We start from the raw sequence: 55,594 nt of genomic DNA on the forward strand, positions 1-55,594 counted from the left end.
CGGGAATGCCGGTTGCGAACTCTCTTCCGCACCAAAAGGGTACGGCAGCGTCATTTCTTGCGTGCAGAACGAGCGTCGGTACCATTACCTGCGAAAGGATGTCCGAAACATCGATTTCGCCGAATGCTTCATGGAGGCGGCCGGCGTTGCAAGGGGAAACCGAAACGCGCTGCAGTTCATCAAACCAATCCATCTGCACCTGATTTGCCCCTGGAATGAACATCGCTGTAAACAGATGCCGAAAAACAGGATTGTTCTGACCCCATCCTTCCCGGATCAGTGCGGTCATTGCGTCATGGGTGGCCACTTCATGGGTGTCGCCTCGCTTCCGCCAGCCTTTAACAAATCCTCCGTAGAGGATGAGGCCCGTTACCCGTTCGGGATGCCGCAAGGCATAGGCAACAGAGACGGCGCAGCTTTGCGACACCCCGAGAAGTGTAAATCGGTCGAGCTCCGCAGCGTCGACCACCGACTCTAAGTCGGCAATCATCGCCGCAAACGAGATATCCTCGGCAACCCAGTCCGAAAGACCAGTGCCACGCTCGTCATAGCGGATGAGCATCGTTTTCTCCGAAAGAGCGTCGATCCAATGCCTCCAAACCGGGCTCTCCCAATCATACTGGAGATGTGACATCCAATGCGCAGCTCGCACGATCGGTGATCCATGCCCGCACACTGCATAGGCGATCGTTGTCTGGTCTGAGGTCTTGCAGAAGCGAATTTCCTGCGACCTCCTGCCGGACGGCAACGGAAGCGGCAGAGGCTCCCGGGGTTCCGACCGCCGCTCGGGCAGATCGACGTCGGCAATTTCTGCAGTCAGCCTGTTCAGCGCCAGGCAATGAGCGTCCGCTCGGTCCGGATTATTCTGGAGGCGTCCGATGAGGGTGCGCAGAATTATTGTATGTATTCGAAGTAACTTGTCTCGTTGGTATTGCCGCCAAGCCTCAAAGCTTGGGCAGTGTGGCAGGCTAAGACCTTCGAGAAATTCACCGCGGAAAGTCCCTGCGAGAGATTCCAGTGTCTCGGTATCCAGGAGGGCGAGGTCAGTGGGTCGAAGGGAGGCTATGCCGGTGATGTCCAGATCAACCGTCTGGAGGCTAAGGAAAACGGATTCGTGGTCTCCACACAGGCGCTGATGACCTTCGGTGTTCACAATGGGTCGAAGTTTGTGCAGGCTCCACCTTAGCGAAGCCCGAGGGTCGTCTGGCACTTCCCAGAACAGCTTGCAAAGATGGTCGCGACGCTGGGGCCTCCCGATAACTGCCAAATAGCCAAGAAGGGCACGCGTCTTCTTCGACTGAGGCAGAGGCAGGAGCACTCCATCTCGACTGACGCTGAGCTCGCCCAATACCGCAATTGCCAGTTGGCCGATCATGATACACCGACTTGACGATGGCGTTCGTGAGATATCTTAGAACAATGCCACCGGAGTCGAAACCGACTTGACTAAGCGTTTGAGCTGTCGGCGTCCTCTGACGACGCGGGATTGGCGGTCGCATGGACGTTTTTTACGATGGCTGGCAAGTGTATCTAGCAGCCCCAGCGCAAGGCAGCCGTTGCAACGGGCGAATCCCATAGAGAAAACTCCTCTTCCGTAAGGAAAGCGAGCGTGATGGAAAGGCCCTGCATGTCGAGCGACGTGGCATAAGTGCCAACGAGCGAGCGCTCAATCCGCAGGCCATGCGCCGTCATGATGCGATGCGCTGAGTTGTAGGCAAGTTGCGTCGGCGCCACGGAAAAATGCCGTATGCCCGCAGCAAGAAGGTCGGCGGTACACGAGGGGTCTTCGGCCATTTCGCCGCAGATGCTGATCCGCTTACTGCCGGCAAGCTTTGCTGCCTGGTCAGAAGCCGCAGCACCGCCGGAGCCGCCTTGGCTTGGGAAATCGCGAAGTCGGCATCCTCTCGTGGCGAGGCGACAAGATACTGCGCGAGATCGGCCGAACGAAAAGAAGTCCGCACTCTCGAATTTGTCCAGCGTGAGTGCTGCCGCAGGAACCTCCACCATCAATCCAGATGGGAGGTAAGCTATGCGGCACACCGCGGCGGGCAAGCTCGCTTGATTCTTCGCTATAGATCAGCTTGATGCCGTCGACTTCAGACGGGAAAGTCACCATCGGCAGCATGCTCTCGGGTGATCGTCATGTGCATCGGGATCACGGACGGGCACTGGTGTCGAATATGCATAAGTGCCTTTGCGTCTCGATGAATATAACCTTCGACAAAAGGTTGTTGGCACCGCTCACCTGGATTGGGCCGGGCGGCAGAGTTTCGCCAAGCGGCCCGCATGTGCACCTTTATATAGGGGGGCTTAGAGCTGCAGAAGGCGAAATTGCAGTTCAGTGGCGTGGCGGCGAGGGACAATTCTTTGCCCCGGACTATGCCGGCTGGCCTTGCCGGCTTCAGCGAAGCTCGCCATTAGGGAGTTTGCCGTTCGACAGGCTCGAGGCCCAGATGTTGCAGCAGATCCTGCTTCAGCGTGATCTGCCCTTTCAATGTTTTCTCTGCTCAATCGCTTTTTGGCGATGGTCCTGCGTCGTAATGAGCCACATCGCCCCGCAATGCTTATCGAAGGTTAGACACCGGGCTTAATCAGGCACGCGACGTCACCTGCATCGCCTGTAACCTCTTATCTCAGGGAGGGTGGCGGCGTGAAGCCGCTATTCACGTCTGCCTATGCCGTATAAACAGGACCCCACCAAAACGGGTGGGGTCCGTCTCATTTACTTATTCAGCGCATCCTTCAGCGCCTTGGCCGGCTGGAAGGTCAGCTTCTTGGCCGCTGCGACCTTGATGGTCGCACCCGTGGCTGGATTGCGGGCCTCGCGCTCAGGCGTTGCCTTCACCTTGAATTTTCCAAAGCCGGGCAGGGACGTTTCGTTGCCGGCGACAGCAGCGCTAGCGATCGATGCGATCACGGCTTCAACAATTGCCTTGCCCTGGACCTTCGTCAGACCATGCTCAGCAGCGACCTTGTCAGCGATTTCATTGGTAGTCGTCATATCTGTTTCCCCATTCGTACGTTCGAGCATCCCTGCCATCAGCTGCTCGCGCTGTCATTGACGCGCTGCAGCAAAAGCAAAGGTAAGTGCCTGATTTCCACAGCTTCTGATTAAAATTCGCCACCTGAAACCGCCACTCCTGCTCCCTGTCTCCAGGACAAGGTCTGTATTGATAGGTCTTTGAGTTGGAGATCGAGCCTTGAGATTGTTCGTCGCCACAGGCGCCATTCGCCTTGGAGGAATAACTCGGGACGTCAACGCGGCTAGTGTTCGGATCCCTCAAGGATGTTTGGAAAGCACCTCAGCTATCCCCAGCTGGTTGGAAAATCTCGTCCCGACATGACTCGCATTAGTTCTTGTGTCGTTTGCCAGATGTCGCAAAGGCATGTTGGAATCCGCCTCAATGGACTACAAGCGATTAGACGAGTTCAAAATCGGAAATTGAAAGTATATCCATGGTTCCTCAACTTTCTCTCCCACGCGACCGAATTTCCGTGCTTCTGCTTGAAGGCATCAATCAGAGCGCCGTGGATTATTTTTTGTCGTCCGGCTACACCAATCTCGTTTCTCTGCCCAAAGCGCTCGATGATAAGGACCTAAAAAGCCATATCGCCGACGCGCATATGATCGGTATTCGGTCTCGAACGCAGCTGACAGAAGAGATCTTCGAATCTGCCAAAAAGCTCATTGCCGTCGGCTGTTTCTCTGTCGGCACGAACCAGGTCGATCTCGACGCCGCCCGGCGTCGCGGGATTCCGGTCTTCAACGCTCCCTATTCGAATACGCGCTCGGTGGCAGAACTGGTGATCGGCGAGATCATCATGCTGACAAGGCAGATTTTCCCTCGGTCGGCTTCTGCCCATCAAGGTGGATGGGAAAAATCCGCCACAGGCAGTCGGGAAGTACGCGGGAAGACGCTTGGAATCGTCGGCTATGGCAATATCGGCTCACAGCTGAGTTCGCTTGCGGAAAGCATGGGCATGGTTGTGCGCTATTTCGATCTATCGGACAGGCTACGCCGGGGGAATTCCGAGTCTATGGCTTCGCTCGTCGAACTTCTCGAGATTTCGGATTATGTGACCATGCACGTTCCGGAAACGAGTTCGACGTATAACATGATCACCGAAAAAGAACTGCGGCGCATGAAAAAGGGCGCCATATTCATCAACAATTCCCGAGGCACGGTGGTGGATCTCGACGCGCTCGCGAAGGTTCTGAAAGAAGGCCATCTTGCTGGTGCTGCCGTTGACGTTTTTCCGAAGGAGCCTGCATCGAACAAGGAGCGTTTCCAAACGCCCTTGCAAGGCTTGAACAACGTCATTCTGACACCGCATATCGGTGGCTCGACGGAAGAAGCCCAGGAGCGCATCGGCGGGGAAGTTTCCAGGAAGCTGGTTGAATATTCTGACATAGGCTCAACGATGGGGGCCGTTAACTTCCCTCAGGTTCAACTGCCTGAACGTCCAAACGGAACCCGTTTCATCCATGTTCATGAAAATCGCCCTGGCATACTCATCCAACTGAATGGAATCTTCTCATCGCGCGGATTGAATATCCTTGGAGAATTTCTTCAGACCTATGGTGATACAGGTTATGTGGTCGTGGAAGCCGAGGGGATTTCACAAAATGCCGACGACATCCTTCAGTCTCTCCGCCAGATTCCGGGAACGATAAGAACCCGCTTAGTCTACTGACCCACACAGGGCCCCAAATGAGCTTGGCGGGCGCCTTCGGCGCCGGCCAGATGCGTCGGAGTGGCAGCGACCAGGTCTGCAGGCAGGCGCGTTTGGACGTGCGGCTCTACCACCCTCTACGCAGGCTCACCCCGCAGTCACTTGCATGGGAATGCCTCTATCAACGCCATCGTCATGACGACGCCGACCATGGCCGGATCGAGACCGCCGTGCGCCGGATGCCGTTCAATGTCAGTCTCGATCATACGAAGATACTGATCGCCGGTGATCGCAATGTTCGGCTGGCAATAGAGCGTCCGCTCCCGCTGCTCGAAGCCGATTGTCATGTTCGCCCCCTCGACGCCGCGACCGACACCAGTAAGAAGCGCCACAAACTCCTTGTTGCCATCCCTGGCCCAGCCAACGACATCTTTCACGGTAGCCCCGTGGGCACCGCTGGAAAAACACCACAACGCTGTCGCCAGAAGCACAGCCTTATGCATCAAATCATCCCTTGACCCGGGCTTGAACCTAATAACGATGCTACAGGCATCACGCGCCGGCCGCCACTCCTTTACGAGTTGTGCCTCGTGCCGGGTTAGCCCACTTCAGTGCATGGATGTTCAAATATTCAAATTGTGCGCTTGCCCACATTTGAACTTCGACGGCTATTCATCGACCGTTTCCTCCCCTTTCATTAGAGATGCTAGATACCCACCTACAGGGAGGCGGACTGATGCCCGCTGCCGTCGGCAAACGGAGAACACTTACGATTGGAGCCCAGCCATGTTGGTACACCGATGGAAAGAGCCCCTCGTGCTCGGAGACAGCCGCATTCGCATTGTTGTAAGCTCTCCAGAGGAAGCCTTAACCTGGCTGATTCACGAACCCGACCAGAGCACGGCCAAATGGAAAAGAGCGTGGAACGCTTGCCGAGCAGTCATTGAGGGTAGGATGAAGGCGGAAGACGCCAAGCCCGTCGTTAAGCTGGCGGCGGCACACTGAACCATTCAGATAGGCGATCTTGGTCCTTCATCTGATCCATTGATTTTGAGCTGCAGCGCTTCGGCTGCTCGCGTTGAGCCCGGGCTGGTTCGGGGCCTGTCGTCACTTGCGTGATGAGGGCCTCTACCTCAGCCATGCAGCCCTCCCTGTCGACATTCAGGGGGTGCCGGTCCTTTCGGCCGTTCTCGATCGATCCGCCAGTCCCTGAATAGCTGCCTTGGTCGCTCGCAATAATGCAGGACGATGATGACGTGCAACGGAAGCCCTGGTAACAGTCCTGGCATGGCCGCCGAGGTCGTTCAGCTCAAGAGAAAGCCTGGTGAGCGAACTCGTCGATGTTAAGGCAACAAATGGGCATTCCAACTCCCACAAAGGTGGAAAGCCCCCCATAACAAAGGCTAACCAGTTCGCAGTTTACTTGCGTGAAGCGATCACTTTTCGCAGAGACGCCGCCCGCCGGAATAGGGCTGGTAGGTGCAGTCCGACGGCCGGAAGGAACGGTAGCTGCGGGAGCAGGCTGTGATGTTGCAGGACTGTGGCGCGCCCGGGCCGTCGATCGTTGATCCAGCGGACCTCGACTCATTTTGTGCAGGCTCGGTCCTCGCTGCCCGCATGAAGTCCCGCCAAATCCGCGCTGGCAAAGCGCCGCCTGTAACGCCATTCATCGGCGTTTCATCGTCATTGCCAACCCACACCCCGGCGACGAGCGGTTCCGTGAAGCCGACGAACCAGGCGTCGCGATTGTTTTGACTGGTGCCGGTCTTGCCGGCCGCAAACCCGCCGGGGTCGGCTTCACGTCCAGTGCCGCGCTCGACCACCAACTGCAGGAGGCCGAGGAGATCTGACTGGTAAGGCGAAAGGTCAATATTTGGCCCAACCTGTGGGCTGAGCCGAAACGCTTGTGGATACCCTGCTGCCTGAAAGTCGATGATCCCCCGGGGCTCGACGGGCGCTTTGCCGAGACGGACCGAGGCATAGGCGCTGGTCAGGTCGAGCAGGTTTACTTCGGATGTCCCGAGCGCCAAGGACGGAGTGTTCGCAAGTGGAGCATCGATGCCTAGCTCTCGGGCGGCGGCAATTACATTGTCGAGCCCGACCTCGTCGGCAAGTGTCACCGTCGCGGCATTTAGCGACCGCGCAAAGGCTTCCGCAAGTGTTACCCATCCGCGATAGCCGCCGCCGTAGTTTTCCGGCGCCCAACCGTTGATGTTGATTGGCGCGTCGAGAATCCGATCGGACAAGGTCAGCCCGGCCTTCAGGGCCGCATAGTAGACGAACAGCTTGAAGGTTGAGCCCGGCTGCCGCATCGCGGTGACGGCGCGGTTGAACTGGCTTGCCTTGTAGTCGCGCCCGCCGACCATGGCAACGACGGCACCGTCCGGCGTCATCGCAACCAATGCGGCCTGCGACGCTCCGGCAGCCTTTCCTTCCCGCTCCAAAGCTTGTCGCACGACCCTTTCAGCGAGCTGTTGCAGGTGCGGCACCAGCGTGGTGCGCACCGTTGTCGAACCTGGGGAGGAGCCGGCGATTTCGCTCGCCTGCGGCGAGATCCAGTCGGCGAACCAACTTCCGGAGCGCGGGGTCGGCGTCGTCGGATGAAGTTTGGCGAAGCTCGCCTTGACTTCGTCGGCCTCCGCTCCCGTGATCTTGCTATTGGCTACCATCGTGTCGAGGACGACGGCGCTGCGTTGCCGGGCGCCTTCGAAATTATCGATCGGGTTCCACTGGCTCGGTGCCCGCAGCAATCCCGCCAGCATCGCTGATTCCTGCAAATTGAGGGCGCTAATATCCTTGTTGAAATAGATCCGCGCGGCGGCAGGCATGCCGGTCGCACCGGCACCAAGATATGCGCTGTTGAGATAGCGAGTGAGGATTTCCTCCTTGCCCAGCTTCCACTCCAGCCACAGGGCAATAACGACCTCCTGTATCTTCCGTTTTATTGTCCTATCGCTGTCGAGGTACTGCAGCTTGATGAGCTGCTGCGTGATCGTGCTGCCGCCCTCTACCACCGAGCCAGCTTCGAAGTTCCGCAGGAACGCCCTTGCTATCCCTCTGATGTCGATGCCGAAATGATCCATGAACCGCCGATCCTCAATTGAGAGGACGGCGTCGATGAGATGCGGCGGAAACTGATTGTATTGCGCATACGATCCTTGATAAGGCCCCTGACGCACCAGCGGTGCACCGTCAGCGGTTTCCAGCACTACGACAGGCTTCAGGGTCCCATCCCGGATCTCACCCCAGGGTACGTCCTTCAATGCCCAAACGAATATACTTCCTATCAGCAGGAGACCGACAAGAAAGACCGAAACGAGAGCGAATTTCCACCGGCCAGCGTCAAGGGATGCGTGCCGGCGTTTCTTGAGGGCTGTCGCACTGATACCGGCCGCTGCTTTAACCAAACTAGCCGCCGACCGTGTGCAGAAATTGCGGACAGTTGTTGTTGTTCCCGCTCGGATTGATCCCCTGAGCTTCGTCCCCAGATAGGAAGAAGCTGTCTTTGCCCTGGTCCGCGCCGAGGTTGAACTCGCTTTCAAATCCTGGCTCAGCGCACGCATCAGGTAGCGCGCTGCCAGTCTGCTTTGGCCGAAGGATTTGTGGGGCCGTCGCGGTTGATGGGCAGCGGAGCCTGAACTGGCCCCACCAATTAAGTCCACGGCGGCCGCCGGGGTCTCGATGCGGTCGGGGATCCGCGAATCCGCCGAGTGATCGGCGCCCGTGCTTGGATCATTGGCATTTTGGTTTGAGGATTCGGGAGGGCTTGGCATCGGTTACCGCTTATGAACTCTTCCCGAATTTAGCGCGGGCTTGTAACCCGGCAATGCCAAATGATCCACCGCGGCTGCGTGCATTCATGCTCGCTTATAACGTGTCGCGGGTTCAAGGGCCGGGCATGAATGTCCCGCGTTACCAGACTCAAGTGAAAAAGACGAGGAGCCCGGCTCAACTCCGAGGTCTTTCGACGGCTCCCGCCAAACCCGCGACAAGCCCCGCGTTGGATTAGCCGATCCCGTGGCGCGCTTGCCGGGCAGCGTTTAAAACGGTTTTAAAATAGGCCTTTCAAACCTAATCGATTTTAATTTTTTCTTTAAACTTTTTTTGTTGCAATGCAAAAGAAACATGACGTTAATCCCTCCGATACAAATATTGTTGGAGTTACACATGACCTTCAGCTTTCCACTTGATGATAAACGAAATGCCGAAGAACTGCTAAAGCACTTGGCAACGCACAATCTCAGGCCCCCCGGGAATTGTGTGGTATCGGTAAAAACGCTCGTGGCGCACGTCTCCTCTCTCAACACATACTCGCTCGGCTCGGCTCGTACGGCATGGTAGGGTCTCGCTCTCTTGGCCTCAGCCGTGCATGGTCACGTGCGCGTTAGCGCGGGCGGAGTTCTTAGGATGGGCGAGACGATCGAGAATCGCATGTCGCGATCCTGCCCGTGCCGACAGAATCCGATCAACCAGCGAACTGCAATTCCGGCTCTAAGCCCTCCTATGCCGAAACCCTCGATCACTTCGAGTTCGCCCGCACGATAGCCTTTGCACGTGATCTCATGGCACCGTGCTATTTGCGCCTCTCGGCCGGACGAATGCGGATGTGTGTCGAGATGCAGGCACTCTGCTTCTTCTCCGGGGCCAACCCGGTCCTTGTCGGTTCCGTCATCTTGGCCTCTCTCCGATGCCGCTCGGAAAAGCCCAGTGACGACGCCAGTAGTGTCCGTCTGCCTGACAACGCTCAAGGAACTGCGGGGGGCGCCGCAGGGTGCGTTGATGTCCCTTCGAGCGTAGCGGCATCTAATTCCGAAGCGGGTTACGGGCCCCCTTTGAAAACAGCATGACTTGAGATTGCGATTTCAAGCGCTATCCTGCTGAGAGCCATCTGGCATCAATAGGACAGCTTGTGGAGGAATGCTCACTTGACACGGTCAGAGCTCGTCAAACGCGTTTCCGCTCATTACCCGCACCTCCATCTTGGGCATGCAGAGAAGGTGGTCGATGCAGTTCTCGACGCAATCACAGAAATCCTCGAGCGCGGTGGCCGCGCAGAACTGCGTAATTTTGGGTCTTTTTCGATCCGCAATCGCCAGTCCCGCGCGGGTCGTGATCCCCGAACCGGAAATGCAATCTTCGTCGCAGAAAGTTGGGCGCCATTCTTTCGAGCGAGTAAGGAATTGCGAACCCGATTAAACCGTCGCGGCTAAACGCTGCTCGCTGACCTATGGCGCCTCCGACCCCGAGAACGGCTCCGCTTTCGATGGGGGTCGGCTTTTGCGTTGGGTCGGTTCGAGCGACGCCGCGCCCTGTCGTGCTTCAGCGGGATCGAGAGTTCGCCGACCCAACGTCTTCCAAATGGGTTCAACGACTGCTATCTTAGAGATTGCGCATTTACCCCTCACGACGGTGTTGGATTTGGGAAACCAGACTTCGGGAAGTCGGATCACTACACCGCCGCTCTGGATAAAAAGCCGTAAAGCGCTCCTTATCGGACTCGTCTTTGTCGCTGTTGTCGGTATCGTCGCACTATCGAGCAGCGCCCTCTATCGGCGCGATGCCGTTACCCCAAGCCTATACCCTGTCGCTCAAAGGCAAGCCCGATCGTTGCGGCCGACTGGCGAGGTTATCGCCATGCGCGCTGATTTACGGCAATCCGCGTCGAATGGAACGCGCCTTTTCGATTCTCCGATTTTTGAACTGGCAAGCCAATTCCTGCGCACATGGCGGATTTCGGGCCCCGAGGTTTGCGCGGCGTTTCGTAATGCGGGAATTGAGACGACGCAGTGGCGCGCCGCTTCTATGCGAAGTGTCAACTACGAGTGCTACTTTCAGCGCGTTTACGAGCGGGACGAGGCCCGTCCCCTTCGTTCGACGTTTCTGCGCGTTCGAGGGAATTCGAGGGGCGATATCTTTGAGATAAGTGGTCGAATTGTGGGGCCGAAGACGGATGATCGTGGAATGCTTGATCCCTCCCTCATGCGTATCTTCGAAGTTATCGTTGTCGAAGCGAGGTGGGAGGACTTTCAAGAGGCGCTCCCCTCGATCCAGAAACTCCTCGACGTCAGAAGCGAGCGCTTTGGTGCATATTTCGACTTCACACGAGAGCCGAGCCAGGAGAACAGTTACAATTTTGCGCTGGTCCTATCACAGGACTCCGACCAGCAGGCTCGCACGAGAGCGTATTTCTCTGAGACTCGCTGGTTGGCCAATCCATATCATCGGCAGCGTGTCGGCGTTGACGCCGAGGAACCGGGGTCGTTTGTCCCAACAGGTTCCTCCATGGGCGGGTATGGTGCGCGTGGAGTGGTGCGCAGGGGGTACCGGAGCGAGCCACCGCTTTAATATTGATAGCGACATCTGCGCTATGCGACACGACAGAGCAAGTGAGAGGCAGGAGGCTTTCTGTGGAAATTTGGTCGACCCTGCGCACTTTCACGGTCATATTTTAGGTGCCGTCATCAGTGACAGTTGACTGGTGGATCATTCCTTTGGCTTGAGGAGATTAGGGACGGGCCTGCCCTTGCCAGGCGAAACTGAGATTGTGTGGAACCATTCAAAAGCTGCTCGGGTTGGGGGGGCCGTCCGCGAAAGATCAGCAGCGCCTTCATGGGCTCTCTCTCCCTCCCTATGTTTTGCCATGGGGAACGCCGCTTATTTTTATGGCTCCTGGTTTCAATTGGACGCGGTTTGAATGTCAAATCGTCATATATCTAATCAGTCAATGCCAGAAATGACGCCAAAGCCGGAGATACTTTCGTCGGCGACGATTTGATGGCTGCAGTTCTAGCAGGTGGATATCCCGAGGCATTGGGCCGCAGACAGGACTGGTATGCGGATTATATCCAGGCGATCGTCCAACGCGATGTTCGCGATGTGGCATAGCTCTAGCATCATCTTTTCCACGAAAGGCGGAATCCGAGTGCATATTCGCTCCTTCCGTGGTGACCCGAGGAAGAGAGTTTACTCCGGGCGCCTATGGATCGGGTCGATCCAATACACCGCCTCGGGCTCCTCTATCGGATCGACATCAGTTATATTGACGACAACCGCTTCATTGTCTGAGCGAACAAGGACGCATTCGAGAATGTTGTCAGGATCAGCATTGATTTCCTGGTGCGGAACATATGGCGGGACGAAGATAAAGTCTCCCGGTCCGGCCTCCGCAACATACTCAAGTCGATCACCCCAGCGCATACGCGCTCTGCCTCGAATGACGAAGATAACACTTTCGAGCGCACCGTGGTGGTGGACGCCGGTCTTCGCATTTGGTTCGATTGCGACCGTGCCGGCCCAGATCTTTTGTGCCCCAACACGAGCGTGGTTGATGGCCGCCTGGCGAAACATGCCAGGGGTCTGCGGGGTATTTGAATCAAGCTGATCGCCCTTTATGACGCGGACGCCGTTGTGCTTCCAATAGTCAGAATGGTTGTCGTGATGGGTGTCGGTCAAAACCCTGCTCCTGCCCAGTCTACCAGGGAACGTGCATAGCGTTTCGTGCGCGCTGGACGCTAGAACAAGTTCGCGCTTATTGGTAAATCTGCCTTGTACATCGAACGCAGGCCTCTGTCTCCGCATAACGACGAGAAATATAGTGGCCTGGCCGGTCTCAACCATAGACCGGCAACCGGTCCGACAACTCGCTCCCTGCATGTCAAAGCACTCGCACCGCTAAGCGTTCTTGGGGAGTTGGCGTCCGGTCGCCTTGCCGTTGATACGCGCTGGTGGACCTTTGGCGACGTGGCAGATGCTGCTATTGCTCACGCGTAGTTGGCCGGGTGGAGCTGTCTATGGAAAAGCTTGGCCCTCTACTTGGTAGCGGGAATGTCGCGGACGTGTATGCATTTGGCAAGTTCGCCATAAAGCGTGTGCAAACGCAAAAGTGTCTGCTTTTCGCGACGCCGCTAACCTGGCCATCGTCCAAGAAATGCACCTGCCGACGCCCAGATTTCATGAGGTGGGACAATATTTCGAGCGCTGGGGAATAGTTATGGATCGCGCACCCGATGCAGTGAACGGTAAAAACGCTACGGTGTCTCGTTCCAATACGTGGTGCAGCTGACAGCATTTGGCAAAGCCGAGCGAGTCAGAATTGAAGTCAAATGCGGCGAAGTTGATCTCGAAACTCACAATTCCCAACGCCCGGAAATTTAGTTAAATTGGCGCCCATGCTCACACGATTCGAAATTCAGGCAGGGCAGGACGGGACAAATCTCTGGGCGATCGTCGACAAGACAAACGGCTTAGTCGCCGTGGTCGGGGACGTGCGCCTCTACGGGCTGGATTGGGAAGAAGCTGACGACTTGGTCGACCTCCTCAATCTTCTCTATCTCGAGCAGAAGTCTGCCACCGTCCAACAGCGGACGGTCAGTCCCGACATTGACAGCGCGCCCGAGGAAGTTCGAAACGCTCTGTCCTGATTTGCGAAGAGGTTGGAGCCATGGGCTCCGACTGCGTACGCTTTGATGCGGTAGTCGGTTTGCGTTTCAGCAGAATTTGGCCAATTCAATTGGTGGAGCGAACGAATAATCCATGAGTGCAATGAAATAATGTGCCACGACCGTTGCACAGACAACAAAGACCAACATCTGCTTCGCGAGCGACGGCGTTTGTCCGTAAATCGCTATCCATCGAATGATGGTGTGACCTGGGGATGCAGCGTGTTGGTACCGAAATCTTCATCGTGGAACCATTTTCGACCCCACGTCTGCCGGGCTGACTTTTTGTATCCGCAAACGACGCGTGAACGGCTGCAGTCGTGCTGGCTGGGGTTCGCCTTCGCAGGAACCTTTAGGCATTTCATCGGTTGAGACTTCTTGGGGAAGCATGCGGCGCAAGTCTCCTCCGTGGCAATAGGCCCCCCTTGTGGCCACGGCAGCTATAGCGTCCGTATGTTTCCCCTTCCGATCGTCACTGAGATTGGGGAGCAGCCTAGCGCAACAAAGCTTTGCGAGATGATGCGCGTTCCCCCGCCGACGCAAGCCGCTCCACCAGAAATCAATTTCGCAATGGTGCGATGATTCATTTTAGCGGACGCTGCCTGTGTCGGCCCTTCTTCTCTGCGGTCTACCAGAGTTTGCTCAGCTTGAACGTAAAGGTGCGCGCGTCGCCGTAACCACACGCACCGATGCCGCCGCAGCTCTCGACATAGACCTTGTCGAAGACATTGGTGACGTTGAGCGACGCAACCCAGTCGTTCTTCCTGTAGCGAACTGCCGCGTCCACAAGCGCTGCATCAGGTACTTTGTGCATGTTCGCTTCGTCAGCCCACGATGCTCCCTTGTAGCGCAGGCCTGCTCCAAGGCTTAGTCCCTCTAGAGCCCCGATGGTTACAGTGTAGTCAAGCCACAGCGACGCGGTGAAGTCAGGCACGATAACAGGCGTCTTGCCAATGAGGGCGGGGTTCAGCGGGTTCTTGGCTATTTCAACGTCCGTATAAGCGAGCGAGCCGAGCAGCTTCCAGTTTTCGTCGATATTGACTTTTGATTCCAACTCGAAGCCCCTGGATTCCGCCTCGCCAAGCTGCAGCCTCGTGTAGGGGGGTGCGGGCATGGAAACGGTATAATTCCGCTTGTTGATCTGGAAAACCGAGGCAGTCAGCGAACCATCAATAAAGGTCGGCTCATATTTGACACCCGCTTCCAACTGTTCCCCCTCTTCCGGCTTAAGAGGACCGTCAAAACCGGTTCCAACCAGCGGATTGAAGAAGGTTGCAGCGCTGACGTAAGGCGTCAGCCCGTTGTCGAATTCGTAGGCGAGGCCGGCACGACCGCTCCACGCTCCCTCGGAGCTGGTGAAACTGCTTGCCGGCGTGAGCCTGTTGTCTAAGTCCGTATGGACAAAGTCATACCTGCCGTTGAGGGTCAGGAGCCAGCCGTCTCCGAAATGGATCTGATCCTGTGTATAGAACCCCAATTGGTTCATGTTGACGACTTCGTTGTAGAGCGGACCATTGGGCACCTGGGGTAACCCATAAACGGGATCTAGCACGTCGATCGAGCCCGAGCCGAAAACGAAATTCTGGACGTTGTCGATGCGGTAGTAGCGATAATCGATGCCCGCCATGATGTTGTGGGTGGCGCTGCGGAGCTCGAACTCATTTTCGACGCGATTGTCCCAGGCGATATTGTCGGCAGCGGTATCGCCTTCGAAGCCAATGCGGTTCAGAGTAGTTGCGCTGGAATAGAGGTATGGGTATGGGCCGAACTCGTACTTGTTCAAATGCCCATATCGGAAATTCGACGTCGCCTTCCAGCCGTTGTCAAACTCGTGCTCTAGTTCGTAACCGATCATTTCCTGATTGTAGCGCCCGGTGTCCAGATCGGGCTCGCCAGGAAAAAAGTCGCGTCTGATCTTGCCGAACGGCGCGTCGACCACTGTACCCTCATACGGAAGGAAGCCGTTGCCTGTGTGCACCTGGTCCAACCCGCCGGCATAGGCCCAGACCGTGAGCTCCGTTGAATCGTCCGGCGATATCGTGAGTTGCGGCATGAAAAAGCCGCGGAGATCGCGGGAATAGTCCGAGTAGTTGTCGCCGCCAGCGATCTTGCCGGTGAGGCGATAACTCAGCGCCTCACTGCCGCGCACCCTGTGCGAGACGTCGAAGCCTCCGAACCCGTTGCCATTACTGTTGATGCCCGTTTCGGTGTAGTAAAATGGCTCGTCGGTCGGGCGCTTGCGCACCATATTCACGATGCCCCCGGGGTTGGAGCCGCCGTATAGAACAGATGCCGGTCCCTTCAGCACCTCGACGCGCTCCAGCATGAACGGGTCGATCTGAAACCCGCCGAAGCCGTAGCTGAACAGGTTCAGCCCATCAAGGAAGACGCCGGTCTGCGTTGCGTCGAAGCCTCTGATAAAGAACCAGTCGGTGTCGGGATCAGTTCCGTACGGGGCGGCATTGACGCCCGGCGTATAGCGTAGCGCCTCGTCCACCTTGTTGATGACGCCGCGGTCATTCATTTCCTGCGTGCCGACCACCGAAACTGACTGCGGGATCTCTTTAAGCGGCGTGCCCGTTTTGGATCCTGTCGTCGTTTCCCGGGCGACATAGCCCTTCACTGGCCCCGTTGCGCTGTTCCCGGTATTTTGGCCTTGAACAACGATCGGCGCCAGCGGCGTGTCGGCAGTCTGCGCCTGCGCTGCCCACGCCGCGCAAATGGCAATTATTGCTGCGCTGGTACTCAGTGTGCGTCGCGCGCGCCGGAAACGTTCAACTTCATGCATTGATGGGACCCCGCTCATGCTGACTGCCGGCGGCTCGCTCGGGCCACCCGCTGATATGATGAGCGATTAACTCAAATTTAATTGCCGGGCTTGGCGTGATCGGTGGGGATTGAACGATTTTGGGTACATTGAAAATTGACGAGCAGATCCTTGCAAAAATGCATCACGTGCACCGCAGCCTTTGCCACCGCGCCGGTGTTGTGCCGACATGCTTTCGAAAGACGCGGGTGAAGTGCGCCTGATCAGAAAAACCTGTCTCAGCGGCAATGGCTGTCAGTGCCTGCTTCTCGCCTTGAAGGAGCTCCTTTGCACGCTCCAGCCTTGCGGTCATTTGCCACTCATGCGGGCTCGTCCCTGTCGAAGCCTTGAACGAATGGCTGAAATGCGATTGCGACAGTCCCGTCAGCTCCGCCAACTCCTGGAGCCGGATATTGCGGGCCGCGTTGTCCTTTATGAAGTCCGTAGCCCGCCGCAGCTGCCAGGAGGCCAGGCCGCCACGCCTGCGTGTCGGCGTTTTGGCGATCTTCAAGACGGCGATCAACAGCGCAAGCGCGAGCCCATCGCCGTACAGGTCATGCAAGGGATCGGGATGCGCAATCTCAGCCGCTATCAGTTCTGCAAGTGCCATGATCCGCTGGTCAAAGAAGAGCAGTTGCGGATCCTGAAGCCTTTGTGGGTCAATATCCTCCATCAGTCGCTGGCCGAGGATGGCGGCATCGAAATGAATATCGAGGTGGCGCATGGACTGCACCTCTCTGATATCTACCCAAAGTTCCATTTCCGCCGGAATGAAGGAAATCGGGCTGGCACGCCGGTCTTGTGGCGCGCCCGCTGCCATCGCCGACAGCTTGACGGATGGTCGGCCACGCCCGAGATGATCAAGAAGGATGAACAATCGCGGATCGCGCGCAACATAGTGGCCGCCGGCATAGGCGCCGCATTCCACATCCCAAAGGTCGGCTGTAATCCCGTTCCAATCTCGACGCCTAAGCCCGCCAACGACCGAGAAACCCTCGATCGCGTTCTGCATGCGCGGCTGAAAAGTCATGATGCTGTCCCACAGTCAAAACATGTGGCTGATTATCAAGTTTAGTGCGGAGTATCAATCATCTCGTCTCCGGTTTTCAGTGGTTCCTCGTCTGCGCATCATGCAGCCGGTTGCCAAACACCCCGGCAGCGATTGGGGAGGGATGATCGATTGCTGTCGCAACGAGATCGGACGACAAGGCTCTTTTGCCCCCTTGGCTGAGGAACTCCTGTGCTCCATCGGCCGAGTCGCGTTCGTGCATGACGAAGGACTCATGGATGCGGTCACCGCCGCGTCAGGCTCAGGTCCCGCATATGTCGTTCATTTTATGGAGGTGCTGGCCGAAGCCGGCGCGCGGGCCGGCCTGAGCGGCGCTCAATGACAGTCACTCCCTCTGGATTTGTTGCGACTACGGCTTCGCGTTGAGATGCGAGGAACGCGATAAGGGCATCTCGTTCTGGCAGACTCCCTGGAGCCATTCGCCAACAATAAAAGGGTAGCAGAGCAGTCGATCATCCTCGATGATCTTTCTCCGGTCGGCGTCATCGTATCGAAAATGGTCGATCCAGATTGAGGTATCTACAGCCACTTAGCTCCGCCGGCGAGGGGCTGCCTCGGCGTCGGGCATAGAGCCGCCAAGAGCGATCAGCCGCCTTCCAGATTCAACGCGCACAAGCGTCTCCAGCGCCAGACGGACAAGAGCCGCCGTTTCCTTCGTGCCCGTCAGGGATTTGGCTCGCTCCAAGAGTTTGTCGTCAAGATTTATGGTAGATCGCATATCTATCCCCCGTGCTTTTCGGAGAATACTCCGTTTGATGCTTCAATCTACGTTTGACAACGACGGGGCGTCATGACCCATACCCTCGTGAGCCGCGGGTTCAACTCCGCTAAGGTTCTCGTCATAGGGCTAGCGCTCGCCGCAAATCATCATGCTCGAACGCACTGGCCATACGGTTGATCTCGGCTGATCGCGCACCGACGGCTTTTGCAGTCTCGCGCTAGGTTGCGGTGGAGGTCGCGACTTCCTTAATGATCGCGCGAGCCTGGGCGAGTGTGAGGGCGAAGAACCCTGCAGCTTCTTCCAGCAGATCAAGGGAGCAGGCACCTTCATCAAGATCTATGTTGGTCGTCAGGACCCGCGCCTTGACGTCGGTAGGCACTGGATTGAGGTCGTAGGCCGGGGACAACGACCAGCCGGCTTTGCCGAGCCACAGAAAGCCGTGATTTCTCAGGTGGTCATCGACGTTGGAAATCAGCACATTGAAGGCGACGCGGCGATAAAGCGCGTGCGCATCAGCCTTTCCCTGCGCGCCGTGTTCGGCCAGGGCGTCTACGATCTCCGGGTAGCTACCACGCTCGCCGTCCTTTGCGCCCATCATTGCCATCGCGGAAAGGAAGGGGATCCGGACAGCACCATCGCGGTCGAAGCGACGCGAGAGCATGACCTTCTTGCCGGCGACGTTGATGAGCTCGTGGACGGGTGTGAGAATGCCGGCTTGTTCAGCCAGTTGCAGAGCGATCTCTTCCCATGTCTCTATGCTGTAGTCGTCCGTTTCCTTAGGAAACTTGGCGAGCGAGAGATGACCATGTTGATCGATAACAGAAGCCTTCGGGCGCGCTCCACCAAGCGAGGAGCCAGGCGCGAAGATAAATTGGAGGTCTTCGTCGGTTTCTTCATCGCGCAGAATACGTTCGGTGATCTGAAGCAGGCGGCCGAGCTCGATGAGGGACGGGACGCCGGCACCGATCGGCGCTTGGAATTCCTCTTCTCCAACCCAGCGGAAACGGAGCTCGCCGAGCCGTGTCTCGTCGGCGACACCAAGCAGATAGTCGCTTTCAGCCAGCGTGCGAACGGCCCGGCCGTCGCGCTCAGCCATGCGCCTTTCCGAGCGTTGCATGAGGCGACGGCCCCAGGTATCGGGTGCTGAGTCGCCAATAGAGTTAAATGTTGTGAGGCCGGCGGGCGGGGCGAACGCTCCCCGGCTCAGTGCTAGAGCGGGCTGCAGCGAGAAGCGGTCGGGGTCTTCAAGCCAGGCACGGTCATACTCAAACAAAATCGTTTCGGCACCACGGACGCGATTACTCCGCGCCAGCCCGATCGGACGTGTGCGGCCATGCAGGCCGAGAAGAACTTCAAAATCAGCCATCGCGTGACGATCCCGGCGATCGCTTTGGGTGAGCGTGCTTGGGCAACTCCGCGCTGGCCAGAGACCGGCCGACGCTGTCGTTACTAATGTCGGCGACTTGGCTCAGCCCATCTAGCAGGCCGAGTGCCTGGAGGACGCCTGCATAGATGCCGATGCTAACATTGGTGTCGCCGGCCTCGATCTTTTGAAGCGTTGAGCGTGAGGTGAAGGCACGTTCGGCTACTACCGCCATAGGCAGGCGGCGACGGCGACGTGCGTCGTGGATGTCTGCGCCCAGTTTGCGCAGCGCGCGCCGCACGGCGGCCGGAGGATTATGAGGTGTCGGCATTTTGCCACCTTCGCACTACAGATTAACAAGATGTGTAGCACGAAGCTTACAATTATTCCAGAGGTGCGTTGATCGACCCCGAATCAAATTTCTCGTTTTGCGACCAGTTTTGCATGGTTCTGACGGTAAAATTTTGGAGCGACAAAGCCTCAACTCGAGTGCGTGGAATCGTCGGCACGACCCTACGCGGCTGAACTGCCGATTGGCCGTGTGCGGGCACGACAGGTAAACTCGGGGCCGTGCCCTTCCGACAGTCGACTTCCAAGGAATGGAAGACAGCGTCAATCCGCCCGAGCTTTCCGAAGACCTGCACAATAAGATTTTCCGGCCCCTTCAATAGGTTCGGTCTCCAGCACTACCCCCAGCGCGAAGATCCCGAAACCGTAACGCGGGAACTCGCGCGCTCGTCCTCGAGCAATGGCCGCCAGGGAGCAGATAGTTGCAGTCACTGGCTGACGGCAGCACTTGCCTTGCTCAACCTTCTATCTCCCGACAGTATGGAGGAGTGAACCGAAGCGTCAAGCGGACGGGATCCGCCACGGCCGATCAGGTGGCCAGTTCGAATTCACGCCTATGTCGGGATTGCGATGCTGCTCCTGGTCATCCTTCGCCCAGCTTTTCAGTTTACGCGGGACGTGCCAGCGTCCCTCCCGAATAGGCTGCGATCCTCAGTCTCGCCGCCAAGGTGACCCATCTGCTTCTGTACGTCCTTCATTTTGCGCCTTCGACAGGCGTTGCTACCTACTATCTCGGCTACGGAACCCATGGCGGCATCCATGCCGGCGTTTTGAAGGTGGTGTCCTGGGACTGATTGCTGGTCATATCGCCGGAGCGCTGGCTCACCGGTTCTACTGGAAGACCGCCGTCGCCCGCTCCGTGACATGGAGCTGACGCTATGTTCGTTGCCCGTGTGGCGGGCCCACGGCGGGAACTTGGGGCAGGATGAGGCGTTGAGACACAGCAGCGCATTTTGCTCGCAATAATAGGTATTTGGACACCGCTTGAATGTGGCGACCCCGTTCACCTTCTAAAGCGTATCGAGTGGAAACAGCATGATCGAGATCACGACTCTGTCCGAACTGACGATCGACGGGAAACTGTCATTAGGGTCCAAGGCATCAAGCAAAGATCTGTTCGATTTCTACGGCGATGACCTGCGTACCTGGTTCCATGCCCACAGGGCATCGAACGACGCAATAATGGTCGGTTCCGGAACCGTAGTTTCGGACGATCCAGAACTGACGGTGCGCCATGCCCCCGGTCCGAATCCGCTGCGCGTCATTCCATCGTCGAGCGCCAGGCTGCCTTTGGATGCAAAGCTACTCAACGACGGCTTGCCGACGCTAGTCGCCGTTTCCCGCATGGCTGAGTATGTCGACATGGCCGCCCTGGCAGCCAAACCCAATGTCGAAGTGCTCTCGTGCGGCGAGCGCTGCGTCGATCTGGTGGCCCTTATGGATATTCTTGAGGGTCGTGGCGTAAGGAGCATGATCGTCGAAGGCGGCAGCCGTCTCCTGCACCGACTGCACCAGGTGGGATTGGTGAACCGCATTATCATAAAACATATTCCAGTGATTACCGGATCGATGGAGGCTCCAAGCTACATGTGTCCCAATGAACCGGGGGGTAAATTCGACCTGAGCAGATGGCGGCTCGTCGACTGCTTTAGCAAGGATGGTGTGGCCGTGACGATATACGAGCCGAGGACGGTGAGAGCATGAACGCACTTTCGCGGCAGGTGCTGTTCGATATCGGAGAACGTCTTGCAGCTCGCGCTGGCGCAGCTCCCCCGTGGGTCTATGACGTTCGTACAGATGCCGCTTCGCTTGCCACGAGTGATAACGCGGAGCTTCAGAATTACGTTCAACATCAGACGCTGATGCGAAGCTATCAAGGCCGCTATATCCTTCTTCCAGCCGCTGCGCCGAGCGAGTCGATTGTTGCGCGCATGCATCGCCATTACGATCCGCGCGAGATTTCGCGTCTCGACACCATTCGGGCTGATCTCGAAGACCTCCTGATCGCCCCTTTGGTCGAAAACGCACGTAAGACTGCAGCTGGGGAGGACTGCGCCGCTTATGTGAGCAATCTGGTCCCGGCTCTCAAGGAGTGCAAGCCGAGCGCATTCCTTGCATTCCTGGAGCAATCGCAGTCGCGCACTCACCACTACCGCAACTTCCTGATCCAATCATCGGTCGATCTGCTGGCGGAGGCTTCCGCATCCGCATTGGGTGTCATCGGCGAATACGGCGAGCCCCAATCCGCCCTGTTTCGAATTCTCATCGACGAGTTCGGATACGGCACACACGGCAAGAAGCACAGCGTGCTTTTTCGATCGACAATGCGCGGGTTTGAACTGAGCGAGGAATACAACACCTACTGGCCCTTATTCGACACGCCGACGCTGGAGCTACACAATGTTATTCATTTCATGTTCCAGAGCCCCCGCAACCTCTTTCTCCAGATCGGTTTTCTGCTCTACGCGGAAGCGAGCTACCAGCGGTCAACAGAAGAGCACTTCCGATATTTGAAGCGTTTCCATCATGGAGTCGATGCTCACTACTTCGGAGAACATGCCCACATCGACATTCATCATTCGGCAATGGTGGCGGATGAAGTCGTCACCCCCTTGGTCTCAAAGTTTGGGCCGGAGGTCGGAACCGAAATTGTCGTTGGAGCGGAATTGACGCGAAAGGCATTCGAACGCTCCGGCCAACACATGCTCGAGGTGACGACGGTGTTCGAGGCAGCTGTTCGCAACGGAACAGCAGAGTTTGGAATGCGCGCGGACCTTGCCGAGCCGGGTGGCTGCGCGGTTCCGACCGAAGTCGCCCAGGCGCGACGCTGGCTTCAGGTCGGGGGGATCGGCATCATCACTGACCCCGCGGCATTCAAGCGGTTTCCCCGCTCAAGCGTCGCGCGTGAGGTTTGACAGATGGGCGCGAACGCAAGCTGGATCGGCCACGACCTTCCACCCATTGTCAGAAGCGGTGTCGAGTATTTCCTGCTTTCGCACCGTGGCCAACTCTATCTCGTACCCAACGCGTGCCCTCACCGCGGCGGTCCTCTGAAGTTCGGTTACATCAACGAGAAGGAGCAGATTGTCTGCCCGATGCATCATAACGCCTATTCGATCGAACGGCTGATCGCACGCGACACCACGTTGAGACTTTGCGTGGACCCGTCATGAGTGTTTCCTATGGCCAGATCGTCATGGAAGAAGGGTCGTTGAAACTGGCCAACGTCGTGACGGTCAGCCGTGGCGTGTTGATCGTGCCGATACTTCTCTTGGAAAGCTATCATCACCTCGGCTACGCTATCGCCGTTTATCTGGCAGCATCGACAACCGACCTGATCGATGGCTGGGTCGCGCGACAGTCCGGACGGGCATCGGAATATGGCGCTCGCCTTGACGCGATTGTCGACAACTTTTTTTCGGTCGCCATCCTGTTCTTTCTGTTGCTCTCGTATCCTGACGTCGCTTCGCGCCATTGGATGGCATTGGCGGTCCTGTTCGGCGGCCCGCTCCTGTATCTGCTCGCCTCCTGGCTTCTCACGGGCAAGTTGATGATGTTCCACTTTTGGTCCGCGAAGGCAGGAGCGCTCCTCCTTTTCGCCTTGTGGCCAGTTCTGTATCTGACCGTTTGGGAAGGCGTTATCGGACTAGCCGCAGCAGTCGTCGGTATCAGCAGGATCGAGCAAATTGCCTTCATTCTGCGTGGGGGGACAAACCTCGACGCGCCCCACATGTTTGCAACAGTCGGAGAACCATGAGAAATCAAAGTCCCATTGCCAACGACGTCTCGACGAGACAGGAAACAAACGCGTATGCAGTTGAACGCCTGTTTTCGCCGATCGACCTTTGCTGGCACGAAGCGTCGCCGCGAGAGCGAGGCCCGATCCTCGCGGGTTCACAGCCGGGACGCAACACCATCGGAGTTCATGCCGGAGCGTTCGCACCCTACAGAGCGATCGCAACAGTATCGGGAGCATTGTCTGCGTCTCATTCTCCAGCCCTTGGCAACACCAGGCCGTCCGTGAACATCGGGCCATTCCCCCAGTGGTCCGATCCAGGCAAGATCGTCGCTCTCGATCCCTGGGGCCACCGGGTGGTCGACGATTTCGCTGCTGAAATCGCATCCGGGCGAAAGGTCCAGCCGACTATCGCGGTGACGGACGGTCGGCTGATGATGCCGGAGATTGCCAATGCGCTGCGGGCGAGAAGGCTTGTCGCGGATGGGAGTATTGTCGACAGCCTAGGCGGGGTCCGGGTAACGAAAATCGCAATCGAGCCTGTCTGGTGGCTGCCCGGTATCGCCGAGCGCCTCAACATAACGGAAACGGCCCTGCGACGCGCACTGGTCGAAGCCAGTGGGGGGATGTATCCTGATCTGGTCGCCCGCCCGGAGTTCAAGGCGTTCCTCCCGCCTATCGGCGGGACGAGCGTTTACCTGTTTGGTGACCCCGTGCTTGGAAATACGGATACGAAGATTGCCTGCCGATTTCATGACGAATGCAACGGTTCTGATGTCTTCGGATCGGACATGTGCACGTGTCGATCTTATCTCGGTTTTGCCGCAGAGGAATGCGTCCGCACTGCGCAGCAAAACGGGCTTGGAATCATCGCCTACAACCGCAAGGAAGGGCGCGCTTTGGGCGAGGTCGTCAAGTATCTGGTCTATAATGCGCGGCGCAACGCCCAATCAGGTGACAGAGCCGTCGATTATTTTTCACGGACGGAGGAAGTGGCGGGAGTGAGCGACATGCGATGTCAGGAACTTGCCGTCGACGTCCTTCACTGGCTGGGCGTCACGCGGGTGGACGCCTGGATTTCCATGAGCAATCACAAGCGCGAAGCCGTCGTTTCAGCAGGGATCGAAATCGTGAAGCAGGTGGAGCTTCCATCTAATCTGATCGGATCTGGAGCACTCGTGGAGATATCCGCCAAGAAAGCGTCCGGCTATTTCACCGAGACAGGTGCCTAAGGCTACTTTCGCTTAAACGAAAACCGTGAGGTTGTCCTGGTCTTCCCATCGACCTTGTCGATGACCGTTTGCTCAAAGCTGTTCTCGCCAGTTCGCGTTATCACCATCTGTGCAATACGATCGCCGTTGACTGGCGCGCCCCAGTTGACGTTGAGAACAAGCTTATCTCCCCGCACCGTTCCGCTTAGCTGAGCGGGTCCAGTCTTGGCTCCAGTATAAGTTCCAGTCACCCGATCATTAGCGGCCTTCGCCAATGTTAAACCGAGCGACTGATGAAACAGCAGGAATCTGCAGGTTCCATTCATCGTGGTGTTACGAGAGGTCCCATTGACGGAGACCAAACATCCCGCTGTCACATCTCCCAGTCTCCTCAGATATGCTTGGCCCGATCCAGACCATTGTCCAGACAGGTCGGTAAAGAAATCGCGCGGAAACGCTTCCGAAGGAGAAACCAGAGGTATGACAGACAGTAAGGCGATTTGGTGAAGGCGCATGGACACTCCAAAGTTGGTCAGATAACCTGCGTGGAGGTTCAAAGTTCCAAAATCCAAACGCGGGAACTAGCAGGCTGTTGAAAAAGGCTCTAGCGCATAGGCTGTGGTCGTGATTCACTCGCTCTACTGCGATTGGAGATGATGGATGCGCGGCGGCGATGTGAGGACAGGCGAACTCTTCAGCTATGTGGATCTGGAGGCTCGTGTTCGAAAGGATCATCCTCTACGGGTCATCCGGCAGATCGTGAACGAAGCGCTCGTTTTATTGGAACAAGATTTTGCAGCGCTTTATTCACCGATCGGGCGACCGTCGATCGCGCCAGAGAAGCTTCTGCGCGCCATGCTTCTGCAAGCCTTCTATTCGATCCGTTCTGAGCGACTTCTGATGGAGCGGTTGGAATACGACCTTCTCTTCCGCTGGTTCGTCGACATCGGCGTTGACGATCCCGCCTGGGACCATTCGGTGTTTTCAAAGAACCGCGACCGGTTGCTTGAGGGTGACATCGCTGCGAAGTTCCTGGGTGCAATCCTTTCCCAACCCAAGGTAAAGCGGCTGCTGTCAACAGACCATTTCTCTGTCGATGGCACGCTGATCGAAGCCTGGGCGTCGATGAAGAGCTTCAGGCCGAAGGACGGCTCAAGGGACGATCACGGCGAACCACCATCGGATGGCGGTGGTCGCAACGTGCAAGCAGACTTCCATGGCGAAAAGCGTTCCAACGAGACGCATGCATCAACGACCGATCCGGATGCAAAGCTGTATAGGAAGGGAAAGGGCAAGGAGGCCAAGCTGTCCTTCATGGGGCATGGGTTGATGGAAAACCGCCATGGTCTTCTGGTTAATGCTTATCTGACAAAAGCAACCGGTTATGCGGAACGCATCGCGGCTCTTCACATGATTGAACCCTTCTGCGACCGGCCACAGGCAATCACGCTTGGTGCCGACAAGGCTTATGACACAAAAGACTTCGTCAAAGATTTGCGGTCGATGAAGGTGACGCCCCACGTGGCGCAGAACATCAATGGTCGCCGCTCGGCTATCGACGGACGCACGACACGCCATCCCGGATACGGGGTCAGCCTACGTATTCGCAAGCGCATTGAGGAGGCGTTTGGTTGGATCAAAACCGTCGCGGGGCAAGACAAGACGAAGTTCCGCGGGCGCGACCGCGTCGGATGGGCTTTCACCTTCGCGGCCGCCGCCTACAATCTTGTGCGGCTGCCGAAACTCATGACGGAGACAGGCTGATGGCGAGAGTCTCTACTTTCGCCAAGGCCTTCGCCGGTCGTTGGCGCATCGTCGAGATGGACAACTGGGACAATGACGCCCTCGATCTCGTCGAAGAGGCGCATCTTACATTCCAGGGCACGGCCGACGGCGAAATCGCATTCGTCGCGCTCAAGGGCTTTCTCGATGTCCGCTACGGCGCACGCGATGGATCAGCCTGTGCGGAGTTCTCCTGGGAAGGACAAGACGAGAATGACCCGGTCTGTGGTCGCGGATGGGCAGCCCTTGGCTCCGCTGGACGCCTTGTCGGGCACATCTATATCCACAACGGAGACGATTCCGGCTTCGTGTGCGAACGCGACTGACTTCTTCAACACCCTGCTAGTCATCAATGGAGCGCCGTGCGTGGCAACGTATGCCGTAACGGCATGTTCTCGCGTTCTTCATGGCGAACAGGAATGGCCAGACATTTTTACGACCAGCTGGACTTGAACTCGGCTGGGAATAACAGGTCGACGGTGCGGGTTGGTTTAACGCCGGTGAACGCAAAGAGGCTCGATCAAAACCCGCGCGTGAGGTCGCAAAGTAGCGGTCGCGTGGGATTGCGCCGGGCTCGTCACGTCGCGCCGACGTGGTCGGCGGCAACTGCCCGAACCTCCAAAATGCGGTCAATAAGGCCCCATTCTAATGCTTCTTCCGCCGTCATGAAGCGGTCGCGATCCATCGCTTTCTCGAATTCTTCGTAGGTGCGGCCGCAATGCTCGGCGTAGAGCCGTGTCATGCGATGCTTGGTCTTCTGCATTTCCTCAGCATGAATCAGCATGTCCGATGCCTGTCCTTGAAATCCGCCCAGCGGCTGATGAATATGAATGCTGGCATTGGGGAGCGCAGTGCGTTCGCCTGGCTGGCCGGACATCAACAGGAACGAGCCCATCGAGCGGGCGGTTCCCATACACAGCGTATGCACCGGGGCGTGAATGTAACGCATCGTATCGTACATCGCGAGACCGCTGGTTACGACGCCACCTGGCGAATTGATGTAGAGATGGATCGGCCTTTTGTGATTTTCGGCTTCGAGAAACAGCAATTGTGCGCAAACAAGCGCCGAGACCGTGTCGTTGACCTCCCCGTTGAGGAAGATGATCCTCTCACGAAGCAGGCGGGAATAGATGTCGAAAGACCGCTCTCCTCTGCTGGATTGTTCGACGACCATAGGGACGAGTTGCATTGCTTCGCGCATCGGCGAACTCCAATCATTTGAGACTTTCGGGAGGGTTGCCGCGTCAGGCGGCGAGCATGACAGTAGGGTTGTTGCCGTTGGCGATCGTTTTCGCCAGCCGCTCGGAGGTCGCCCCGGTTAGCTCGTGGAGGATCCGGAGGCTGGTTCCACCCGATCCATTCGGGGCGATCGTTAAGGTGACGGTGCTTTCGAGATGGGGCGGGGTGTCATCGCGCAATCTGTAGCGGATTTCCTTGCCCGGTCTTTCGGAGAGCGACTGTGGATCGGCAAGCGCATGCCTCGGCAGCCACTTCTCCCGGAATTCCGCGATGCTGATCGCCCGCCAGACCTTCTCTGGCGACGCGTCCAGTTCGTATCTCTGCTCGAAACCGCTTTCGTGCACCTTCGCCTGCACCTCTGCCTTCACGTCGTTCATTGATCCATATCCTTCAGCAAGACCTTGAGATCGTCGATGCGAGCCGGCCAGTAGGCGCGGTATCTCGCCAGCCATTGCGCGATAAGGGCTAGCCCGCCCGGATCGACTTCATAGTTCACGAAGCGGCCATCCTTTTGTTCACGCACCAGGCCTGCCGCTCGCAATACGGCGAGATGCTGGGACATCGCCGGCTGGCTGATATCCATTCCCTGGCGCAGCATGGTGGCATTCATGCTGCCGTTCGCCAGCTTTTCGAAAATCGTGCGGCGGGTTGAATCCGCCAGAGCTCGGAAAATATCCTGTTCGATCATACCTACACATAAGCACACACTTATGCGATTCGCAAGGCTGCGTGGAGCCGGACCGGAATTTAATGGGGCCGGGATTGAGATACTGCAATATATCGGTTTCGCAGTTCTGGTATAGCGCTCTGGCGGCGCGGCGGCCGGCTGTTGCCACTCAACCTTCTTTGCCGGCATCAAAATCTCCCGGTTTGTTGTGGTCCATTTGATCCCAAAGTTCCTGACCCAAGGGGTAGTGTTCAGTGTTGGAAACAAGCCGGTCTTTGATGGGAACGGTGGCCGGTCTTGATCGGAATGGCGGCCGGCTCTGGTCGGAATCCGCAGTTTATATGGTGTCTGGAAGCAACGAATGGCATTCTCATCCCGTGTATTTCGCGGGCGCGGAATAGATCGATCAAGCCCCGGAAAGAGGCACCACCGTAAACTTCCAGGCATCTCCTGCGATGCAGTCAGTGCAGCGCGTCGAGCACCATTAAGTTCGGCTTGGCAGCGCACGCCTCGTCAACAGTATTTCCGAGTTCGTATTCGCTGAGAGCCCCGAGTTTCTCATCGTTCCGGGTCACTTTGTAAAGCGCCGCGTTGATGTCCACCATGCCTTGATGGCTTGCTGAATTGTACTCCTTACACGTCACAGTAGCCGGATCAATCGCCGCGGCTAACGCTGTCATCGGAAAGAGTGCGATGAGGCCGACCAATTGTCCTAATGTGCGAGCCATTTTTTCCTCCTTGGCAGCGCCCCCTAGACGGAACACATCTCAGTACAACAGAATATCATGGAGGTATCCCGTAGGTACCCCCTGTTACCGCCGTGATCTCTGCGGGAGCCAGTTTGGGACTTTCACCAGACCAGCTTATTGCTGCCACCGGCGACGGAAAAGGTAACACCGTCGAGTACATAACCTTCGGTCTGCAATTCGAGTGTCAAGTCGCACTCGTGGACGACATCAAGGCCGCCGCCGACAAGGCCGGAGTGAAGTTGAACATCATCGACGGGAAGGGCGACCCCAACCTCCAAGTGACGCAGGTGCTGGATGCGGTGACCAAGCAGCCCGACGCGATTCTCATAAATCCCGTCAATTCCACTTTGCTCGTCGCAGGTGTGAAGCGGGCGAACAAGGCCAACATTTCCCGTCTCCATCATGGAGAATGCGCCGCCGAAGGGAAATACTCGGCTACGTTGATTTCGACAACGTGGCTGGCGGTGCCATGGGGGCAAGATGTCTAGCGGAATTGATCGGGGGAAAGGGGTCGTGCTCGAAACGCGCGGCTCCGTTGGCTCGGCCGCTGCGCAGGATCGGCACAAAGGGTGCGCCGACGAGATGCAGAAGCATCCGGAGATCACTGTTCAGTCGCTTAATACCGAGTGGATTGCCGACACCGCATACAAGATGGTGTTGGATGCCTTCACCCAGAACCCCGACATCAAGGGTGTTTTCAGTCAGCAACGAGATTATCAGAGGCGTTTTCTCCGCGCTCCGGCAGATCGGGCGATTGGTGCCGCAGGGGGCCGAGGGACATGTCGCGATTGTCGGCCTCGACGGTACGCCGCTCGCGTTGGACCGTATCCGAAAGGGAGACCAGGATGCCACCGTGGCGCAGGATCCTGCAGCAATGGGCGGCGACGGCATCTTCGTCCAGATCGTGTCGAACTTCGAAGGCACGCAGTTCAACAACAAGATGCGTACGCAGCCATACTTGATCAATAGGCCAGAGTTGATGACACGCGCAATTGGGGAAACTCGAAGGCGTAAGCGCGCAATCAGAGGGACTCGGGCGATTTTAAGCTCAGCTCCTGCTGCGGGACGCGCATTCCCCTATAAATGGTGATGGCGATGCCGTCTCAGTGAGATGGCATCGCGCAACGGCGGAGGTGGCTATTTACATGGATCACCGCAGCGAGGCCGCGCTCATCAGGAAGATCCTGCTGAAGATCCGGACCTGGGAGAATTTCCTCGTCTTCGACCGGTGGGCCTGAGGAAACACAGGTGGGGGTGGAGCGGTTTCTGCCGACGCGTGCGGGTTCCCTCGCTCGAATTGCTTGGGAAATAGTGCTGATGCTGAACTAGCGCATAACTTCAGGCCGCACGTAGCTTTGGCTGAGCCGGAGCCATGCCTTTCTAATTAGCCTTCCGTACGAGCTTTTCTTGCGCTCGGCGAATGGGTTCGGCATTCGTGGGAAACATCATGTTCTTCGGCTGCACGGTGGTGTGTAGACGATCAGCTGCTGCGGGGTCGGGAGGGAAGCTTAGGTGTTGCCTCCGGAGAGCAAGCGGCCCTCCCTCTGGCATTCGACTTTACGTCCTAGACAGGATACTCGGTCCCCGTTTCCTTGGTCTGGCGAAGAGAAGCGCTCGGTGGCTTCATTCTGCACGTGACCCACTGTGGTAGAGTGCTTCTCTTCTTTCCTTGCTCTGCTCAGCAAAGGACAATCATAAAATACTCCGCTCGGAAAGGCAGTCTAGACGGACTAAGGTCCTAAAAAACCGAGGGGAGGTTCGGGAGCCTGGGTTTGCACGGCAAGCTGCGGGAACCTGGCCCCTCAAGAGCGTCCGGGAGAAAGGGTTCTTGGACACCGCAGTCTGACCTCAAGTGGGGTTTACTAACACCTGAGGATCAAGGTGCCAAGGAAGAGCGGTGACTTGGCACCCTTCAATGATACGCCCGAGAGAGTGAACTTTCAACGCCGGTGATTGAGGAGGTTGTACCATCTGAAGAGGTCTTTTGCGTTCAACATGTCGGCAGCCTTCACTACGCAGTCCAGAGTCAGATTAGCCTTGATGAAATCCGACGCTGGCAAACAATCCGACCTCCTTATTCCGACGGGTGCGACCGGCGTTCGAACTGGGGGACGCCCTCGCACAGACAAGGATTGCTGGCGAGCGGCCGGCGGGCACTGTCCGCGTGCACGCGTTCCGCTCGGCCGCGCAGAAGCATATCCAACCAATCCTCAAGAGCTTTGCCGAACGCTATCCCGACGTCGTACTGGACATCACGATCGATGATGAGACGGTTGACATTGTGGCTGGCGGCTATGATGTCGCGGTGAGGATCGGCGAGGTCATCCAACGAGATATGGTCGCCGTCCGTCTGGGGCCCGAATTGCGGCAACTGGCTGTCGCGACACCCGACTATTTCAGCCAGCACGGTCGCCCCGAGCATCCACGTGATCTTGTCCACCACCGATGCGTACGGTGGCGCTGGCCTGGACATCAGTCACCCTATGCCTGGGAATTCTTCGAAAACGACGCGTGGTTCGGCGTCGCCGTCAACGGTCCCCTCATCTTGAGCGACAAGGAGATGGCGTTGAATGCTGCTCTTCAAGGTGTAGGAATAGGATTTGCGGTCGGGGACACGGTAGCGGAATATATTGCGCAAGGGCGGCTAGTCAGCTGCCTCGAAGCTTGGTCCGCACTGTTCCCGGGTTGGTTTGTTTGCTACCTGCAGCAGCGGCAGATGGCGCCTGCCTAGCGAGCGTTCATTGATGCCGTCAGATCTGGCCCTAAGGATGACTTATCAGGAGAAGCAAATGTCTTCGGTTGAGCAAATGAAAGAGTTTGCGCGCCTCTTCGACGCACAACTGCCATCGAGCGAAGGTGACGCAGACGCATATTTGGAAGTCGATAGCTTCCGAATGTTCGCCCCAACGGAAGAAGGCGACCTGTTCGCACGCCTTGCCCTCTCTAGCAGCGAGACGATCGATCTGACAGTCAATCCTCTCTGTGCTGCGCGGCTTGCAGCGACCATCCTCGATCTCGTTGGCAGGTCAGGTGACTTCGTGGTCGATCTCCCCCTTTATGATGCCCGGACCGGCGGGCAGGTGGCACGACTGCGGCCTTGAGTAAGGTCAACAATTGGCGACGATGACAATGATCAGTGGTGAGGCACCTCTGCAATCGTGTGGCTGTCACGCATCGCGGCCGGATCGTCGAGCAGGGCCGCAGCGAGACGATCCCTGACAGTACCGCAGCATGACTACACCGAGCGCCTCCTTGCCGTACGGGCAATGCTTGCCATAGACATCTTGCGACCACCATTCGCTGCACGATACCAAGTGCCGCCCGTTGGTGCGTTGGCTTTTCGTACCGATGGCAATAGCGTTTCGGCGTTGGCTGCTTGGCCAAAGAAACATTCTCGAGCACTCGGGCAAAATTGAAGAAGACCACCTTTAGCGCCGCATGGTCGGCGGACCAGCCCTGCAAGGGCGGCACACTCGTCTTTTCGAGTAATAATCGCTCACCAGTCCCTTTCCCCCAACCGGTGGCTCTCACCCCAATGTCTAGATCCTAAACCAGATCCCGGGCCTCGCTTGGCTTTCAGCTCGGAAATGGAGATGAGATTGCCGGTAGAGACGTCGTGCTTTGCCTGGGTGTCGGAAACGCAAAACCTTCCCGTCGAGCCGATTGGCACTCCGGCTCCGGGGCTATCGCGGATAGTCAGGAACCCATGGCGACTAGCATGGGTGCGGTGTCGCACCCTTGGACAACGTCATTATCCTGGGCTCCGGCCTAACGATGATCGATCAGGTCCTGGCTCTTCGCGCATTTGGACATCGCGGTAAGATCGATATCCTGTCACGCCGGGGTCTCGCACCGCTTGGGCATGCCAGGACCGCCCCTGCTCCAATGAGGATCGATGCGCAGGCGTTGCCGGAGACGATCAGCGGGATATTGAGGGCCCTTCGCGCCGACGCAAATGCCGCAAACGACTGGCGGGCGGTAATGGACGGCCTGCGTCCTATCACACAGGAAATCTGGAAGCGGCTCTCGCTCGACGAGAGGTCACGGTTCCTCCGCCACGCGCTCCCCTGGTGGAACATTCACCGTCATCGCGTTGCACCGGAAGTCTTCGAAAGATTCAACACACTGGTCGGCGATGGACAGGTCCGGTTTCACGCCGGCTTTGTCAAGTCGATCGAGATGAAGGCGGCCGCCGGCATCGTCGCAGCCTACAGAATGCGAGGCGGGCAGCAAATGCTGAAATCAGTGCTGACTGGCTGATCAATTGCACGGGAATGGAGCGCGCGGGGATTGCTCACTCACCGTTGCTGAAAGAACTGATGAGGGTGAACTTGATTGCACCGGATCCGCTCGGGCTCGGAATCCAGGTCGATGAACATTCGCAGGTCGTGGCGCCGAACGGGACTGTATCTGGTCGCCTGTTCGTAGTAGGTGCGCTGACGGCGGGGCAGAACTGGGAGATAACAGCTGTTCCAGACATCAGGGTGCAGGCAAAAGCAATCGCCAAGCACATCACACGAGGACAGTGAGTCGCGCTGATGAAGTTTGGCTGCCCATTGCATTGCGCTACGAGCTGGATTGGGGTGCCTCGCCTGCCCATTGGGGCAGGGGCTGCGCTGACGGAGGGACGCCGCAAACCTGCTGGTTAAGCCGAAAACCCGTCATTTTCGGGAGGGCGTGCTGAGCGTCCAATCCTAGTGTGTCAGAAACCCTACTCAACGCTTCCGTGATTGCTGAGCAACGCGACGTACGCGAAGCCGGCCGGGGCACTAATGGGCGTTTGTGCCGCCTTCCTCGCACACCAGGATCCCATGCGAAATCCATTCTCTTAAATAGATCAAGGATCAGGGCCCTACATTGCGATGCGGCTCGATCCCGGACTAGCACAGCTGGGGCATTCGTATCGAGATGCGAAAATCTTCGGCTTCGTTCCGTCTCAATGACGCATGTTTGAACCGGGAAGCACATAGTCAGCGGCTCCGGCAAATGCGCACAGCACGTGCCCGTATCGATTAAGCAAGATCGCCCGGTTCATCGGGAAGGAACTGGTACTTTGCCTCTATAATCGTAAAAGCCCCTTCCGACCTTTCGCCCAAGCCAGCCGGCTTCAACATATTTCACAAGCAACGGACAGGGACGATATTTGGTGTCAGCGAGCCCGTCGCGTAGCGAATTCATAATGGCAAGACAGGTGTCGAGGCCAATGAAATCGGCAAGCTCGAGCGGCCCCATCGGGTGCTTTGCCCCCATCCGCATGCTCGTGTCGATATCGATGACAGAGCCTACACCCTCATGCAGCGTGTAGACCGCTTCATTGATCATGGAGATCATGATCCGATGCACGGCAAAGCCGGGGTAGTCTTCCAATTCCACGACAGTTTTTCCGAGGCGTTGAACGACGGACCGGATAGTTTCAAATGTCTCCCTGCTGGTCGCAATGCCGCGGATGAGCTCTACAAGCTTTGTCGACGGGACCGGGTTCATGAAATGCAGCCCCATGAACTGTTCCGGACGATCAGTTACCCCTGCCATCCGTGTGATCGAAAACGACGACGTGTTCGAGGTGAGGATTGTCTCTGATTTCAGATGTGGGGTCAGGTCCGCGAATATCTTGTGCTTAAGATGCTCGTTCTCAGTCGCGGCCTCGACAATGAGGTCGCTGCTGCCGAGGTCTGTCAGGTTCGGGGTCATCCGTATATGGGCGCCTGCCCCCCGCCTTTCCTCTGTCTCTTCGCGCGCCGCGATCTCATCCAACTGCAGGGCAATATTGCCTGTCGCTTGCGCTAGGGCTTTCGTGTCGACGTCCATCAACGTGACATCATATCCGGAAGAAGCGAAAGCACCTGCGATGCCGCAGCCCATGTGCCCGGCTCCAACTACTCCTATCTTCTGGATGATCATCCTTCCCACCCTTCCCTGAACAATCAGATTCACTCTTTCGGCGAAGATCCGCGGGCTTTAGCGTTTAAGGACGATGTTGCGCCCATGGCTATCGGGCGCAACGTCGAGCCTGGAGGTATCTGCTCCTCGGATAATCGTCGCGAGACGGAGCATGGGTTCTGTCCCCAGCCCGAATTCATCGACCATTATGTCGAAGGTGCAGAGCTCGCCACGGTGGCTCCAGTAGACCTCCTCGATGTCGAAGGGCGTGGCGCAGAAGCGGTCGGCATGGCCAGGACAAGGACGCGATACTTCGGCAGTGGCCTCGTCGGGCGATCGCAACCCCTTGCTCGAGCATTTGCATCGCTGTCTTGCGATGTCAAGTTATTGTGAGCCTATCGGCCGGTCTTGCTCCAGCTGTAGTGAACCTGTGCTCAGTTCGGGAGAAGCCGGAAATGAACGCTTCATCCCTAAGAGGTTTGACGGACGAGGCTTGCCAATTCCCACTGCAGTGGGCACTGCGTCCACCATCTGGTACAACTGGCCACAATGTCGCGCAGCGACACGATCGGATTGGCAATCGCGATTACCGGCATGAGCTTGATGAAGGGATCTGAGGGGGCGACGGGAGTACCCTCACGCAGCTTCTCCGAGCTTTTCCCGCACCATCCGATTGGAAAGCGGCACATCACCACGACGGTTTCGGCTTCTACTTCGCTGGCGCACTCCCACACGCTGGCCTGGCGCTTCCTTACCGAGGCAAATGCCTTGGATCGGCGGCGAAGTCATCGAGCGCATTTTCGTCATTACCGGCGCGCCGGGCGTGCTGCCGATCACGCGGTTAAATTGGTCAGGGAGATTTCGATAAAGGACGGCACGGCCTGGGGTGGTAGATTCCCCATGATGCTTTTTTGACAAGGATGCGGCAGGTGTCAGCAGATGAGCCGGCCATAAAGGCCTTTTCCCGGGCCCAACTCGCCACCCGGCGCAAATTGTACGATAGCTGCCGACTTCTCCGCGTCGATAGCCTCGACTTCGACGGTCGCATGTGGTTTTCGAGGATGGCCCAGACTTGCGTCCGCAAACGTGTCGCCTCGATTACTTACTGCCTTCCTTCCGTGCGCATCGGATCCGGCCTCACGGTGTGCCACTCGGTCTGATCCTTGCACACCGTCTCCACTTTAAGCGAGCCCGCCGGCAGTGGGCGTAACAATTCTTCCTCCCGCTTGGTAAGATCGATCCACGCTTTCCAATCGTTCGGTTGAAGAACAGCGACTTGGCGATTGTGGAAGGGCTCCACATCCGGCCCCGGCTCAGTCGTCAACATCGAGAACGCTGGGGGCTGATTTCCCTCGCCAGCCCGCCAGATACCGGCGATCGCCATAAACGGCGCCCCTGCGAACGAGAACCGATGCTTCGTTTTCGGGTGCTTTTTTCCGGTGAATTCAAAGAAAGCGGTGGCGGGAATAAGGCAGCGGTGGCTACTGCCGAAACGTCTTCCTTCCGATCGAAAGTTAAACACGGGGCCACCATTGCGGGGCGGAGGAAAGCCAAACTTCATTTGTGCCAGCTCTGCAATATTGTCACCGGCGGTTCGCATGACTGGGGCGGTGTCGCCGATCTTGATGTCACTAACCCGCGGCAGATCCCCCTCGCTTTGCCGCGTTGGGATCCCAAGTGCCAAATCTTGCATCATCTTGCAGTATTCTGCGTAGCGGATGTGTTGCTCGTAGTCATTGCACATAGGGTGAGCCTGAGCTTCAAGAGGGTCGAAACGTGGTCGCCGACAATCTGAGCGGATAGCGTCTACGCTTTTCAGTGAGGCCGTACTGCTCAACGGTTGGCTTGACGCTCATGGGGCTTAGCCACGAGCAGATCGAAACATCTGCGCGGACGCATGCAAAACCTTGCTTGCTCGTGTTTGTTCCGACTATGGATTCGTAATCTCCAAAATAGCGTTCTTCGGAGGGCCAAAGATCGATAGGAGACGGAAGCAGTCCGATTTCGTCATAATTGCTAAGAGACACTGTCCCGACCCTGCAGCCGCTTGGCATAACATAGTTTGTCATTAAATTTCCAACGGCTATACAGGTCCCTGAAACCCAGCCGGCAAGCATTTGGGCCAGGTGAAAACTCAGGTGGGACTTTGAAGTGTTCGCGCAGGTGCTCATAATCGAGACGGACACCGTGTTCGTAGATGTAGCCGCCATCGGTTCTGAAACTCACGGATATATGACCGCCTCATCTTGCGGCCGGCGGCACTCGATCTCAGTCATCCCATAGCCCAGCGTCGGCCCCACGCGGCGCACGAGCGGCTCCCATAGACTGCGCTGATCGGCATAGCGCTCTTGATTTGGGTTCGTTTCCACCGAGGCGCGCCGGAGCACCTCCATCGCCGCGGCATAGCTCCTATCGAGATCCCACGCCTGCGCGGCGTCGGTGGGCGTCTCATTGCCTGTCGGAAAATGTTGATCAAGTGTTGCGAGCAGTAACCGGGCACATCTTCGCAAGGCGTCTACGGGTGCCGAGCGCACCAATACGCTGTGCTTCTGCCGATCGAGCGCTGTATCGATCAGGGTGGTGAGATCGAGCAATATGAAGCTTAGCCGCGACACTGAGTAAAGGGGATCCGTGAAGCGAAAATAAAACAGCAGCGGATAGAAATGATGCGCCTCCTTCGTCATGGCGAGCGGACGCACGAGGTTGCCGAGTTCGCTGGTCGCGCTGGTGAAATCGCCGCCCGGGCCGAGCCTTGCCAGCATCTCGGCTGCATCACCCGTGCCGCCCGTCATCAGGTCGACGGTGAGCGCCAGAGCGTTCCTTTCACGAAGCGCAGAGTAGACTTGCACGAGATAGCTCAGCACCAGTGACAGCACCGATGCCCCGATCAGAGAGTTGAGCAGGAAGAGGATGCGCATGCCAGAGGTATGCGGCGAATAATCGCCGCCCCCGACGATGGAGAGGCTGTTCCCCGCAACCAGCAGAGCAGTTACGAAATCCGTGGGCGTTCCGCCACTGCTCGTCCGGATTGCGGTGCCGAGGTCGGGACGGATGACGAGTGCGGCACCGACCGTCAGACCCAGCGCCCAGAACGCAATTAGCGCGATGACGATTATCGGGCCCGCAAAGGACAATGCTGCAGAGCCGCGGCGGCCGAGTAGCCCGACCAGGCCTTTCACCAACGCCCAGATGAGCCGGTTCCAGCGGGGCGCGAGCAATCCGGTGCCGGCGCGAGCATAAAGGACGGTAAGGAAGACGTCGGCCAGGAAGAGCAACATCAGCCCAGCGCCGACGATTTGTTCGAAGGTCATGGCCAACGGCCCGCAAGGCAAGACCTCACCTCACAGTGCAACCGCGCTCTCATTCATCACCAGCGCCAGCTGGCTTCCTGGAGGTGCTGCTTGCGCTGCCCGGCGTCGACCGCAGATCGGCCAGCTCTTTACGAGCCGCGTCGCGGCGTGAGGCCTCAATACCTTTTGGAAAGCCGCTGCGGTCGCCATAGCGGGCATGACCCTCGTACCTTGTGTGACGCCTCGTAGTGGCGCTGGTTGCCATGATGTCGAGCAGGGTGATGCAGGCAACTATTGCCAATGCGACGCCGACGGTTTCGCGCTTAGGGTTGTCGGGACGCATGGCGGTCCCGAGGGTAGCGATATCGAGTGCGTCACCGGCGATGCGGCTTGCAAGCCCGGCCTGTTTGTTCACAGACAGCGTCATGAAGCCGGCGCCTATCTCGCGCACGCCATAGGCGCGCACGAGATTTTCCCTGCCCCGCATGCCGAGCGCGCTGGTGATCCTTTCGGCCGCAAAGATTTCGGCGAAGCCAAGGGCGATGCTGAACCAGCCGAGATTGCGCGCCAGCCGATCGAAGGAACTGAAAGAGCTCGGGCCGGACCGCAGGACCTTCGGATCACCTTTGGAGCGAGTCATGTCGGAGAGAAAAGCCATTTTGGAACCCAGCGCTACGGTTTGAGGACAACCTTGATGCAGTTGTCCTGCTTGTCGCGGAACACCTTGTACATTTCCGGTCCCTCTTCGAGCCCGACCGAATGGGTAATGACAAAGGATGGGTCGATCTGACCTTCCTCAATGCGGCGCAGCAGATCATCGGTCCACCGACGCACGTGGGTCTGACCCATGCGGAAGGAGAGGCCTTTGTTCATGGCCTGGCCCATCGGGATTTTATCAACTAGACCGCTATAGACGCCCGGGATGGAGATGATCCCAGCCGGCCGGCAGACATAGATCATTTCGCGCAGCACGTGCGGACGGTCGTTCTCCAACATCAACATCTGCTTGGCGCGGTCCATCAGGGTGTCCGGCTGGTCCATCGACACATGGCTCTCAAGACCGACGGCGTCTATGCACTTTTCAGGCCCTTTGCCATTCGTCAGCTCGTTCAGCCGCTCGACCACGCTTTCCTCCTCGAAGTTGATCGTGATCGCACCACCAGCCTCAGCCATGGAAAGACGCTCGGCGATGCAGTCGATCGCCACCACCTGTCTGGCTCCGAGCAGCACGGCGCTGCGGATCGTCATCTGGCCAACAGGGCCACAGCCCCAAACCACGACAGTGTCAGTAGGCTCGATGTCGCACTGCGCAGCCGCTTGCCATCCGGTGGGAAAGATATCGCCGAGGAAGAGCACTTGTTCATCGGTGAGGCTATCGGGAACCTTGATGTGCGTCTCGTCCGCAAAAGGTACCCGTAGGTATTCCGCCTGACCACCGGGATACCCGCCTGTCAGGTGGGTATAGCCAAAGAGGCCAGCGGTGGTGTGGCCAAACACTTGATCCGCCTTGTCCTTCTCACGGTTCGTCCGCTCGCAGACGGAGAAGTTGCCGCGCTTGCATTGGTCGCATTCGCCGCAGTTGATGGTGAAGGGGACCACGATCCGGTCGCCCTTCTTCAGGCGGCCGTTCATCTGCGAGCCGGTCTCGACGACTTCGCCCATCATCTCATGCCCCATGATGTCCCCAGGCATCATCGCCGGGATGAAATTGTGGAAGAGGTGAAGGTCGGAGCCGCAGATCGCACAACTCGTTACCTTGATGATCGCATCACGGGGATGCTCGATTTCCGGGTCCGATACCGTATCGCACCGAATGTCTTCCTTGCCGTGCCAAACAAGCGCGCGCATCACTGTCTCCTACCGCTGTTTTCATCCATTAGCTGGTGAGGCGGCCCCCGAGATCCGGAGGGTTTCGAGGCGTGCATTGCCGCTCATCGCTAGGCCTGCGAACAAGGGCGAACCGCAGATGTTCCATGCGAACGATTTTTTTTTGAGGAACTAAGCGGGCCAAGCGTCAATGCATGCCATCCAGTCCGCAGGTATTGTAACCGGAGCGATTTGAATTCAGCTGGACAACACGCTTCTAACCCTGCAACCGCGGTCTGGATCTATAAATTCGTATTCGCGACTTTGCAGCCACGGAGCGAGATCCGTAAGAGCTGTTATCGGCATCCAGGGGGCGCGCCTAATGTTTAGCCCAGGCGTAGGCTTCATGCGGGTTGAAGTTTCTAGGAAACTTATTTGGCACCGGCCTGCGCCAGATCGTTTGATTGACCACCTGCCCGCGTGAGCCCTTTCATTCAGCATACGAATCGCTCTTCGGCGGTTTGCCATGATGTTAGTACGTGCGACAGCTCTGTCCATCCAGGCAAGGCTCTTATCGCGGGCGAAAAGATTGCTGAATAAAGCCGCCATGGCAGAGGCCGCGCTTTCGCGAATGCGCCAGGTTCAGAAGGACGATATCAGAGGACCTCCTTCAACGGGCAGCAAGGCAGTATCTTGCCACTCAGCCTTAATTAGTCATTCGTACAATTCCTGCATGATCAGACTTTATGCAACCGCAGGCCCAGAGCATGGAACTGATTTCGAACACACGTGCACTTTCACGGAAAAAACGGGTTACCATCCTAACACTCATTTTCACCTGCGTCATTGGCCTCATCGCCGGCATCGTCTTTACCTCAGTCGAGTACATGAGAAATGAAGCGAACAAGATCGATGACGCTCGCGCAAGCCGCGCAGTCACGGCTGCAATTCGTTCGTTTCAGGCACGTCTCGGCTCGACGGTTAGCGATAACGCCGTATGGGACGAGGCCTATAGACATATCGGCTCTGCGGACGCAGTCGATTGGGCCTATGAAAACTGGGGGAAAACCACCGAGGACTATCCTCTGTACGACGTCGCGATCGTGCTGACGCCGACGCGAAGTGTTTTGAGTGCCTATAGCAAAGGCAAGGAGATCGATGCCACTTCCTATTTTGGAAGCAGCCTCGTCGAACTTGCGGGTCGCGCGTCGTCATCCGGGAAGCTGCCGTTCACCTCGTTCGTCCGAACCGCTGACGGAATTTACCTCGTCGCAGCGGGTGCGATCCAGCCGTTTAACGACAGCCCGTCGGGCGAGGCATTCAGCACACTTATCTTCGCAAAGCTGTTGACGCCCGAGGTCCTTGGTCAGCTCGACGAGACGTTTGACATCGGAGGCCTGAAGCTGGTCGCCTCGCCGGACCGTTATAGACTGAGCATGCCGCTCCTTGGCGTTTCAGAACGTTCTGTCGGTTACTTAGAGTGGTCGAGCCGTACGCCGGGGAACCAGATCTACGACGGTGTTCGTCGGTCGCTGCTATCCGCCGGCGCGCTGTTCATAACGTTCTTCCTGGCGATCATTGCGACCGCGATTGCGTCCATACGGGGCCTCCAACGCGACGCGATCGCCGCGAGGTACAAGGCCACCCATGATAGCTTGACCGGCCTGTTCAATCGGGCTGGTCTGCTGGATGCGATCGAGGGAACTAAGGTCTCGTCGGATGCTGACCTGGCGCTTGCGTTGATCGACCTGGATGGTTTCAAGGAAGTCAACGATGCGTGGGGCCACGCGATCGGCGACGAGTTGATCAGGCTTGTCGCTAATCGGCTTAAGGATTCTCTGTCCCACACTCGAACAATCTGCCGCTTGGGCGGCGACGAGTTCGCGTTCATTGGTGCCGCTCATGACATTGATAGCAACGCACTTGCTCTGATCCACGCCCTGCAAGAGCCGTTTCGCATTGGTGGGCGCACGATTGAGGTAGGCGCGAGCATCGGCACAGCATCGTTCACGCGGGACATATCTGACGGCTACGAACTGCTGCGGCGCGCCGACATGGCTCTTTACGACGCAAAGGAAAGCGGTCGAGGACGAGTGGTTAAGTATCTGGCCGCGCTCGATATCCAACGCCATCAACGAGCCGAATTGGAAGACAAGCTCCGCCAGGCGATCGAAAACGGCGAGGTCAGACCGGTGTTTCAGCCGCTGGTCGACGCAAAAACCGGCTCTCTGAGGGGCGTTGAAGCACTGGCGCGCTGGGTGCCCGAGACCGGCCCGATCACCCCAGAGGTATTTATCAGCGTAGCTGAAAAGGCCGGCCTTATCGACCAACTTGGCAGGAAAATCCTGGAAGCGTCTGTTGAAGCTGCGTCGTCTTGGAACGATATCGGCTTATCGGTCAACATATCGCCGGTGCAACTGCGCAACCCCGATTTTGCCGCAGTCGTCGAGGCAGTCCTGGAAAAGAGTGAATTCGATCCCAACCGGCTAACGCTTGAGATCACTGAGGGCGTACTGATGTCGAACCCTGAACAGGCAAAGCGCGCGATGGCTCGTTTGAAGGCGAACGGTGTGAAGTTCGCCCTTGACGACTTTGGCTGCGGTTACGCAAGTATCGGCGCGCTGCGCGAGTTCGGGTTTGACCGCATGAAAATCGATCGATCGCTTGTAGTTTCCCTCAGCGACGAGAAAGGTGCGGGCGTCTTGAATGCGACGTTGTCACTGGCGAAAGCGCTTGATATTCCGGTGACGGCCGAAGGTGTTGAGACCCAGGAGCAGGCAGACGCGTTGGCGGAGCGCGGGTGCGACCAACTTCAAGGCTACCTGGTCGGGAAGCCAATGGAGGCTAAGCAGGTTGAGAAAGTTTTCCTTAGAACTGCGGCCTGATCCCTTCCACAGGCCAGTATTCAAGTGAAGCTGAATTTGATGAAAGGCGTCCCTCGTTAGGTGGAGGTCGTCGGCGACCGCTGGGCCGTGCTGACCCTGCGTGGGTTGACCATGAACAGTCATCGCTCCAAGAAGATACAGGCCCAGGAAGTGCGACGCCGCAGATGAGCGCGGCGTTAGAAGAGGCTTGAAACCGAGGGCTCGTCGCTCGGCGCATCTACAGCCAGCGCCCGCTACGGCATCAGGATTTCCTGATAGGGAGGAGCGATGCCTCTTCTTATCCTGTGCTGCTGGATGCGAGCCTGGGGCGAGGCACGGTGCAAATCGCCCGAACAAGGTCACGCCACAAACCCACCGGCTATGATGCAACTCTGCGGCCCCGGCCCTGACTCCCGGCATTGCAGGCCAATGACAGCTGATTCTAGACTGAAGTCAGACCGGTTTAGCATGGACAAACTTTGATAGCGACGCCTATTGGCCTTAAGGCAGTGGCCGTCCCTGAATAGCAGCCCGGGTCCGCTCGAAGCTGGGTGGAGATATCGGCGACGTGCTGCGGCCAAAATACCTTTCAAGTTCCATCGCCAGATCGTCTTCGGATGTCATGCCGCTATGAAAAAGACCGACGAGGAGTTTTGCAGCGACACTATATCTTTTCGGATTGGAAACACTGCTGGCGGGACCATAGCCAGCCGCATCCAAAACGCCCTCTAACATCAGGAGGTCTTTCGATCTCAAGATCACGTGCAACTCGGAAGACATCGCGGTCCTCCTTCTTTTTTGGGGCGAGGGTCTTTCTCCCTGAGGCAGCAGCGCCCGTAACATTGGCTGCTGATAGATGCACCATGCGCCAGCCTCAGTTCGCAAGCAACGTTTTTCATACAATTTTTGTTTTTATTCGCTCTTTTTAACAAAACCAGTGATTGAGGTTGTATTTGCGCCAGAGAGTCTCTATATGCCTTCTGTCGGCATGCTGAGGAGCGCTGGAAAGTGTCGCTCGCAATCGCCGCAATCGCGTTCTGCTTTTGACCACGGATGTACTGGCACTGGTTTGAGTAGCGATATGAGGAAGGTCGGTGCGGTTTCGCCCCGGCCTTTTTTGTTGGCTTCTTCGCGATGACATCATTCGAGCTGCCTTAGTCGCGGATTTTCATATCCTCGCAAAAACGGGATCGTCACCAACACCGGTCTTTGCGTCATCGACTACCGGATTCATCCGATTGCCGAACCGGCTGGCGTTGCTGAGCTGTCTGACGGCGATTGCTGGCAATACGGAAGCAGTCGCGGCTCCTTACAATCTCAGGTCGATGCTTTCGGCCTTAAAGGGCAGGCACGCGGTCTTTCAAGGATCGCGTGCTCTTCAGTCTAGCGTCATCGGTTGCCCGGAAGAATCTGGCTCTGGCGCAGGTCATCGATAGACTGTTCCCGCGCCTCCCTGTCGCCCAGAGGACGGTCCCCTTCAGAGACGTCGCGCTGATGGCCGGTTGGTAGGACGTCGTCCACGACATCGTCCGGGAACTCTTCGACCAACTCGTACGCGCGCACCCGCGGCGACGTCGCTTCCGTGCTTCGTGTATAGCGTCCGACACCCGCCGCAGCGCTTGCAGCGGCATCCGGCTGGAATACGTCGTCCTTCGTCGCGGAGGCCTGGTTGTCTTTGCCAGCAGTCCAGCCTTCCGTCCGCCAGAAGTCTGCACGTTCGTCCATATCGATCGACCCCTCGTCGTCGAGGATGTCGTGGGCCGTGTCGTAGTTGCTCCGGTCGACCGAGGCGGAGACGAGGAAGCCGCCACGACGGAGGCCTTCGGCATAGACTTCGCGGTCTTCGGCCGGGAAGAACCAATCTCCGAGTCTCGACCAGAAGCCGGAGCCTTCCACGGCTGCAGCCGAGCCTTCGCCATCGGCCTCATAGCCGGGCATGAGGCGGACGTCGACAACACCTGCTTCCTTCAGCTTGTCAACCGCGTCCTCGGCGTTGCTTCTGGAGTCGAAGAAGGCCGTCAGCGTACTTTTGGCGCGGCTTCCTGCTGGCGCGCCGTCGTTATAGACATTGGTCATGGAATTCTCCTCCGAGGTTCGTGTGGCAAACGAACGGCCAGACGAGTTGAATGTTCCGTCTATACCGCTGGCGTCCTGGCGAGGCACGGGAACCGGGGCCCACACTTTGGCGGTCAATCGGAAGGGGCCAATTGCGCCAAGGTCGGCCGTAGAGACCAGCTTGGCCGCTGCATGAAAGCAGAAGCCGCCAGAGACAAGACTGAGCGACTTAATTGCGCCTTCGAAGCGGCCATTTCTACGAATAATGCCCGCCCACTCCACAGCCGCATGGCGAGGATTGATGTCTGCGGTTATCATTCCCAGCCGCACGCAGGTTGTGAGAGATAGGGGGATTGCAAATGAGGACGCCGTCAGTCAACCTTCCGTTGCAATAGAAGTTGTTTCCCTGCTCGGGACAGGCCGCCAGACATCTCCATTCTCCACACGCCACGAAAACTTCGGTGTTGCCGAAGCATACGGGTTACGCCGTTCGTAATGGGGCTACGCGAGCAGCGCGGCGAGCGCACCTTCGGGTGCAAGATAGGGTTCACGAACCGCACAATCTGCCCCAGTACAATGTGGTGTATGACCCCATGTGGGGCTACCATCTGGGGCTACATGTATGACAAGACCGTGTTCGATCTCGCCGCGCGGGATTAGTGTCTCCCTCAGATGAAGTCCTTCATGCATCAAGCACGTCTCCTCTGGGCCGCAAACAGCAGTCCACTGTCATCTCTATAGCCATACTCACGCGATCATTGTCAGCAAATCCTCCACCGAAGAGATCTGGACGAAAGACTGCGCCGCCGCGGCAAGGTCAGGGTCCATGGTAACCAGTGCATCCGCCTGCAGCTGCGTGACGGCGATGTATTCGGCGCAGTAGGTATCCGCCCAGTCAAGTTGGCTGGCGATGTTCCACGCGTACCGTTGCAACACGCGGTCGCCGCAATCGAATTCTCAGACCACGAAGATAGTCCAGCTGACCATCAGCTTCTCGCTTGTCGAGATCGCCACTGCGAACCGCCGAATAGAGGTGAGCCAATATCTGGGATCGCAAGAGCGTTGGGGCAACCAAGGCGTGGTTGTCGGGAACCTTTGCGGCATTTTTCGCCAGCAGGAGCGCAGCGTCGGCCGCTATTGCAAACCGCGTGTTCACCACGATCTTCTCTCCCTGGAAGTTGGTCGGGAACCAGTCTGTGCAGTTAAATGATCCTCCTTCCGGTGCCGACAGCGAAAAATGGCCCAACGCGTCCTTTCGACCGCTATACCATCGAGATTGAGCTGGTTCGCTGAAATGAGTGTCTTGACGGTACCTCCGCGCTCCGTTGCCAGATCGGCACTCTGCTGTGCGTTCAGCGCGCTCTTCTCGATCTGTGTCATCGCCGCGTTGTTTTAGAAGCGGGAGCCGTTTCGTTCAGAAGGTCGTTGGCGAGCGTTGCCAACGATTGCGCTGTCTGCTGGCTCTCTTCAAGAGCAGCGCTTTGCTGCTGGAAAAGATCGGTCTCGCCGTCACGGTGTCGTCCAGGTTTGATGGGCCCAATCATGCGGCGCGGCACTTCCTTGCCCCTTCAGAGTGCCCGCTACGGGGCGATGCGGGTCGGTTCGTTGGTCGGTATCCCACCATGACAATAATCTTGTGAAAAATCCGAGACTAGGGCACAATTTATAAATGCACCTGAAGTGCGCAACTACCTCATTACCGGCCATCTCGGGCGGGGTGACAGTTTGCGTGGGAGGGGCGCGTCGATGGGTCAGGGGTTCTTTCTTCTGTTCGCGACGGTGTCGGTGATTGCGGCCCTGACTGTGGTCATAGCCCGCAATCCGGTTCATAGTGCATTGGCATTGATGGTCTGTTTCCTGCAGATCTCTGCAATCTTTATCTTGCTCGACGCAACGTTTCCCGCCGTCATCCAGATCTTCGTCTATGTCGGCGCGATCATGGTCCTGTTCTTGTTCGTGATCATGATGGTCGACGTGCGCGAAGCCGTGTTGCAGCGGTTCTTGCCCGGCGGCAACCTGCCCTCTCTGGTGCTGCTCGTCCTGCTTGGGGTCGAGATGCTCACCTTGGTGCTCTGGAGCAAGCGCTTTTCCGTTATGGAGCCCGCCGCCATCGTCGGCGGCGATGAGATCAGGCAGCTCAGCACAGCGCTGTTTGCCGACTATCTGCTGCCGTTCGAAGCAGCATCCGTCATCCTCTTGGTGGCCTTGGTCGGCGCAATCGTGCTGGCGAGGAAGGAGCAGGGATGATGGCTCCACTGTCCTGGTACATCGTGCTCGGAGTGATCCTCTTCGTGATCGGAGCGGCGGGCGTGCTGCTCAGGCGCAATATCCTGGTCGTGCTGATGTCGCTGGAGCTGCTACTCAACTCGGTCAACATCAACTTCATTGCTTTCGGGCGCCAGTACGGCGATTTCCGTGGCCAGATCTTCGCAATCTTCGTCATCGCGATCACCGCGGCAGAGGTCGCCGTCGCCCTTGGTATCTTGGTCGCCTTTGTGCGGAACAAATCCACCCTCAAGGTCGACGATGCGACAATGATGAAAGGATAGCGGTTTGGACCCCGTGATATCGATCCGGCCGCTATTCGCCGTCGCCATTCCAGCTCTGGCGGCCCTTGTCATTCTTCTTCTGAATGAGCGCGAGAAACTCCGCGATCTCGTCTCGCCGGTCGCAGCAATCATAATGTTCGCGATTGTCGCCTCGATGGCACCAACAGTGCTTGCTGGTGGGACAATCGATCTGCGCCTGTTCGAAATCCTGCCGGGGATTGACTTCGCGTTCCGCGTCGACGCGCTCGGCATGGTCTTTGCCACCGTCTCGTCGCTGTTGTGGATCGCGGCGGCGATCTATTCCATCGGCTACATGCGGCACCTGAAGGAGCATGCGCAGACCCGGTTCTTCGCCTGCTTCGCTGGCAGTCTCGCGGCCGCCGCCGGCGGCGCCTTTGCCGCCAACCTGTTCACGCTGGTGATCTTCTACGAGGTGCTCAGCCTCGTTACTTATCCGCTCGTTTATCACCACGAGGACGAAGAAGCCTGGGCAGGCAGCCGCAAGTATCTTGTCTATCTCATGGGCGCCTCGAAGAGCGCACTTCTCGCCGCCTTGGCGCTGACTTACTACCTTGCGGGATCGCTCGACTTCGCTGTGGGCGGACTGTTGGCAGGCAGCAGCGCCTCCGCAGCGTTGCTGACGGTGGTCTATGTCGGCTTTCTATTTGGCTTCGCCAAGGCTGCGGTGATGCCGATGCATGCTTGGCTGCCAGCCGCCATGGTCGCCCCGACCCCGGTCAGCGCGCTTCTGCATGCCGTGGCCGTAGTGAAGATGGGCGTCTTCTGCGTGCTGCGGGTGGTGTTCCATGTCTTCGGCACAGGGCTGATGGGCAGCCTTCACCTTGGCACCGCCACCGCCTATCTGGTCTCGTTCACAATCCTGATGGCGTCTGTCTACGCCCTTACGCGGGACGACCTGAAAGCGAGGCTCGCCTATTCGACGGTCAGCCAGCTATCCTACATCGTTCTCGGCGCAGTTTTGTTGTCCCCGCTTGCAATGGTCGGTGGGATTCTCCATATCGCGGCGCACGCCTTTTCCAAGATCACTCTTTTTTTCTGCGCAGGTTCGATCTATTGCGCCTCCGGCAAGCGCAACATCAGCGACATGGCCGGGATCGGCCGCCGGTTGCCCTGGACGATGGGGGCGTTCTTTGTAGGCTCGCTTAGCATGATCGGGGTGCCGCCGACCGCGGGCTTCGTCAGCAAGTGGTATCTGACGCTGGGCTCGATGCAGGCGGGAGACGTTGCGTTCCTCGTCGTGCTCCTGGTGAGCTCGGTTCTCAACGCCGCCTATTTCCTGCCAGTGACCTACCTCGCCTTCTTCAGGACGGAGGCTGAAGAGATGCCAGCGGTTCGCGAAATCCCGTTGCTGGCGATCCCGCTGGTGGCAACGGCTGTCCTGTCGGTATCGATGGGTATCTTCCCCAACTATTTCCTCACCTTGGCGGAAGGAGTTGTCAGATGATCAAACGCGTGATCGATTTCTTTGGTGATGAAACCTATGCCAGTCAGCGGCGCCGGCTCTTCTATCTGGTGCTTGTGCTGGTCGTCATCGCCGACTTTCTGGTCCCGCGCGAGCATGCCGAATATCTGTGGGACCGCGTGCCGGGCTGGTCGGCTGTCTATGGCTTGGGATCCTGCGTCCTTTTGATCTTCGTTTCCAAGTTCCTCGGCCATCGGGGCGGGCTCATGCGGCGCGAGGACTACTATGACTGAGTTCATCCACCCAGCCCTGCTGTTCATACTTGGCGCCCTCGCTATCCCTTTCCTGAGCGGACCGATCCGCAAGGTTTATCTGGTGCTGATCCCGCTGCTGGCGTTGCTTGCTGTGGTTGCGATGCAGCAGGGTAACTATGGAGCGACGCAGTTTCTCGGACAGGAAATCCTGATCGCCAAAGTCGACAAGCTCAGTATCGTCTTCGCCACCGTCTTTGCAATCATGGCCCTGATCGGAACAGTCTACGCGCTGCACTTGCCTCGCGCCGGCCAGCATGTCGCAGCATTCGTCTACGTTGGCGGCGCGCTTGGCGTGGTTTTCGCAGGCGACTACCTGACGCTCTACATGTTTTGGGAAACCATGGCGTTCGCTTCCGCCTATCTGGCCTTCGCCCAGGGTGGTCGCCAGGCGATCAATGCCGGGTTCCGCTATCTCATGGTCCATGTCACCGGCGGCGTCGTCCTGCTTGGCGGCATCGTTCTCCATGGGCTCTCGGCAGGGTCGCTGCTCTTCGGCCCGATCGGAGCAATGGACGCCGGCAACTACCTCATCCTTGCCGGTTTCCTTCTCAACGCCGCCGTACCGCCGCTCAACGCATGGCTGACTGACGCCTACCCCGAGGCGACCGTGACGGGGGCAGTGTTCCTGAGCGCGTTCACCACCAAAACCGCCGTCTATGTGCTGGCGCGGGCGTTTCCCGGGACGGAGCTGCTCATTTGGCTCGGCACCGCAATGGCACTCTACGGCGTCATCTATGCGGTTCTCGAAAACGACTGCCGGCGTCTCTTGGCTTATCACATCGTCAGCCAGGTCGGTTACATGGTGGCCGGCATCGGCATCGGGACCGAGATGGCCGTGAACGGAGCCACAAGCCACGCCTTCGCCCATATCCTCTACAAGTCACTCCTATTCATGGGAGCCGGGGCCGTGATCTATGTCACCGGGCGACGCAAGCTCACCGAACTCGGCGGGCTCTACAAGACCATGCCGGTGACCGTGGCACTCTACATGATCGGCGCCTTCGCGATCTCGGCATTTCCGTTCTTCTCCGGCTTCGTCACCAAGTCGATGGTGATTGCTGCTGCCGGAGCGGATCATCGGGCGCTGGTCGTGCTCGCCCTGACAATGGCGTCGTCGGGAACGTTCCTGCACACCGGGCTTAAGCTTCCCTATTACATGTTTTTCGGGACGGACCGGAAGCTTGAGGCGCGGGAGCCGCCGATGAACATGATTGTGGCGATGGGCATGGCGGCCGTGCTTTGCATCGCGATCGGCATATTCCCTCAGCCGCTCTATGCGCTTCTGCCATATCCGGTGGACTTCGAACCCTATACGGGCGCCCATGTCACCGAAAGCCTGGGTCTGCTGATGTTCACCGCCCTGGGATTTGTCCTGCTTCTCAGGGCGCTTGACCCCGAGAACACCATCAGTCTCGATACTGACTGGATCTATCGCAAGGGCGCGCGGGTCTTCATGTGGATCGCCGAACGGCCGCTGGCGCGCTACGAGCAGGCGGTGAGCAACGTGTCGGAGACAGCGGCACTGCCACTCCTGCATGCGGCGGCACGGGCAGGACTGCGGATCGATCTTGTCAGAGTGGACGCTGTCGTGAATGGCGTCGCCCGCTCGGTCCTGCGCGGTGGTGGGGCACTTCGGCGGCTCCAGACCGGCGTCGTGTCCCATTACGCACTGGCGATGATGGTCGGTATCATCGCTGCCACCGTCGTCTTCGCCACGGTCTGGCGGTAGGGGGTGGCCATGGGGTTGCCGCTCCTCAGCCTCATCGTATTTACGCCAGCCGTTGGGGCTGCGGTCCTGGTTTTTCTGCGCAGCGACGATGCCATACGGCGGACAGCGCTCGCCATCACGGTTCTCGATCTTGCCCTTTGCATCGCAATGCTAGCGAGCTTTGACGCGACCCACGTGATGCAGTTTGTCGAGACACACCCGTGGGTGCCGGCGCTCGGGATCAGCTACTCGCTTGGCGTTGATGGAATAAGCGTGCTCTTCGTGTTCCTCACCGCGCTGTTGGGCTCGATCTGCGTGCTCGCATCGTGGGTCGCGATAGATCGCAAGGTGAAGGAGTTCATGGTCAGCCTGCTGGTCATGCAGACGCTGATGCTGGGGGTGTTCTGCGCGCTCGACCTGTTCCTGTTCTATGTCTTCTGGGAGGCGATGCTGATCCCGATGTACCTGATCATCGGCGTCTGGGGCGGTGAAGGCCGGTTTTATGCAGCCTTCAAATTCTTTCTCTATACGCTGGCAGGCAGCGTTCTGTTCCTGGTCGGCGTCATCGTGCTCTATTTCAACGGCGGCAGGACCTTCGACATTCTCGCCCTGACCGCGCAGGATTTGCCGTTCCCGATCCAGTCGTGGCTGTTCTTCGCCTTCCTGGTTGCCTTCGCGGTCAAGGTGCCGATGGTCCCGGTCCATACCTGGCTGCCGGATGCGCACGTGCAGGCGCCGACGTCCGGCAGTATCATTCTCGCCGGCGTGCTCCTGAAAATGGGGGCATACGGATTTCTGCGCTTCTCGCTACCGATGTTGGCAGAGGCGTCGGTCTATTATTCGCCATTGATGCTGGCGCTTTCGGCACTTGCCATCGTCTATGGCGGTCTGCTTGCACTCGCGCAGGACGACCTGAAAAAGCTGGTGGCCTATTCCAGTATCAGCCACATGGGTTTCGTCACGCTGGGAATTTTCTCGCTGAACCTCCGTGGCCTGGAAGGCGCCATCCTGCAAATGTTCAATCATGGCGTAACGACAGGTGCGCTGTTCCTGTTCGTCGGCCTGATCTACGAACGGACACATTCGCGCAGCATCGCCGATTACGGCGGGTTGATGAAGGCAGCGCCCGTCTATTCCGCGTTTTTTGCGCTGTTTACCCTATCGTCGATGGCCCTGCCGGGAACGAATTCGTTCGTGGGTGAGCTGCTCGTGCTGTCCGGTGGATTTGAGGCGAGCCTCGCCGTCGGCGCGGTTGCAATTCTCGGCGCCTTGCTGAGCGCGGCCTACCTGCTTAGCATGTATGGGAAAGTTGCGCTCGGTCCGGCAATTGTCGGCGCCCGGTTCAAGATACGCGACGTCAACGCCCGCGAGATGGTCACGATCCTGCCGCTGGCCCTTCTCGTGCTTTGGCTTGGGTTCTATCCAAAACCGTTCCTCGGCATCATCGACACCTCGGTAAAGCACCTGATGGCGCAGGTGCATGGTAATGGGAGTGGCCAATGACCGCCGCCGCGCTCTTCCAGTCGATCCTTGCAAGCTTGCCCGAAATCGTCGTGGTCGCCGGCGCCTGCATCCTGCTGATTCTCGGACAGCTTGTTCGGCAAGGCCAGGGCAATTTCCTTCTCGCAGCTTCCGTCGCGATTGTGCTTGTTGCCGCCGTGTCGACGTTCATGCTGGCGGGCGAGGTGCGTCCGGCCTACATGGGCATGTTCGTCTCCGACCGCTTCTCGGCATTCTTCAAGATCGTCTTTTATCTGGCGACCGTTCTGACATTCCTGCTTTCGCGAAAATACGCCGACATAGAAGGGATCGGAAACAGTGAATACTACGTCCTGCTGCTCTTTGCGCTTTCGGGAATGATGATCATGGCCTCGGCGACGGATCTCCTGTCGATCTATGTGGGCCTCGAACTGACGGTGCTTTGCACCTATGTGTTGACCGGCTTTTTGCGGAAAGAGCGCCGCTCGAACGAAGCAGCGCTGAAATACGTGATCCTTGGCTCCGTCTCGACCGGGATTTTCCTCTATGGCGTTTCGCTCGTCTACGGCCTGACCGGCACAACGCAACTGGATGGGATCGCTGCCACGGTGACCGGCGATCCGCTTGATCCCGGATTGTTGCTGGCGGTGGTCTTCATTGTCGCGGGGCTGGTCTTCAAGATCGGCGCGGTGCCGTTCCATATGTGGCTGCCGGACGCCTATGAAGGAGCACCTACGACCATCACCGCCTTCATGTCTGTCGGTCCCAAGGCGGCGGGGTTCTCGGTGATCCTCCGTGTATTCCTCAATCCGCTGGTCGCAGCCTCGGATGTCTGGATTATCGTTGCGGTGGTTGCGGTTGCGACGATGGCGCTCGGCAGTTTCGTGGCGCTGGTGCAGGACAATTTCAAGCGGCTCCTTGCCTATTCCAGCATTGCTCATGCCGGCTTCGCCCTTTTCGGCGTGGTTGCCGGCGGTGCGGATGGGATCGCCAGCGTAATGCTCTACCTGCTGATCTACTCCTTGATGAACCTCGGCATTTTCGGGACCATCATCATGATGCGGAGCGACGATTTTTCGGGCGAGATTATCGAAGACTATGCCGGTCTCGCCAAGTCGCATCCCGTGCTTTCGCTTGCAATGCTGCTCTATCTGTTCTCACTGGCGGGCATTCCGCCGACAGCCGGGTTCTTCGCCAAGTTCTACGTGCTGGTGGCGCTCGTCGAGCGGGGATTCATCATGCTGGCGGTGATCGCGGTGCTGCTGAGCGTCGTCGGCGCCTACTTCTACATTCGTATCGTCATGCTGATTTACATGCGCGAGCCGAAGAGGGCGTTCGACCCGATACTGACGCCCTGGGTCGGCGCCACGCTTGCCTTAACCGCCGCCGGCACCATCGGGATCGGCCTGTTTCCGTCGTGGTTTCTAAGGCTTGCTCAACATTCGGTGCTGGGCGGCTGATCTATTGAATTTGCAATGATCCACCCGACGGAATACACTGACAATTGACGAAAGGATTGCCCAAAGTCGCTTCTCGGGGCGATTGCACAACTGGTCCAGAATTGATCGGTGGCGGCCTCGACAAAGCTCTCGGTTGTGACCGGGGCAATGCGATATGACTATGGCTGCAATGGAATTCTTGCCGGTCCTTGTCATGGTCGCCGGAGTTGCTCTGGTGACGGGGGGAACGCTGTTTGTCTCCTCGCTGCTGCGTCCGTCCAATCCCTATCCCGCAAAGAACATGCCCTATGAATGCGGCATGGACCCGGCGGGCGAAGCCGCCGGGGGCCGCTTCAGGGTACAGTTCTTCATGCTCGCGATCCTGTTGGTCGTCTTCGACGTCGAGACGATGTTCCTCTTTCCCTGGGCTGTCGTCCTGAAAGACATCGGGATCGTCGGCTATGTCGAAATGTTCGTCTTCATGGTGCTGCTTACCGTGGGTTTCGCCTACGCTTGGTTGAAGGGAGCGCTGGAATGGGAGGCGTAAGCAATGCTATCCGCGACAGCGTCCTGTTCACCACGGCTGACAGCGTTATCAGCTGGAGCCGAAGGTCGGCACTCTGGCCGGAGACTTTTGGAATTGCTTGCTGTGCCATCGAAATGATCTCGGCGGGATGCGCGCGCTACGATCTCGATCGGTTCGGCGTCGTGTTCCGGCCTTCGCCGCGCCAGTCCGATGTGATGATCATCGCCGGCACAGTGACGCGGAAGTTCGCACCCGTCGTGCGCAGGCTCTATGACCAGATGCCGGAGCCTCGCTGGGTGATCGCAATGGGCACCTGCGCGATTTCCGGAGGGGTCTACAATACCTATGCCGTGGTGCAGGGATCGGAAACCTTCGTGCCTGTCGATGTGCATGTGCCAGGCTGTCCTCCACGGCCTGAGGCGCTGATGCACGGCTTTCTGCTGCTTCAAGAGAAGATCAAGAGATCCCGTGCGCTGGCCGGGACGCCTCTGGGTCGGGTTGCGGGCTTATGAGTGTGGAGTCGACTTTCAATCGCGCTCCGATCATGGAGCACTTCAAAGCAGGAGTTGAGGACCTCGGCACCGTGCATGGCATTCACGCCTTTGCTGTTCCACCCGACAGGATTGTCGAGTTCTGCCGATTTCTGAAAGACCAACCGGCACTGCAGTTCAATTTCCTTTCGGATATCTGCGGGGTTGATCATTATCCGGAAACGCCTCGGTTCGAGGCGGTGTATCATCTCTATTCGCTACCCAACAGGTGGCGGGTTCGCATCAAGTGCCAACTTGGTGATCCGCCGCGCGTCCCTTCCGTGACCGGGGTCTGGCGCACCGCCAACTGGCATGAGCGCGAGGCCTGGGACATGTATGGCATCACGTTCGAGGGACACCCCGATCTGCGTCGGATTTACATGTGGGAAGGCTTCAAGGGCTTTCCACAGCGCAAGGATTTCCCCTTGCGGGGCTACAAGGACACATTGAATCCTTTCGGGGCCGAAGGCCCGCCGCCAACACAGCCCGACATCGCCACCAGGGACATCCCGCAAGGAGGCCGTTCTACGCCGGAACATTGAGATGACCGAAGTCACCGAGCTCAACAGGCCACAAGGCGAAGCGCTCACCAGGGACGTGCTCCTGAACCTCGGCCCGCAGCACCCCAGCACTCATGGGGTACTTCGACTTGTCCTTGAACTTGACGGCGAGTATGTGGAGCGCGTGGACCCGCATATCGGTTACCTCCACCGAGGCACCGAAAAACTGGCCGAGAGTTTCACCTACACCCAGATTTTCCCGCTGACCGACCGGCTCGACTATCTCTGCCCGCCGTCGAACAACCTGGCCTTCGCGTTGGCGGTGGAGAAGCTCCTCGGCATAGAAGCGCCGGTCAGGGCGCAGTATATTCGTGTCATGATGGCCGAACTGGCACGGCTCTCAGGTCATCTCCTGATCACCGGAGCGC

Annotated in this window: 54 protein-coding genes and 5 pseudogenes (1 of these 59 cut by a window edge); 33 read left to right on the forward strand and 26 right to left on the reverse strand. The window is 57.9% G+C overall.

Translation table 11 applies throughout. The annotated features are described in order from the left end of the window. The 3 genes from RGCCGE502_RS19060 to RGCCGE502_RS19075 form a co-directional block, all read right to left on the reverse strand. On the reverse strand, nt 1–562 hold a 562-nt coding region (locus RGCCGE502_RS19060; protein ID WP_016555822.1), incomplete at its 3' end, for an alpha/beta fold hydrolase. Nucleotides 563–1,530: 968 nt separating this feature from the next. After that, nucleotides 1,531–2,004 carry a dihydroxyacetone kinase subunit DhaK gene (locus tag RGCCGE502_RS39235; RefSeq protein ID WP_425327258.1) on the reverse strand — a complete coding sequence of 158 codons (474 nt, stop codon included), beginning with the start codon at nt 2,002–2,004 and terminating at the stop codon, nt 1,531–1,533. A 718-nt stretch (nt 2,005–2,722) separates the two neighbouring features. Continuing rightward, nucleotides 2,723–3,001, reverse strand: a complete 279-nt coding sequence (locus tag RGCCGE502_RS19075; protein ID WP_016555825.1) for an HU family DNA-binding protein — start codon at nt 2,999–3,001, stop codon at nt 2,723–2,725. A gap of 455 nt (nt 3,002–3,456) precedes the next feature. Here RGCCGE502_RS19075 and serA point away from each other — a divergent pair, with 455 nt between their 5' ends. Beyond that, nucleotides 3,457–4,695: a phosphoglycerate dehydrogenase gene (gene serA, locus RGCCGE502_RS19080; protein WP_016555826.1), complete on the forward strand. Its 1,239-nt coding sequence runs from the start codon at nt 3,457–3,459 to the stop codon at nt 4,693–4,695. Between the two features lie 137 nt (nt 4,696–4,832). Here the strand turns inward: serA and RGCCGE502_RS19085 are convergent, their stop codons facing one another. Then, nucleotides 4,833–5,177, reverse strand: coding sequence for a hypothetical protein (locus tag RGCCGE502_RS19085; RefSeq protein ID WP_016555827.1), 345 nt, complete (start codon nt 5,175–5,177; stop codon nt 4,833–4,835). Between the two features lie 283 nt (nt 5,178–5,460). Between RGCCGE502_RS19085 and RGCCGE502_RS19090 the strand changes: the two genes are divergently transcribed. Beyond that, nucleotides 5,461–5,679, forward strand: coding sequence for a DUF982 domain-containing protein (locus tag RGCCGE502_RS19090; RefSeq protein WP_016555828.1), 219 nt, complete (start codon nt 5,461–5,463; stop codon nt 5,677–5,679). Between the two features lie 431 nt (nt 5,680–6,110). Here the strand turns inward: RGCCGE502_RS19090 and RGCCGE502_RS19095 are convergent, their stop codons facing one another. Next, nucleotides 6,111–8,447, reverse strand: a complete 2,337-nt coding sequence (locus RGCCGE502_RS19095; RefSeq protein WP_040675077.1) for a PBP1A family penicillin-binding protein — start codon at nt 8,445–8,447, stop codon at nt 6,111–6,113. 675 nt (nt 8,448–9,122) lie between these two features. On the opposite strand from RGCCGE502_RS19095, the gene RGCCGE502_RS39105 reads away from it, so the two are divergent. From RGCCGE502_RS39105 to RGCCGE502_RS38075, 3 genes are all read left to right on the forward strand, one after another. Then, nucleotides 9,123–9,521: a hypothetical protein gene (locus tag RGCCGE502_RS39105; RefSeq protein ID WP_369333331.1), complete on the forward strand. Its 399-nt coding sequence runs from the start codon at nt 9,123–9,125 to the stop codon at nt 9,519–9,521. A 78-nt stretch (nt 9,522–9,599) separates the two neighbouring features. Next, the gene (locus RGCCGE502_RS19100; protein ID WP_016555830.1) at nt 9,600–9,884 is read left to right on the forward strand and encodes an HU family DNA-binding protein; all 285 of its coding nucleotides are present in this window, start codon (nt 9,600–9,602) and stop codon (nt 9,882–9,884) included. A 148-nt stretch (nt 9,885–10,032) separates the two neighbouring features. Further along, on the forward strand, nt 10,033–11,019 hold the full coding sequence (locus RGCCGE502_RS38075) for a DUF6030 family protein (protein ID WP_016555831.1): 987 nt from the start codon (nt 10,033–10,035) through the stop codon (nt 11,017–11,019). A gap of 618 nt (nt 11,020–11,637) precedes the next feature. On the opposite strand, the gene RGCCGE502_RS19110 is transcribed toward RGCCGE502_RS38075, so the two are convergent. After that, nucleotides 11,638–12,126, reverse strand: a complete 489-nt coding sequence (locus tag RGCCGE502_RS19110; protein WP_016555832.1) for a cupin domain-containing protein — start codon at nt 12,124–12,126, stop codon at nt 11,638–11,640. A gap of 716 nt (nt 12,127–12,842) precedes the next feature. On the opposite strand from RGCCGE502_RS19110, the gene RGCCGE502_RS19115 reads away from it, so the two are divergent. Next, the gene (locus RGCCGE502_RS19115; protein WP_016555833.1) at nt 12,843–13,094 is read left to right on the forward strand and encodes a hypothetical protein; all 252 of its coding nucleotides are present in this window, start codon (nt 12,843–12,845) and stop codon (nt 13,092–13,094) included. Between the two features lie 646 nt (nt 13,095–13,740). On the opposite strand, the gene RGCCGE502_RS19120 is transcribed toward RGCCGE502_RS19115, so the two are convergent. Both RGCCGE502_RS19120 and RGCCGE502_RS19125 read right to left on the reverse strand, forming a co-directional pair. After that, nucleotides 13,741–15,900, reverse strand: a complete 2,160-nt coding sequence (locus RGCCGE502_RS19120; protein ID WP_016555834.1) for a TonB-dependent siderophore receptor — start codon at nt 15,898–15,900, stop codon at nt 13,741–13,743. Between the two features lie 163 nt (nt 15,901–16,063). Then, the gene (locus RGCCGE502_RS19125; protein WP_016555835.1) at nt 16,064–16,948 is read right to left on the reverse strand and encodes a helix-turn-helix domain-containing protein; all 885 of its coding nucleotides are present in this window, start codon (nt 16,946–16,948) and stop codon (nt 16,064–16,066) included. Nucleotides 16,949–17,201: 253 nt separating this feature from the next. Here RGCCGE502_RS19125 and RGCCGE502_RS38080 point away from each other — a divergent pair, with 253 nt between their 5' ends. Further along, a complete protein-coding gene (locus RGCCGE502_RS38080; protein WP_244441747.1) occupies nt 17,202–17,309 on the forward strand; it encodes a pyrroline-5-carboxylate reductase dimerization domain-containing protein in 108 nt (35 codons plus the stop codon). On the opposite strand, the pseudogene RGCCGE502_RS38085 reads toward RGCCGE502_RS38080, so the two are convergent. The 4 genes and pseudogenes from RGCCGE502_RS38085 to RGCCGE502_RS19150 all read right to left on the reverse strand — a co-directional run. Then, nucleotides 17,293–17,516: pseudogene (locus RGCCGE502_RS38085) on the reverse strand (type II toxin-antitoxin system VapC family toxin); the annotation flags it as partial. The gene RGCCGE502_RS38080 and the pseudogene RGCCGE502_RS38085 overlap by 17 nt on opposite strands. Then, on the reverse strand, nt 17,517–17,705 hold the full coding sequence (locus tag RGCCGE502_RS19140; RefSeq protein WP_016555838.1) for a type II toxin-antitoxin system VapB family antitoxin: 189 nt from the start codon (nt 17,703–17,705) through the stop codon (nt 17,517–17,519). Nucleotides 17,706–17,826: 121 nt separating this feature from the next. After that, nucleotides 17,827–19,074, reverse strand: a pseudogene (locus RGCCGE502_RS19145) (type II toxin-antitoxin system HipA family toxin). Next, nucleotides 19,067–19,402 carry a helix-turn-helix domain-containing protein gene (locus tag RGCCGE502_RS19150; protein ID WP_016555840.1) on the reverse strand — a complete coding sequence of 112 codons (336 nt, stop codon included), beginning with the start codon at nt 19,400–19,402 and terminating at the stop codon, nt 19,067–19,069. Before RGCCGE502_RS19150 ends, RGCCGE502_RS19145 begins: the two are co-directional and overlap by 8 nt. Nucleotides 19,403–20,087: 685 nt before the next feature. Between RGCCGE502_RS19150 and RGCCGE502_RS38775 the strand changes: the two genes are divergently transcribed. The 8 genes from RGCCGE502_RS38775 (at nt 20,088) to RGCCGE502_RS19195 (ending at nt 26,474) form a co-directional block, all read left to right on the forward strand. After that, a complete protein-coding gene (locus RGCCGE502_RS38775; RefSeq protein ID WP_019280151.1) occupies nt 20,088–20,213 on the forward strand; it encodes a hypothetical protein in 126 nt (41 codons plus the stop codon). A gap of 241 nt (nt 20,214–20,454) precedes the next feature. Next, on the forward strand, nt 20,455–21,123 hold the full coding sequence (locus RGCCGE502_RS19160; RefSeq protein WP_016555842.1) for a RibD family protein: 669 nt from the start codon (nt 20,455–20,457) through the stop codon (nt 21,121–21,123). Continuing rightward, nucleotides 21,120–22,334, forward strand: a complete 1,215-nt coding sequence (locus RGCCGE502_RS19165) for an iron-containing redox enzyme family protein (protein ID WP_016555843.1) — start codon at nt 21,120–21,122, stop codon at nt 22,332–22,334. Before RGCCGE502_RS19160 ends, RGCCGE502_RS19165 begins: the two co-directional genes overlap by 4 nt. 3 nt (nt 22,335–22,337) lie before the next feature. Beyond that, nucleotides 22,338–22,592, forward strand: a complete 255-nt coding sequence (locus RGCCGE502_RS19170; RefSeq protein ID WP_016555844.1) for a Rieske (2Fe-2S) protein — start codon at nt 22,338–22,340, stop codon at nt 22,590–22,592. Then, nucleotides 22,589–23,176 (forward strand): CDP-alcohol phosphatidyltransferase family protein, encoded by a 588-nt coding sequence (locus RGCCGE502_RS19175; protein WP_016555845.1) that lies wholly within the window; start codon nt 22,589–22,591, stop codon nt 23,174–23,176. The genes RGCCGE502_RS19170 and RGCCGE502_RS19175 overlap by 4 nt, the downstream gene beginning before the upstream one ends. Next, the gene (locus tag RGCCGE502_RS19180; protein WP_016555846.1) at nt 23,173–24,387 is read left to right on the forward strand and encodes a GTP cyclohydrolase II; all 1,215 of its coding nucleotides are present in this window, start codon (nt 23,173–23,175) and stop codon (nt 24,385–24,387) included. Before RGCCGE502_RS19175 ends, RGCCGE502_RS19180 begins: the two co-directional genes overlap by 4 nt. Nucleotides 24,388–25,026: 639 nt before the next feature. Further along, the gene (locus tag RGCCGE502_RS19190; protein WP_016555848.1) at nt 25,027–26,130 is read left to right on the forward strand and encodes an IS5 family transposase; all 1,104 of its coding nucleotides are present in this window, start codon (nt 25,027–25,029) and stop codon (nt 26,128–26,130) included. Then, entirely contained in the window at nt 26,130–26,474 is a 345-nt protein-coding gene (locus tag RGCCGE502_RS19195) for a hypothetical protein (protein ID WP_016555849.1), read from the forward strand. Before RGCCGE502_RS19190 ends, RGCCGE502_RS19195 begins: the two co-directional genes overlap by 1 nt. A 251-nt stretch (nt 26,475–26,725) precedes the next feature. Here RGCCGE502_RS19195 and RGCCGE502_RS19200 read toward each other — a convergent pair whose 3' ends face one another. From RGCCGE502_RS19200 to RGCCGE502_RS19215, 4 genes are all read right to left on the reverse strand, one after another. Further along, nucleotides 26,726–27,349: an ATP-dependent Clp protease proteolytic subunit gene (locus RGCCGE502_RS19200; protein WP_016555850.1), complete on the reverse strand. Its 624-nt coding sequence runs from the start codon at nt 27,347–27,349 to the stop codon at nt 26,726–26,728. A gap of 43 nt (nt 27,350–27,392) precedes the next feature. Continuing rightward, on the reverse strand, nt 27,393–27,764 hold the full coding sequence (locus tag RGCCGE502_RS19205; RefSeq protein ID WP_016555851.1) for an SRPBCC family protein: 372 nt from the start codon (nt 27,762–27,764) through the stop codon (nt 27,393–27,395). Further along, nucleotides 27,761–28,075: an ArsR/SmtB family transcription factor gene (locus RGCCGE502_RS19210; protein ID WP_016555852.1), complete on the reverse strand. Its 315-nt coding sequence runs from the start codon at nt 28,073–28,075 to the stop codon at nt 27,761–27,763. The genes RGCCGE502_RS19205 and RGCCGE502_RS19210 overlap by 4 nt, the downstream gene beginning before the upstream one ends. 440 nt (nt 28,076–28,515) lie before the next feature. Then, nucleotides 28,516–28,782, reverse strand: a complete 267-nt coding sequence (locus RGCCGE502_RS19215; protein ID WP_016555853.1) for a hypothetical protein — start codon at nt 28,780–28,782, stop codon at nt 28,516–28,518. A 113-nt stretch (nt 28,783–28,895) separates the two neighbouring features. Here RGCCGE502_RS19215 and RGCCGE502_RS19220 point away from each other — a divergent pair, with 113 nt between their 5' ends. After that, the gene (locus RGCCGE502_RS19220; RefSeq protein ID WP_016555854.1) at nt 28,896–29,291 is read left to right on the forward strand and encodes a substrate-binding domain-containing protein; all 396 of its coding nucleotides are present in this window, start codon (nt 28,896–28,898) and stop codon (nt 29,289–29,291) included. Beyond that, nucleotides 29,284–29,772, forward strand: a complete 489-nt coding sequence (locus tag RGCCGE502_RS39110; RefSeq protein ID WP_141652378.1) for a sugar ABC transporter substrate-binding protein — start codon at nt 29,284–29,286, stop codon at nt 29,770–29,772. Before RGCCGE502_RS19220 ends, RGCCGE502_RS39110 begins: the two co-directional genes overlap by 8 nt. A 339-nt stretch (nt 29,773–30,111) precedes the next feature. Here RGCCGE502_RS39110 and RGCCGE502_RS39240 read toward each other — a convergent pair. Then, nucleotides 30,112–30,273, reverse strand: a pseudogene (locus tag RGCCGE502_RS39240) (IS5/IS1182 family transposase); the annotation flags it as partial. A gap of 616 nt (nt 30,274–30,889) precedes the next feature. On the opposite strand from RGCCGE502_RS39240, the gene RGCCGE502_RS19230 reads away from it, so the two are divergent. The 3 genes and pseudogenes from RGCCGE502_RS19230 to RGCCGE502_RS38090 all read left to right on the forward strand — a co-directional run. Next, on the forward strand, nt 30,890–31,534 hold the full coding sequence (locus RGCCGE502_RS19230; protein ID WP_016555856.1) for a LysR substrate-binding domain-containing protein: 645 nt from the start codon (nt 30,890–30,892) through the stop codon (nt 31,532–31,534). Between the two features lie 58 nt (nt 31,535–31,592). Then, entirely contained in the window at nt 31,593–31,904 is a 312-nt protein-coding gene (locus RGCCGE502_RS19235; RefSeq protein ID WP_016555857.1) for a hypothetical protein, read from the forward strand. Nucleotides 31,905–32,356: 452 nt separating this feature from the next. Further along, nucleotides 32,357–33,332: pseudogene (locus tag RGCCGE502_RS38090) on the forward strand (FAD/NAD(P)-binding protein); the annotation flags it as partial. 502 nt (nt 33,333–33,834) lie between these two features. Here the strand turns inward: RGCCGE502_RS38090 and RGCCGE502_RS19245 are convergent. Together RGCCGE502_RS19245 and RGCCGE502_RS19250 are read right to left on the reverse strand one after the other, a co-directional pair. Further along, nucleotides 33,835–34,704 carry a 3-hydroxybutyryl-CoA dehydrogenase gene (locus RGCCGE502_RS19245; RefSeq protein ID WP_016555858.1) on the reverse strand — a complete coding sequence of 290 codons (870 nt, stop codon included), beginning with the start codon at nt 34,702–34,704 and terminating at the stop codon, nt 33,835–33,837. Between the two features lie 81 nt (nt 34,705–34,785). Beyond that, a pseudogene (locus tag RGCCGE502_RS19250) lies at nt 34,786–34,968 on the reverse strand (chromate resistance protein ChrB domain-containing protein); the annotation flags it as partial. A 264-nt stretch (nt 34,969–35,232) separates the two neighbouring features. Between RGCCGE502_RS19250 and RGCCGE502_RS37765 the strand changes: the two are divergent. Then, nucleotides 35,233–35,598, forward strand: a complete 366-nt coding sequence (locus RGCCGE502_RS37765; RefSeq protein WP_016555860.1) for a hypothetical protein — start codon at nt 35,233–35,235, stop codon at nt 35,596–35,598. Between the two features lie 187 nt (nt 35,599–35,785). Here RGCCGE502_RS37765 and RGCCGE502_RS19260 read toward each other — a convergent pair whose 3' ends face one another. From RGCCGE502_RS19260 to RGCCGE502_RS19275, 4 genes are all read right to left on the reverse strand, one after another. Further along, a complete protein-coding gene (locus RGCCGE502_RS19260; RefSeq protein WP_016555861.1) occupies nt 35,786–36,427 on the reverse strand; it encodes an SOS response-associated peptidase in 642 nt (213 codons plus the stop codon). Between the two features lie 478 nt (nt 36,428–36,905). Beyond that, nucleotides 36,906–37,994, reverse strand: coding sequence for a potassium channel family protein (locus tag RGCCGE502_RS19265; protein ID WP_016555862.1), 1,089 nt, complete (start codon nt 37,992–37,994; stop codon nt 36,906–36,908). Nucleotides 37,995–38,043: 49 nt separating this feature from the next. Beyond that, the gene (locus tag RGCCGE502_RS19270; protein WP_016555863.1) at nt 38,044–38,631 is read right to left on the reverse strand and encodes a hypothetical protein; all 588 of its coding nucleotides are present in this window, start codon (nt 38,629–38,631) and stop codon (nt 38,044–38,046) included. A 14-nt stretch (nt 38,632–38,645) separates the two neighbouring features. Next, nucleotides 38,646–39,821: a zinc-dependent alcohol dehydrogenase gene (locus tag RGCCGE502_RS19275; protein WP_016555864.1), complete on the reverse strand. Its 1,176-nt coding sequence runs from the start codon at nt 39,819–39,821 to the stop codon at nt 38,646–38,648. A 725-nt stretch (nt 39,822–40,546) separates the two neighbouring features. Here RGCCGE502_RS19275 and RGCCGE502_RS19280 point away from each other — a divergent pair. Continuing rightward, nucleotides 40,547–42,664, forward strand: coding sequence for a bifunctional diguanylate cyclase/phosphodiesterase (locus RGCCGE502_RS19280; RefSeq protein ID WP_016555865.1), 2,118 nt, complete (start codon nt 40,547–40,549; stop codon nt 42,662–42,664). Nucleotides 42,665–43,144: 480 nt separating this feature from the next. Here the strand turns inward: RGCCGE502_RS19280 and RGCCGE502_RS19285 are convergent, their stop codons facing one another. From RGCCGE502_RS19285 to RGCCGE502_RS37735, 3 genes are all read right to left on the reverse strand, one after another. Further along, nucleotides 43,145–43,423: a hypothetical protein gene (locus RGCCGE502_RS19285; RefSeq protein ID WP_016555866.1), complete on the reverse strand. Its 279-nt coding sequence runs from the start codon at nt 43,421–43,423 to the stop codon at nt 43,145–43,147. A 609-nt stretch (nt 43,424–44,032) separates the two neighbouring features. Continuing rightward, a complete protein-coding gene (locus RGCCGE502_RS19290) occupies nt 44,033–44,719 on the reverse strand; it encodes a hypothetical protein (protein ID WP_040675121.1) in 687 nt (228 codons plus the stop codon). 726 nt (nt 44,720–45,445) lie between these two features. Continuing rightward, a complete protein-coding gene (locus RGCCGE502_RS37735) occupies nt 45,446–45,631 on the reverse strand; it encodes a hypothetical protein (RefSeq protein ID WP_016555869.1) in 186 nt (61 codons plus the stop codon). An 813-nt stretch (nt 45,632–46,444) separates the two neighbouring features. On the opposite strand from RGCCGE502_RS37735, the gene RGCCGE502_RS19300 reads away from it, so the two are divergent. From RGCCGE502_RS19300 to nuoD, 11 genes are all read left to right on the forward strand, one after another. Further along, entirely contained in the window at nt 46,445–46,945 is a 501-nt protein-coding gene (locus tag RGCCGE502_RS19300; protein ID WP_016555870.1) for an NADH-quinone oxidoreductase subunit J, read from the forward strand. Continuing rightward, complete coding sequence (gene nuoK, locus RGCCGE502_RS19305) at nt 46,945–47,247, forward strand: NADH-quinone oxidoreductase subunit NuoK (protein ID WP_016555871.1); 303 nt, start codon at nt 46,945–46,947, stop codon at nt 47,245–47,247. Before RGCCGE502_RS19300 ends, nuoK begins: the two co-directional genes overlap by 1 nt. 4 nt (nt 47,248–47,251) lie before the next feature. Further along, complete coding sequence (locus RGCCGE502_RS19310; protein ID WP_016555872.1) at nt 47,252–48,712, forward strand: monovalent cation/H+ antiporter subunit D family protein; 1,461 nt, start codon at nt 47,252–47,254, stop codon at nt 48,710–48,712. After that, complete coding sequence (locus tag RGCCGE502_RS19315) at nt 48,709–48,963, forward strand: hypothetical protein (protein ID WP_016555873.1); 255 nt, start codon at nt 48,709–48,711, stop codon at nt 48,961–48,963. Before RGCCGE502_RS19310 ends, RGCCGE502_RS19315 begins: the two co-directional genes overlap by 4 nt. Then, nucleotides 48,956–50,713 (forward strand): Na(+)/H(+) antiporter subunit D, encoded by a 1,758-nt coding sequence (locus tag RGCCGE502_RS19320; RefSeq protein WP_016555874.1) that lies wholly within the window; start codon nt 48,956–48,958, stop codon nt 50,711–50,713. Before RGCCGE502_RS19315 ends, RGCCGE502_RS19320 begins: the two co-directional genes overlap by 8 nt. 9 nt (nt 50,714–50,722) lie before the next feature. Further along, nucleotides 50,723–52,195, forward strand: coding sequence for an NADH-quinone oxidoreductase subunit M (locus RGCCGE502_RS19325; protein ID WP_016555875.1), 1,473 nt, complete (start codon nt 50,723–50,725; stop codon nt 52,193–52,195). Then, entirely contained in the window at nt 52,192–53,631 is a 1,440-nt protein-coding gene (locus tag RGCCGE502_RS19330) for an NADH-quinone oxidoreductase subunit N (RefSeq protein WP_016555876.1), read from the forward strand. The genes RGCCGE502_RS19325 and RGCCGE502_RS19330 overlap by 4 nt, the downstream gene beginning before the upstream one ends. A gap of 160 nt (nt 53,632–53,791) precedes the next feature. Then, entirely contained in the window at nt 53,792–54,157 is a 366-nt protein-coding gene (locus tag RGCCGE502_RS19335) for an NADH-quinone oxidoreductase subunit A (RefSeq protein WP_016555877.1), read from the forward strand. Then, a complete protein-coding gene (locus tag RGCCGE502_RS19340) occupies nt 54,145–54,648 on the forward strand; it encodes a NuoB/complex I 20 kDa subunit family protein (protein ID WP_016555878.1) in 504 nt (167 codons plus the stop codon). The genes RGCCGE502_RS19335 and RGCCGE502_RS19340 overlap by 13 nt, the downstream gene beginning before the upstream one ends. Further along, nucleotides 54,645–55,208: an NADH-quinone oxidoreductase subunit C gene (locus tag RGCCGE502_RS19345; RefSeq protein ID WP_016555879.1), complete on the forward strand. Its 564-nt coding sequence runs from the start codon at nt 54,645–54,647 to the stop codon at nt 55,206–55,208. Before RGCCGE502_RS19340 ends, RGCCGE502_RS19345 begins: the two co-directional genes overlap by 4 nt. Nucleotide 55,209: 1 nt before the next feature. Then, nucleotides 55,210–55,594 carry the 5' portion of an NADH dehydrogenase (quinone) subunit D gene (gene nuoD / locus RGCCGE502_RS19350; protein ID WP_016555880.1) on the forward strand. It continues 827 nt past the right edge of the window, so only the first 385 of its 1,212 coding nucleotides appear in the window; its start codon is at nt 55,210–55,212; its stop codon lies off the right edge, out of view.

The sequence above is a fragment of the Rhizobium grahamii CCGE 502 genome (assembly GCF_000298315.2).
Taxonomy (GTDB): domain Bacteria; phylum Pseudomonadota; class Alphaproteobacteria; order Rhizobiales; family Rhizobiaceae; genus Rhizobium; species Rhizobium grahamii.

Coding starts and splice junctions, on each gene's coding strand:
- RGCCGE502_RS19075 (WP_016555825.1), bottom strand. CDS start 3,001: ATGACGACTACCAATGAAATCGCTGACAAGGTCGCTGCTGAGCATGGT.
- serA (WP_016555826.1), top strand. CDS start 3,457: ATGGTTCCTCAACTTTCTCTCCCACGCGACCGAATTTCCGTGCTTCTG.
- RGCCGE502_RS19085 (WP_016555827.1), bottom strand. CDS start 5,177: ATGCATAAGGCTGTGCTTCTGGCGACAGCGTTGTGGTGTTTTTCCAGC.
- RGCCGE502_RS19090 (WP_016555828.1), top strand. CDS start 5,461: ATGTTGGTACACCGATGGAAAGAGCCCCTCGTGCTCGGAGACAGCCGC.
- RGCCGE502_RS19095 (WP_040675077.1), bottom strand. CDS start 8,447: ATGCCAAGCCCTCCCGAATCCTCAAACCAAAATGCCAATGATCCAAGC.
- RGCCGE502_RS38075 (WP_016555831.1), top strand. CDS start 10,033: ATGGGTTCAACGACTGCTATCTTAGAGATTGCGCATTTACCCCTCACG.
- RGCCGE502_RS19115 (WP_016555833.1), top strand. CDS start 12,843: ATGCTCACACGATTCGAAATTCAGGCAGGGCAGGACGGGACAAATCTC.
- RGCCGE502_RS19120 (WP_016555834.1), bottom strand. CDS start 15,900: ATGCATGAAGTTGAACGTTTCCGGCGCGCGCGACGCACACTGAGTACC.
- RGCCGE502_RS19125 (WP_016555835.1), bottom strand. CDS start 16,948: ATGACTTTTCAGCCGCGCATGCAGAACGCGATCGAGGGTTTCTCGGTC.
- RGCCGE502_RS38080 (WP_244441747.1), top strand. CDS start 17,202: ATGGATGCGGTCACCGCCGCGTCAGGCTCAGGTCCCGCATATGTCGTT.
- RGCCGE502_RS19140 (WP_016555838.1), bottom strand. CDS start 17,705: ATGCGATCTACCATAAATCTTGACGACAAACTCTTGGAGCGAGCCAAA.
- RGCCGE502_RS19150 (WP_016555840.1), bottom strand. CDS start 19,402: ATGCCGACACCTCATAATCCTCCGGCCGCCGTGCGGCGCGCGCTGCGC.
- RGCCGE502_RS19160 (WP_016555842.1), top strand. CDS start 20,455: ATGATCGAGATCACGACTCTGTCCGAACTGACGATCGACGGGAAACTG.
- RGCCGE502_RS19165 (WP_016555843.1), top strand. CDS start 21,120: ATGAACGCACTTTCGCGGCAGGTGCTGTTCGATATCGGAGAACGTCTT.
- RGCCGE502_RS19170 (WP_016555844.1), top strand. CDS start 22,338: ATGGGCGCGAACGCAAGCTGGATCGGCCACGACCTTCCACCCATTGTC.
- RGCCGE502_RS19175 (WP_016555845.1), top strand. CDS start 22,589: ATGAGTGTTTCCTATGGCCAGATCGTCATGGAAGAAGGGTCGTTGAAA.
- RGCCGE502_RS19180 (WP_016555846.1), top strand. CDS start 23,173: ATGAGAAATCAAAGTCCCATTGCCAACGACGTCTCGACGAGACAGGAA.
- RGCCGE502_RS19190 (WP_016555848.1), top strand. CDS start 25,027: ATGCGCGGCGGCGATGTGAGGACAGGCGAACTCTTCAGCTATGTGGAT.
- RGCCGE502_RS19195 (WP_016555849.1), top strand. CDS start 26,130: ATGGCGAGAGTCTCTACTTTCGCCAAGGCCTTCGCCGGTCGTTGGCGC.
- RGCCGE502_RS19200 (WP_016555850.1), bottom strand. CDS start 27,349: ATGCGCGAAGCAATGCAACTCGTCCCTATGGTCGTCGAACAATCCAGC.
- RGCCGE502_RS19205 (WP_016555851.1), bottom strand. CDS start 27,764: ATGAACGACGTGAAGGCAGAGGTGCAGGCGAAGGTGCACGAAAGCGGT.
- RGCCGE502_RS19210 (WP_016555852.1), bottom strand. CDS start 28,075: ATGATCGAACAGGATATTTTCCGAGCTCTGGCGGATTCAACCCGCCGC.
- RGCCGE502_RS19215 (WP_016555853.1), bottom strand. CDS start 28,782: ATGGCTCGCACATTAGGACAATTGGTCGGCCTCATCGCACTCTTTCCG.
- RGCCGE502_RS39110 (WP_141652378.1), top strand. CDS start 29,284: ATGTCTAGCGGAATTGATCGGGGGAAAGGGGTCGTGCTCGAAACGCGC.
- RGCCGE502_RS19235 (WP_016555857.1), top strand. CDS start 31,593: ATGTCTTCGGTTGAGCAAATGAAAGAGTTTGCGCGCCTCTTCGACGCA.
- RGCCGE502_RS19245 (WP_016555858.1), bottom strand. CDS start 34,704: ATGATCATCCAGAAGATAGGAGTAGTTGGAGCCGGGCACATGGGCTGC.
- RGCCGE502_RS37765 (WP_016555860.1), top strand. CDS start 35,233: ATGTCGCGCAGCGACACGATCGGATTGGCAATCGCGATTACCGGCATG.
- RGCCGE502_RS19260 (WP_016555861.1), bottom strand. CDS start 36,427: ATGTGCAATGACTACGAGCAACACATCCGCTACGCAGAATACTGCAAG.
- RGCCGE502_RS19265 (WP_016555862.1), bottom strand. CDS start 37,994: ATGACCTTCGAACAAATCGTCGGCGCTGGGCTGATGTTGCTCTTCCTG.
- RGCCGE502_RS19270 (WP_016555863.1), bottom strand. CDS start 38,631: ATGGCTTTTCTCTCCGACATGACTCGCTCCAAAGGTGATCCGAAGGTC.
- RGCCGE502_RS19275 (WP_016555864.1), bottom strand. CDS start 39,821: ATGCGCGCGCTTGTTTGGCACGGCAAGGAAGACATTCGGTGCGATACG.
- RGCCGE502_RS19280 (WP_016555865.1), top strand. CDS start 40,547: ATGGAACTGATTTCGAACACACGTGCACTTTCACGGAAAAAACGGGTT.
- RGCCGE502_RS19285 (WP_016555866.1), bottom strand. CDS start 43,423: ATGTCTTCCGAGTTGCACGTGATCTTGAGATCGAAAGACCTCCTGATG.
- RGCCGE502_RS19290 (WP_040675121.1), bottom strand. CDS start 44,719: ATGACCAATGTCTATAACGACGGCGCGCCAGCAGGAAGCCGCGCCAAA.
- RGCCGE502_RS19300 (WP_016555870.1), top strand. CDS start 46,445: ATGGGTCAGGGGTTCTTTCTTCTGTTCGCGACGGTGTCGGTGATTGCG.
- nuoK (WP_016555871.1), top strand. CDS start 46,945: ATGGCTCCACTGTCCTGGTACATCGTGCTCGGAGTGATCCTCTTCGTG.
- RGCCGE502_RS19315 (WP_016555873.1), top strand. CDS start 48,709: ATGATCAAACGCGTGATCGATTTCTTTGGTGATGAAACCTATGCCAGT.
- RGCCGE502_RS19320 (WP_016555874.1), top strand. CDS start 48,956: ATGACTGAGTTCATCCACCCAGCCCTGCTGTTCATACTTGGCGCCCTC.
- RGCCGE502_RS19325 (WP_016555875.1), top strand. CDS start 50,723: ATGGGGTTGCCGCTCCTCAGCCTCATCGTATTTACGCCAGCCGTTGGG.
- RGCCGE502_RS19330 (WP_016555876.1), top strand. CDS start 52,192: ATGACCGCCGCCGCGCTCTTCCAGTCGATCCTTGCAAGCTTGCCCGAA.
- RGCCGE502_RS19335 (WP_016555877.1), top strand. CDS start 53,792: ATGGCTGCAATGGAATTCTTGCCGGTCCTTGTCATGGTCGCCGGAGTT.
- RGCCGE502_RS19340 (WP_016555878.1), top strand. CDS start 54,145: ATGGGAGGCGTAAGCAATGCTATCCGCGACAGCGTCCTGTTCACCACG.
- RGCCGE502_RS19345 (WP_016555879.1), top strand. CDS start 54,645: ATGAGTGTGGAGTCGACTTTCAATCGCGCTCCGATCATGGAGCACTTC.